This window comes from Variovorax sp. VNK109 (assembly GCF_049445855.1).
Lineage (GTDB): Bacteria > Pseudomonadota > Gammaproteobacteria > Burkholderiales > Burkholderiaceae_C > JAGOCV01.
This window is the reverse complement of sequence record NZ_JBMSDV010000006.1, coordinates 56,519-112,156: the sequence shown is the minus strand read 5'-3', so window position 1 is coordinate 112,156 and position 55,638 is coordinate 56,519. Positions and strand designations below refer to the sequence as shown.

Here is a 55,638-nt window from a genome sequence, read left to right as displayed (position 1 = left end):
ACATCACGCCAAGGCTGTAGAGGTCGGACTGCGCCGTGACCTCGCTGCCGGCAATCTGTTCCGGGCTCATGTACGAAGGCGATCCGATGAGTTCGCCCGACACGGTGAGCGATGCGTCGTCCCCGCCGGCAATGCCGGTGAGCTTGGCGATGCCGAAGTCGGCCAGCACCACGTCGCCATTGGCGCGGACCATCAGGTTCTCGGGTTTGAGGTCGCGGTGGACGATGCCCAGGCTGTGCACGGCGCCCAGCGCGCCCGCCACCTGGCGCAGGAGCCGCACCGCCTGCTGCGGCGGCATCGGCCCTTTCAGACGGCTGCGCAGGTCGCCGTTTTCGAAGTACTCCATGGCGATGTAGGCCATGTTGTCGGTGAAGCCCTGCTTGAAGATGCGCACGATGTGCGGATGGTCCAGCGTGGAGAGCAAGGCGTATTCGCGCACGAAGCGCGCCGTGACGTCGGGGGCCGCCGGGTCGAGCTGCACGACCTTCAGCACCACCAGCGCACCATCGGCGTCGCGCCGCGCCAGATGGATGCTGGACATGCCGCCCGCGCCCAGCCGCCGCACGAGGGTGAAGCCTTCCAGCCGTATCGGCTGCGTGGTGTCTGACGGGTCGGCGCTGCGCAGTTGCGCGAGTTTTTCGCTGAGCGCGTCCTTGCTGGCGCGCGCAATCTGCCGCGCGTGGGCATGCACGGTGGCGCGCAGCGTGGCGGCCGCATCGTCCGCCAGCTTGTCCCGCGCGGGGGCCAGTGTGCTTTCTGCCATGTCGACCAGGCCCTTGCGCACCACCGAGATCGTTTTTTCGAACAGCGTGAGTTCGGCCGGCGCGCGCACGTCGATCACTTCCGAAACACCCAGGGGTTGCTTCATGCCTTCGACGACGAGCTGCGCGCTGCGACCCAGGTGCAGGGCCGGGTTGGACGTGTTGGCCATGTCGACCACAGCCTGGCTGGCCACGATGGTCCAGCCGAGTTCCAGGCTCGCGGACTTGAGGCGCTCCGCCGCGTTGATGGCGGGCCCCGAGACGACGCCGGTTTCTTCGTCGACCGTCACCGCCCCCACATGCAGCCCGATGCCCAGGCTCAGCGCCGGCAGGTGGTAGTCGGCCAGATGCCGCTCCACCCAGCCGACGAGGAAGGGGACGGTCTGGGCGATTTCCTGCGCGGCCTGCATGGCCCGGTGCGACGGGTCGACGGCATGGCGTGGGTCTCGCGTGAACAGGGCGACGAGATGGTCGCCCGTCAAGCGCAGGTTCTGCCCGCCATGCGAGAGCACCGGTTCGCCTGCGCGCTCGAAGTATTCGATGAGCAGCCGCATCATGTCTGAAGCAGAGAGCTTGGCCGCGATGGCTGCGAAGTCGTGGATGCCGGTGTACAGCACGGCAGCGTCGGTCAGTTCGTCACCGCCCGTGCCGGCATGCTGCAGCGCAATGGTCGACTCGTGGTGGCGCGTCGAGTCCTCGCGCCCCTGGGTGACGGAGTCCTTGAAGACCTCGAGCCGGCCCCGGCGCTTGATCAGGCCATCCACCGCGTCGATGAGCTCCTGGTCGCTGAAGGGCTTGGTGAGGTAGTCGTCGGCGCCGAGCGACATGCCCAGCCGCATGGCGTTGCGCGACGACTGGGCGGTGAGCATCATCACCTGCAGGGATGCGTTGGCCGGGTCCGCCTTGAGCGCGGCCAGCACGTCGAAGCCGTTCATCTCGGGCATGTCGACATCGCAGATCACGATGTCGGGCTTGAGCAGCGCGGCCTGCTCGAGGGCGATGCGCCCGTCTGCGGCAGAGGCCAGGCGGAAATGCGGCCCCGCCAGCGCACGCATGGCCTTCGCGCGGACCTCCTCGTCGTCATCCACCACCAGCAGCGTCAGCATATGAGCCCCGTCCTCCAGTTGGGCCCGTTGTAACCAGCCGTTCCGGGCGTATCAAACGCCGTGAGCGACGGTGACTTTGCGGTGAAGAAGCGGTATCAACCGAGCAGCTTGAGGATGTGCTTCCAGTGTTTCGGTTCGACCGGCGTGATGGACAGGCGGTTGCCCTTGCGCAGCACGACGAGGTCTTCGAGCGCCGGGTCTGCGCGCAACTCGGGCAGCGTGAGGTTGCGCGTCTTCTTCGTCACCTTCACGTCCACCAGCAGCCAGCGCGGCTCCTCGGGCCTGGACTTGGGGTCGTGATAGACCGACTTCGGGTCGAACTGTGTCGGATCGGGGTAGGCGGTGGATGCGACCTCGGCGATGCCCACGATGCCCGGCTCCGCGCAACTGGAGTGGTAGAAGAGCACGCCGTCGCCCACGCGCATGCCGTCACGCATGAAGTTGCGCGCCTGGTAGTTGCGCACGCCGGTCCAGGCCACGGTGGATTTCGGGGCGGCCAGTGCGTCGTTCACCGACACTTCTTCGGGTTCGGACTTCATCAGCCAGTATTGCGTTGCGCGGGTCATGCAGGTTCCTCCGGATGCAGCCATCGTCTCACGCGTGGACAATAGCGGCTTCCGATGAATGATGCCAATCCGCCTGAACGTCCGCAGGCTCCTTCTCCCGACGTCGCTTCCTCCACGCCCACGCCAAGGCATTCGCGCTGGCTGACCGTCACCCTGGTGGCGCAGATGGCGCTCGGCTTGCTGGCCATGACCATCTGCCTGCCGTCGATGCTCGACTGGCCGCGCATCTTCGGCGCGTCGCAGGCGCAGGTGCAACTCAGCTTCAGCGTGTTCGTCGCCACCTACGGTGGCCTGCAGCTGGTGCACGGCCCGCTGTCGGACCGCATCGGCCGCAAGCCGGTGTTGCTCGCCGGCCTCGTCATCTTCCTGGCGGGCTCCCTGCTCGGTGCGTCGTCGCCCAACGTCTGGACGCTGACGCTTGCCCGCGCGCTGCAGGGCGCGGGCGCTGCCGCCGGCATGGTGGTCGGCCGCGCGATGGTGCAGGACCTGTATGCCGGTGCCGCGCGCACCCGCATGATGGCTTTCGTCGGCATGACCATGGGCGTGTGCCCGCCCACCGCGCTTGTGCTGGGCGGGCAGATGCATGTGCGGCTGGGCTGGCAGTCCACCTTCGTGCTCATGGCTTGTGCGGCCGCACTGCTGGCTGTGGCCACCTGGCGCATCCTGCCTGCGGGACGGCTGGCGTCTGCGTCTGCGGGGGCGGGCGCGGGGGCGGGTGCTGCACCCGGTGCCGCACCTGCCGCCATTCCGGGCGGCCTCAAGGCATTGCTGGCGGGCTACGGCACGCTGCTGAAGCACAAGGCGTTCCTGCTGTACGTGGGCATGCTCTCGTCCTGCGCGGCGACGTTCTATACCTTCCTCGGTGGCGCACCGCTGCTGCTGGCCGGCTACGGCGTCACGCCGGAGCAGATCGGCTGGTACATGATGAGCCTGCCGATTGCCTACATCGTCGGCAACATCCTCGTCACGCGGCTCATCCATACACGCGGCGACCATTTCCTGATGAACATCGGCCAGTCCGCCACGGTGTTCGCCATGGCGCTGCTGCTCGTGCTGGGGCTGGCAGGTTTGAACACACCGGTGGCGCTCGCCATTGCCATTGCGTTCATGGGCATCGGCCACGGCCTGCTCGTGCCGCCCACGCTGGCGGGCACCGTGGGCGTGATCCCGGTGCTGGCCGGTTCTGCGGCGGCAGTGGCGGGGTTGCTGCAACAGGTGACGGGCGCGTTCGGCGGCTTCGTCGTCGGGCTGGTGCAGCACACCGCTTCGGTCAACCTCGCGATGCAGATGCTGGGGTGGACGGCGATTGGCGTGATCGCACAGTACTTTCTGTACCGGGTGCACGCGCGGCGGTGACGCCGTAGCCGCCCGTGCCTGCCGTCTTGCGGCAGATCGAGCAGTAGCAGCGCACGAACGGAACCGGTTCGGTCGATTCGGGGTGGAACTCGATACGCATCTGACCGGGCAGGTGTAACGTCGCCCTCGTCCTACAGTGCCGGTTGCGACAGGATCGCAAGCTGCCGGAGGACCCCGGAACACAATCTGCGGCCCGCAAGAATGGAGATTACCGATGATTCCCAAGAACACCATCTGCCTCTGGTATGACGGCGCGGCGCTCGAGGCGGCGCAGTTCTACGCGAAGACCTTTCCCGACAGTGAAGTGAAGGCCGTGCACCACGCGCCCAACGACTATCCGGACGGCAAGCAGGGCGACGTGCTCACGGTGGAGTTCACCGTGTACGGCATTCCATGCATCGGCCTGAACGGCGGCCCGGTGTTCAAGCACAGCGAGGCGTTCTCGTTCCAGATCGCCACCGATGACCAGGCCGAAACGGACCGGCTGTGGAACGCCATCGTCGGCAACGGCGGGCAGGAAAGCGAATGCGGCTGGTGCAAGGACAAATGGGGCCTGTCGTGGCAGATCACGCCGCGCGTGCTCACGCAGGCTTTCACCGACCCGGATCGCGCAGCGGCCAAGCGCGCCTTCGACGCGATGATGACGATGCGCAAGATCGACGTCGCGGCCATCGAGAAGGCGTGGCGCGGTTAGGTTGTCAGTCCGTGTCGTTCGAATCCCGGGTCGAATGCCAGTCGATGGCCTCCTGCTCCAGGACGGCATCGATGTCCAGCTGAAGCGCCCACCCGATCTCGTACGGGAATTGCGACGCATATTTCTCGGGCGTGAACTGGGCTTCCAGCGCACGGGCTCGCCACGCCGCCAGATGCAGGACGCCGATGAGCGGGTCATAGAGGCCGCCCGCAAAAGGCTGCGGCAGGTTCCTCAGCGCGACGATGATCGTGTCCGGAAAGCGCCATTTCCTCGCGAACTCTGCCGCCACGGTGGCGTAGGAATAGCCGAAGATCTTTTCCTCGGCCCGGGCGCGGCCGAAACGGAACGGCTGCACCCGCTCGTCGAGGATGCGCATTTCGTAGGGCATGCCCAGATGCATGATCACCTCGCCGACCGCATGGATCATTCCAGAGGTGAACGCAGTGGTGGGGTCGATCTCCACGCGTTGCGCGAGTGAGCGCGACACTTTGGCCGTGTTGAGGCTGATGCGCCAGAACTGCCGGAGGTTGATGCCCGGCACGACGATGAACGGTGCAGCCTCGGCCACGGTACGGCCCAGCATGTGCAGGTTCGTCAGCCCGAGAAGATCCACGGCCTCGTCGGTACCGGCCACCTGGTCAGGTCCGTCGTTCGCCGCGTTGGCGACTTGCAGGATCCGGCAGGTAAGGCCCGGGTCTGCGGCGAAGAAGCGCTTGATCCGGTCCATGTCGGGAGCTGGCTGATCAAGCTCGGTCAGCAGATGCGCCATGACACGGGGAATCGTGGGAACACTCCCGTAGGATTGCAGCAGTGGGTCGATCTTCAGCATCGGTCCGTACTCCCAACGATGCTGCACCCGGCAAGACTGCAGCCCAATATCGCAGAGATTAGAAGGACTGACCGGGATTGGATGTCAGCCAGCGAGAATCAGCGGCGTAGGCCGTTGGCTTGCATTGCTGACGCGACCATGCACTGCGAGGGGCGGCTGCGAGGCCGGGGTGCGCCGGCGTCACCGCAGGAACGACACCTGACTGCTTCTTCCCGGCAGATGCAGTTGCACGGCCGTCGCAGGCGATTGCGCCAGCAGCTTGCCGCTCTTCCAGACTTTCAACCGGGTCGCGCGCAGGCGGATGGCTTCCACGGTATCGCGCGCCTGCAGCAGCACGAAGCTTGCGTCGCAACCCGCATCGATGCCGTAACCCGGCAGGTGCATCACCTTCGCGGCGTTGGCCGTCACCGCGTCGAAGCAGGCGCGGATGCCGGCCTGGCTGGTCATCTGCGCCACATGCAGGCCCATGTGCGCGACTTCGAGCATGTCGCCGGAGCCCATGCCGTACCACGGGTCCATCACGCAGTCGTGGCCGAAGGCGACGTTCACGCCGGCGGCCATGAGTTCGGGTACGCGCGTCATGCCGCGGCGCTTGGGGTAGGTGTCGTGGCGGCCCTGCAGCGTGATGTTGATCAGAGGATTGGCGATGACGCTGACGCCGCTCTCCGCGATGAGCGGCAGCAGCTTGCTGACGTAGTAGTTGTCCATGCTGTGCATGGAGGTGCAATGACTGCCGTTCACGCGGCCCTGCAGGCCCAGGCGCTGCGCTTCGTACGCCAGCGTCTCGATGTGGCGTGACAGCGGGTCGTCGCTCTCGTCGCAATGCATGTCGACCAGCTTGCCGCGTTCGGCGGCCAGCTCGCACAGCAGCTTCACGCTGGCGGCACCGTCGGCCATGGTGCGTTCGAAATGGGGAATTCCGCCGACGACGTCCACGCCCAGGTCGAGCGCGCGTGTCAGGCTGTCGATACCACCTTTCGTCCTGAGCACGCCGTCCTGCGGAAACGCGACGAGTTGCAGGTCGATGTAGGGCGCCACGCGCTTCTTCACGTCGAGCAGCGCCTGCACGGGCAGCAGGCTCGGGTCGCTCGTGTCCACATGGCTGCGGATGGCCAGCAGGCCCTTGGCGACGGCCCAGTCGCAATAGGCGAGGGCGCGTTCGACCAGTGCTTCCATGGTCAGCAGCGGCTTCAGTTCACCCCACAGCGCGATGCCTTCGAGCAGCGTGCCGCTCTGGTTCACGCGCGGCAGGCCGTAGCTGAGCGTCGCGTCCATGTGGAAGTGCGGGTCCACGAAGGGCGGCGAGAGCAGCATGCCCTGCGCATCGACGGTTTCGTGCGCCGGCGCCGAAAGTCCGGCCGTGACTTCGGCGATGCGCCCGCCCTGCACGGCGACGGAGATGTCCTTGCGGCCGTCGGGGAGGGTGGCGTTCTTGATGAGCAGGTCGAGCATGTGATTTCAGTCCGTGATTCCGCCCAGCGAGCGCAGCACGCCTTGCCACAGGGCGTAGCGCTCCATCCAGGGCTGCGGGTCGCTGACACCGGTGGGATGTTCGTAGACGGCAGTGTGCACCATGACGATGCCGCTGGAAGGCTGCACAAAGATGGCCTGGCCGTAGACACCCTGCAGCGCGAAGCTGGTCGGGTAAAGCCAGAACTGGTAGCCATAACCGGCCGTGCGCGTGGCAACGCCCGGCTTGAAAGCGCGGGGCTGGCGCTCGACTTCGGTGGCATCGAGCACGTAGTCGCGCGGGACGATCTGTTTGTCGCCGACCTTGCCGCCCGCCGCGAGCATCGCGCCCAGCCGGCCCCAGTCGCGCAGCGTGGCGTTGAAGAAGCCGTAGGCGCGCTCGAAGCCATCGCCGGACAGCACCCAGAACGCATCACGCTCGGCACCGAGCGGCTGCCAGAGCCATTCGCTGGTGAGGCTCGAGATGTCGCGGCCGGTTGCGCCGCTCAGCACGAGGCCGAGCACCATGGTCTCCGCGCTGGAGTAGGCAAAGCGCTCGCCCGGCGCAGCCGCGCGGTCGTTCAGGCTGCGCAGCACGGCCAGCGTGCCGGGTGCGTTGTCCATGCCCGCGCGGCTCAGGCGCGAGATGTCGTCGTTGCCGTCGTAGCGTTCGCTGAAGCGCACGCCGGACGCCATGCGCAGCAGTGCACGGATGGGCGTGCCGCCGTACGCGCTTCCGGCCAGTTCCCTGGCGTACTTCTCTGCCGGGTCGTCGAGGCTCGCGATGGCACCGCGCTCGACGGCCGCGCCCACGAGCAGCGAGATGACGCTCTTGGCCATCGAGAACGAGAGGAAGCGTGAATCGGTACCACGGGCGTAGCGGTAGCGCTCGGTGACGATCTGGCCGTGCTTCAGGATGAGCACGCCTGTGACGCGCTGTCGGTCGAGGTATTCGTCGAGCGTGTAGCCCAGGTTGCGGAAGCGGTAGCGCACGACGGGGGGCGCGGCAAGCGCGGGCAAGGGCGTGGCAGATTCGCCGCGCGGCACCTTGCGGACCGGTGCGCCGGGCACCGTGTCGCCCGCAGACCATGTACCGACGCGGTACGGTTCGTCGACGAAATTGGCGATGGTCGGGGCCACCGGGTAGCCCTGCGCAGAGCCGAGTCGCTCAGCTTGTGGTTCGGCGTGCGTGAGCGGCGTGGCCAGCGCCAGGAACAGGCTCACGAACACGCTGACAAGCACCGCGGGCGCGGCAGGGACGGCGGGGACGACGAGAGGCCGTGGTGCTGGAGACGTCTTCAAGGCTGCTCCTGGTGTGTGGTTCTGGTCCCGGCGTTCAGCGTTCGCCCTTGCGATACGGCTTCATCAGCGCCTGAGGATACGCGGCCTTGCGCGCGACCAGCACGAGCGCGAGGATGGAGAGCACGTACGGCAGCATCAGGTACATCTGGTAGGGCAGCGCTGCGCCGCCGGACTGCTGCAGCCGCAACTGGAGCGCGTCGAAGAACGCGAACAGCAGCGCGCCGAGCAGTGCCTTGCCGGGCCGCCACGAGGCGAACACCACCAGCGCCACGCAGATCCAGCCCCGCCCGTTGATCATGTTGAAGAAGAACGCGTTGAACGCCGAGAGCGTGAGGAACGAACCCGCAATGCCCATGAGCGCAGAGCCGGCGACGATGGCGCCGGTGCGTGTGGCGGCAACGGAAATGCCCTGCCCCTCGGCGGCCTGCGGGTTCTCGCCGACCATGCGCACGGCGAGGCCGACCGGCGTCCGGTACAGCACCCACGCAGCCACGGGCACGAGCAGCAATGCGAGCAGCGTCATCGGCGTCTGTGCGGAAAGGATGGGGATCGGCAGCCAGTCCATCGTGGCGAACGGTTCGACCGTCGGCGGCGTGTTCACCTTGGGGAACGACACGCGGTAACCGTAGTAGCTGAGCGCTGTCGCCAGCATGGTGATGCCCAGGCCCGCCACGTGCTGCGAAAGTGCAAGGCCCACGGTGAGCGCTGCGTGCAGCAACCCGAACGCCGCACCCGTGAGCGCCGCCACCGCCACGCCACCCCAGAGCGGCAGACCCGAGTACACCGCGAGCCAGCCCGCGAAGGCCCCCGCGACCATGATGCCTTCGATGCCGAGGTTGAGCACGCCCGCGCGCTCGCACCACAGCACGCCCAGCGTGCCGAGGATGAGCGGCGTGGCAATGCGCAACACGGCCGTCCAGAAAGCAGGGTTGAGCAGCGTGTCGAGGATTTCCATGGCGGTCTCCTCAGCGCCTGACCCGGTACTGCGTGAGCAGCGTGGCCACCAGCACCGACAGCAGCGATGCAGCGACGATCACGTCGGCGATGTACGTCGGCACGCCGACCGCGCGGCTCATGCTGTCGGCACCCACCAGCACGCCCGCCACGAACACGCTCGCCGCCAGAACCCCCAGCGGATGAAGGCCCGCGAGCATGGCAATCACGATGCCGCTGTAGCCGTAGCCGGGTGACATGTCGAGCGTGACGTAGCTCGTGCGGCCCGCGACTTCGATGGCACCCGCGAGGCCCGCGAGCGCACCCGAGAGCATGGCGACCAGCACGACGGTGCGCGTGACCGGCACACCCGCAAAGGCCGCGGCGCGCGCGTTCGCACCGACCGCCCGGATGTCGAAGCCGAGCACCGTGTACTTGAGCAGTGCCCACAGGCCGACGGCGAGCGTGACGGCCCAGAGCAGGCCGGTGTGCACGCGCGTGCGCTCCACCAGCTTGCCGAGTTCCAGGTCCGGCTGCAGCGCCACGCTCTGCGGCCAGCCCATGCCCAGCGGATCTTTCATCACGCCGTCGAGCATGGCACCCACCAGCAGCAGAACGATGAAGTTGAACAGCAGCGTGGTGACGACCTCATCCACACCCAGGCGCGCCTTCATGAGCGCGGGGCCGAGCAACAGCAATGCGCCGGCCAGCGCAGCGGCAAGCATCATCAGCGGGAACAGCACCCAGGGCGACCACTCGATGCCGGTGCCGCCATGCATGCCGCCCACGGCCACGGCCGCGAGCGCGCCGGCATACAGCTGGCCTTCTGCGCCGATGTTGAACAGCCGCGCCTTGAACGCCACGGTGGCCGCGAGGCCGGTGAGGATGAGCGGGATGGCGCGCGTCAGCGTCTCGCTCCAGGCGAACACCGACCCGAATGCGCCCTTGAGCAGCAGGCCGTACGTCTGCGCCACCGGCGCACCGGCCCAGAGCACCAGCAGGCTGCTGACGATGAGCGTGAACACCACGGCCCCCAGCGGCGCGAGCACCAGCGCGGCGGGCGATGAATGACTGCGTTTCTCCAGCCTCATGCGGAAGCCCCTGCGGCGGGCGAGTGATCTTCCACCCCGGCCATGGCCAGCCCGATGGATTCGCGCGTCCAGTCTTCGGCGGGCTTCGCTTCGGTGAGCTGCCCGGTGTGCATGACGGCGATGCGGTCGCCCAGCGCCATGACTTCGTCGAGGTCATCCGAGATCACGAGCACCGCCGCGCCCGCGTCGCGCGCCGCAATCAGTTGTTGTTGCACATACGACACGGCTCCGATGTCCAGCCCCCAGGTGGGCTGGTGCGCCACGATGAGCCGGGGCGTCGTGACCCGCGAACCCTCTGGCGCGAGCAACGCGCGACCGAGGATGAGCTTCTGCATGTTCCCGCCCGACAGCGAACGCGCCGCAGCCAGCGGGCCGCCACCGCGCACATCGAAAGCCTCGATCACGCGCTGTGCATGGCGGCGCGCCGCCGCGCGGCGCACCCATAGTGACTTCGAGAATGCAGCCGTGCGCAGGCGCTCGGACACCGCGTTCTCCCACACGGGAAGATCGCCGACCACACCGACGGCATGACGGTCTTCCGGAATGCGCGCGACGCCATGCGTCACCAGCCAGGCGGGCGAGGACGGCAGCGCGTCCGGGCCCGAACCCGTGTCGAACAGCATGTCGCCCGACGTGGCGCGCCGCACGCCGCACAGCAGGTCGGCCAAGGCCACCTGCCCATTGCCTGACACACCGGCGATGGCAACGATCTCGCCCGCGCGCAGACGCAGCGACACGTTGTCGAGCCGGTCGCGCACACCGGCCGGTGTGCTCACGCCCGCCAGTTCGCAGACGATGCCGCCCACATTCCGCGCAGGCCGGCGTTGCGGCGCTTCCACGGCATGGCCCACCATCCATTGCGCCAGTTGCGCCTGCGTGGTGCCCTCGGCGGGCGCTTCGGCCACCAGCTTGCCACCGCGCAGCACGGCAACACGATGCGACACGCGCAGCACTTCGCCCAGCTTGTGGCTGATGAAGATGATCGACAGGCCCTGCGCCACCATCTGCGAGAGCGTGTCGAACAGCGCCTCGCTCTCCTGCGGCGTCAGCACGGCCGTCGGTTCGTCGAGGATGAGGATGCGCGCGCCGCGGTACAGCGCCTTGAGGATTTCCACGCGCTGGCGTTCGCCGACCGACAGGCTGCCGATGCGCACGTCCGGTTGCACCGGCAGGCCGAACTTCTGCGCCACTTCGAGCAGGCGCGCGCGGCCCTCGGCCTGGCGCGAGAGCAGGCGCCAGAGCGGCTCCGTGCCCATCATCACGTTCTCGAGCACCGTCAGGTTGTCCGCCAGTGTGAAGTGCTGGTGGACCATGCCAATGCCGGCTGCGAGCGCCGCGCGCGGATTGCCCGGCGGCAGCGACTGGCCGAAGACCTCGATGCTGCCTTCGTCGGCCACATAGTGCCCGAACAGGATGGACACCAGCGTGGACTTGCCCGCGCCGTTTTCGCCGAGCAACGCGAGCACCTCGCCGCCGCCCAGCGTCAGCGAGATGTCGTCATTGGCCACCAGCGGCCCGAACCGCTTGGTGATGCCCTGCAGACGCAGGACAGGCGTCACTTGCTGGACTTGGGTTGGCTGTCGTCCACCTTCACGGTGAACTTGCCCGACAGGATGTCGGCTTCCCTGGCCTTGACCTTGGCGACGATGTCGGCCGGCACCTTCTTCTCGAAGGTGCCCAGCGGCGCGAGTTCGGAACCCTTGTACTTCATCATCGAGTACTGGCCGTAGTCTTCGGCGGTGAATTTGCCTTCCTTGACCAGCTTGAGCGCGCGGTCGATGGAGGGCTCCATGTTCCACAGCGCCGACGACACGACGGTGTCGGGGTACTGCGGTTGCGTGTTGATGACGTTGCCGATGGCGAGTTTGCCCTTTTCCTTGGCCGCGTCGGACACGCCGAAACGCTCGGCGTACATCACGTCCGCGCCCTTGTCGATCATGGCGAACGACGCTTCCTTGGCCTTCGGCGGATCGAACCAGCTGTTGATGAAGCTCACGGTGAACTCGACCTTCGGATTGGTTTCCTTGGCGCCGGCCATGAAGGCGTGCATCAGACGGTTCACTTCTGGGATGGGGAAGCCGCCGACCATGCCGATCTTGTTGGTCTTGGTCATGCCGCCGGCGATCATGCCGGACAGGTAGGCGGGTTCCTGGATGTAGTTGTCGAACACGCTGAAGTTGGGCGCCTGCGGCTTGCCCGACGAACCCAGCAGGAACGAGGTCTTGGGGAAGTCCTTGGCCACCTTGCGGGCGGCGGCTTCGACGGCGAAGGCCTCACCCACGATCAGCTGGTTTCCGGCCGTGGCGTACTCGCGCATCACGCGCTCGTAGTCGGCGTTGGACACGTTCTCCGTCGCCTTGTATTCGATCTCGCCACGCGCTTCGGCCGCCTTCAGCGCCTTGTGGATGCGGCTCACCCATTGCTGCTCGAACGGCACGGTGTAGATCGCGGCGACCTTGGTCTTGGCCTGGGCGAACGACAGGCCGGGTGCGGCCAGCGTTGCTGCCGCAATCAGTGACAGAAGTAGAGGGCGACGTGTAGTCATGAAGGCACCTTTGTTTAAAAGAACAACGTTGAACTGCGGAAAAAATCTGGGGGCGAGCTTCATTTCGTGCCGAAGATGCGGTCGCCGGCATCGCCGAGGCCCGGCAGGATGTAGCCGTGGTCGTTGAGCTGGCGGTCGATGGCGGCGGTGTAGATGGGCACGTCGGGGTGCGCGTCCTGCATGGCCTTCACGCCTTCAGGGCAGGTGAGCAGGCAGACGAACTTGATCGACTTCGGGCCGAGTTCCTTGAGCCGGTCCACGGCCGCGACGGCGGAGTTGCCGGTGGCGAGCATCGGGTCGACCACGATCACGTCGCGCTCCTGCATCTCGCTGGGCATCTTGAAGTAGTACTCGACGGCTGTCAGCGTCTTCGGGTCGCGGTACAGGCCGATGTGGCCGACGCGTGCGCCCGGCACCACAGTAAGCATGCCGTCCAGGATGCCGGTGCCCGCGCGCAGGATGGACACCAGCACGAGCTTCTTGCCGTCGATGACCTTGGCGGTCATGGTTTCGAGCGGCGTCTCGACCTCGATGTCCTGCATCGGCATGTCGCGCGTGACCTCGTAGGCCATCAGCATCGACAGCTCGTTGAGCAGTCGGCGGAAGCTGTTGGTGCTCGCGTCCTTGCGGCGCATGAGCGTCAGCTTGTGTTGCACCAGGGGATGGTCCAGAACGTGTACGTTGCTCATTGTTCTCTTGGTTCTTGGTTGGAAATTCAGAAGACCGTGCCGTCGCTCTCGATCATGAAGGGCGGTGTGCCGCCACGCAAGCGTTGTGCCAGCACGCGGCCTGCGGCCCAGGTGCCGCCTTCGAGCACACAGGCCAGCGGCATTCCGGCCTCGGTCAGTTTGAGTTGCTTGCGCACCAGCGGGGCGATCTCGTCCAGCAGCGCGACGGTGAGGGCGCGCCATTCGACGATGAATTCATCGCCCGCCTGCCAGGTACGGCTGGCGTGCTGCAGGTCTTTCAGGCGGATCACGCCGGCGTCGACCAGCAGGCCGCCGTTGCGGTATTCGGGCAGCCCGGTGAGGGCGTCCAGGCCGTGCACTTTCACGCCGGCCCATTCGAAAGGTTCGAGCAGCGAATAGGTGAGCCACTGCGACAGCTTGTGGAAGGGCATCCAGCCCTTCGTGAGCCCGTCGCCCGGCACGCAGGAATGTGGCCAGCAGTCGCCCAGCGGCTCGGTGCCGATGTGGTTCTGCGCGGGCCAGATGCCCGAGAGCGTCATGAGCAGTGTGGAGAGCAGGTCGTGCACCTGCAGCTCGGCGGTGGGCGGCGCGTCCGTGCCGATCAGGCCGGTGAGCGTGTCGAAGATGCCGCCCGGGCGGCCTTCCCCACCATAGGTTTCCGGTTGCTCGGCAAGCACTTCGCCGAGGCGGCGCAGCAGCGTCGCACGGCCTTCGAGGCCCACGAGCGGGTTGTTGTCGCGCACCTGGAACGCCTGGCCGAGCCGCTCGGTGATGACGCCGCGCAGGCCTTTCGAATCGGCCCGGTACGGGTTGGCAGGGTCGGACGAGAACGCCCCGGCGATGAACGCGTGGTAGCTGGCAACGCCCAGTCCTTCCGATCGCGCAAAGGTCTTGCCGGTGGACGACTCGACGTACTTCCAGTCCGGCCCGGCTCCGGCGTCGAGCAGCACGCTCACGAGCGCGAGGTCGATGTGCGCGCGGGCCTTCTCGGCGGCGGACGCATCGCCCAGCAGTTGGTCGAGTTGCGCGCGGCGGTCCTCACCCCCGGCCTCGAAATGACGCCAGCGGCTGTGGTACGGGATCTTCAGATCGGGATAACGCTCACGTGTGACCTTCACGACTTCGTCCGCGACGGCATCGAGCTTCGTGTCGTCGATGGCGAACCAGTCGGACAGGCCGGCGCGGGCACGGGCCAGCAGGCCACCTGCGCGTTCGCGCACCACACGCGTGGTGCGCAGGTAGCCGGCGGCAGACGCCGGCACCGTGAGGTCTTCCAGCAGGGCCTTTTCCGTCATTCGGTCAGTCCCCGGCCCTTGGCCTTCTTGAGTTCTTCGGCGTCGGGCACCGCGCCGGGTGTGAAGTAGCCGGCGGCCATCTTCGCGTCCATCTCCACGCGCGCGTCGGCGGGGATGAGTTCGTCCGGGATGTTCACGCGCTCGCCGATCTCGATGCCCGAACCGGTGATGGCGTCGAACTTCATGTTGCTCATGGAGACGAGGCGGTGGATCTTGCGGATGCCGAGCCAGTGGAACACGTCGGGCATGAGTTCCTGGAAGCGCATGTCCTGCACGCCGGCCACGCATTCGGTGCGTGCGAAATACTGGTCGGCTGTGTCGCCGCCGACCTGGCGCTTGCGCGCGTTGTAGACGAGGAACTTGGTGACTTCACCGAGGGCGCGGCCTTCCTTGCGCGAGTAGGCGATCAGGCCCACGCCGCCGCGTCCGCCGGCTTCCTTCGACTGCGCGCCGCGTATGCACTCCTCGATGGCGTGCGTGAGGTACGGGCGGCAGGTGCAGATGTCGGAGCCGAACACGTCGGAGCCGTTGCATTCGTCGTGGATGCGCGCCGTGAGTTCGACCTCGGGGTTTGCCAGGTCGCGCGGCTCGCCGAAGATATAGAGCGTCTGCCCGCCGATGGGCGGCAGGAACACGTCGAGGTCGGAGCGCGTGACGAGTTCGGGGTACATGCCGCCGGTTTCCTCGAACAGCACGCGACGCAGGTCGGTCTCGGAACAGCCGAAGCGCTTCGCGACTTCGGGCAGGTACCAGACCGGTTCAATGGCGACTTTGGTCACCACGGCAGCGCCGCCCGGCAGCAGCAGCTTGCCGTCCGGCACGAGGCGGCCCTTCTGGATGGCCTCGATCACTTCGGGAAGGATCACATGCGCCTTGGTGACCGCGATGGTTGGACGGACGTCGTAGCCGGCCGCCATCTCGGTGGCGAATTCGCTGGCCACCGTGGCTCCCCACGGGTCCAGGCTCACGATGCGGCCCTTGTCGGCCCACTGCGGATAGGGCCCGATCACGTCGGTAGGCGAGGTGTTGGTGAGGTCGGCCTTGTGTTCCGGCTTGAGTGCACCGGCGGCGACGGCCAGCGCGCGGTACACGCTGTAGGAGCCGCTGTGCGTGCCGATGACGTTCCGGTGCGCACGCGTGGTGGTGGTGCCGACGACGGGACCACGTTCGGCCGCCGTCGGTGCACCCCAAGTGATCGGGAGCGCACCAAAACCGCCCGAATGCGAAGTCAGCCGGATATGGCGACGCGTGGGAGTGCCGGGTGCGCCCGGCGTGGGTGCGGCCACCGGGACAGTGGCTGTCACCGTGGGAGAAGTGGTGTCTGCGGACATGAGAGGCATCCCCAAAAAACGCAATTTACTCGCCGGTCCGGGCTGCTGCAAGCAGTTTTGGACCATTTGGTCAAAAACCGAAGCAAGGAGGATGCCTGCTACTCAGTCAACCGTATAGTTACCTCGCACGGACGTCGGGAGAACGCATGGAGCGATGGGAAATCATCGAAAAATGGCTGCTTGGCATCGCGGCCGTGGCGCTCACCCTATGGGGTGGCTGGGCGATCATCACGGCCGAGCGCCTTGAGATCAAGTTCTTCGGATTTCTCGGCCTGTTGTTTGCGTACTGGTTGACTTGGCAGGCCCTGTATGAAGACAGGCTTGACTCGCGGGTGCCTCCGACGATGGGCGAACGCCTGATGTTCGGCATCTGGGTGTGGGGGCGCCGGCTTATCCTTGGTTCGATTGCGCTTCTGTTGGGCTACGCGGCGATCGTCGCAGCCGTTGCCGCGCGGAGCATCGAGGACTATGGAATGGCCCTGTTGGCAGGTTCCTTGAGCGGCATGGCAGGCTGGGTCGCATTATTTGGTGGCGAGATAAATCGGTCTATGGGTGACGACCGACGTGTGCATGAGCAACGAACGAAGCGTTACGAGCAAGACTGAACCCAGATAGACATCAGGGTGCCGTGATCGGCGCTGCGGTTGTCGCCTGCTCGGCCGCATTGCTGCCCTGGGGCCTCGGCTTTGCCGCGGGCGCGATGCTGTTCGTCATCAGCCACGAAATCATCCCCGAGTCGCACCGCAAGGGCTGTGCAGCGAACGCATCGTGGCGCAACAAGCCGAGATAGCGCGTTGCAGGCCGAACTGTGTCGATAGCGCGCCCGCAACCCGCCATGTCGAGCCATCATGAAGGCCTGAGCGACAGGCGCAGCACGCCCTGACGAAACGAGCCGCTCCCTCTGTGTAGCGGCCATTTTTTACCTCGACTTAAATTGTCTATATACAAAAGTAAATTGCATTTGACAAAACTATGCAAAATGGGAAAACTGCATGTACCGAGAGACGAGCAACAACGAGAGACAAAGAGACAAGATGAGACTGACTGACTACGTGAGCTACGCCGACGCGCAGCAGCACTTTTCGCCAGAGAAGCTGTGGGAGCTTTTCGACGGTGACCGCGAATTCCTCAACATCGCGCACGAATGCGTGGACCGTCATGTGGCAGCCGGTGGTGACGCGCTCATCGTTGCCAATGCGCTGGGGCATGACGAAGTCATCACCTATGCCGAACTGTCGGCCGACTCCTCGCGCTTCGCCCACATGCTGGAAGCACGCGGTGTGCAGCGCGGCGACCGCGTGGCCATCATGCTGGAGCCGTCACGGGCGTTCTACACGGCGATGTTCGGCGTCATCAAGCGCGGCGCGATCGCGGTGCCGCTGTTCACGCTGTTCGGGCCGGACGGCATCCGTCTGCGGGTGAACGACTGCAAGCCGTCACTGCTGGTCACCAACGAGCAGAAGGCCGAGGTGGCGCGCTCCATTGGTGCCATCGACGTGCTGGTGTTCGACGACGCGTTCTTCGCCGGACTGCGCAAGCTGCCCACCACCTACGAAACGAAGACGCGCGCCGGTGACCTGGCCGTATTCCAGTACACATCGGGCACCACGCGCGAACTGCCCGAAGCGGTGAAGCACACGCACAAGGCGCTCGTCACGCTGACCGTGGCCGCGCTGTATGGCACTGGCCTGCGTCCGGGCGACAGGTTTTTCTGCCCGTCATCGCCCGCATGGGGCCACGGCCTGTGGCACGGCACGCTGGCACCACTCGCATTGGGTTTGACGGTCGGCGCGTACAGCGGTCGCTTCAACCCCGAGCGCTTGCTCGAAGCGCTGTCGAAGCACCGCTTCACCAACATGTCCGCCGCTGCCACGCACTACCGCATGATGAAGAACTGCGGCAAGGCAGACCAGTACGAGTTCGCTTTCGAGAAGCTCTCGTTCACCGGCGAGCCGATCGACGACGACACCGCCGACTTCGTGCAGAAGCAATTCGGTCTGGAGGTCTGCAGCATGTACGGCACCACCGAGATCGGCGTGGTGCTGGTGAGCTACCCCGGCGCGCCGGACTTCCCGGTCAAGCGCGGCTCGCTTGGCAAGGCCGTGCCGGGCACGCGGGTCGAGGTGCACGACGCCGAGGGCAAGGTCTGCCCGGTCAACGTCACCGGCCAGTTGATGGTGCTGCGTCGTGGCGAATGGATTCCCACCAAGGACCTCGGCCGCATCGACGAGGACGGCTATTTCCACCACGGTGGGCGTGCCGACGACGTGATCATTTCCGCCGGCTGGACCATGAGCGCCGTCGAGATCGAGAACGTGATGCTCATGCACGCCGACGTGCTCGAGGCCGCGGCGATTGGCGTGCCCGACGCGATACGCGGTCAGGTGGTCAAGGCCTTCATCGTGAGCGACAGGGCCGAGAGCGAGCAGTTCACCAGTGAGATCCAGGACCTCGTGAAGACCAAGCTCAGCCAGCACGAATACCCGCGCCATGTGGCCTTCGTGCCCGAGCTGCCCAAGACGCCGGCCGGCAAGGTGCATCGCAAGGTGCTTCGCGAGCGCGAGGCTGCTGCGCTCCAGGCCGCCGCCTGACCCCATTCATTTTTCTTTCGTAGTTCATCAACAGGAGACAAGAACCCATGTCCAGTCATACCCAGCGCAGCTTTCCCAAGATCACCGACCAGGGACTGGAAGACCTGCGCAAGCGCATCGGCGTCAAGATCGGCCAGACGGTCGAGCCGTGGTGCCATGAAGCCACGCGCGACAACATCCGTCATTACGCGCATGGCATCGGTGACGACAACCCGCTGTGGTGCGACCCCGACTACGCCGCCAAGTCGCACTACGGCGGCATCGTGGCGTTGCCCAGCTTCCTGTTCTCCACCAGCCGCATCGTGTCGGGCTACGTGGGCGGCTTGCCCGGCGTGCACGCGATGTGGTCGGGCTCTGACTGGACGTGGCACAAGCCGGTGCGCCGCAACGACGAGATCAGGACCGAGGCGTACCTGAAGGACTTGATCGAACACCAGACGCGTTTCGCAGGCCGCGCCATCCAGCAGATCTACCACGTCGACTTCTTCAACCAGAGCGGCGACAAGGTGGCCGAGGCCGACAGCTGGTGCTTCCGCACCGAGCGCGACCATGCACGCGAAGTCGGCACCAAGTACAAGGAAGTGCGTTCGCGTGAACCGCGCAAGTATACCGACGACGAGCTCGGCGAAGCCTACAAGCTCTACCGCAATGAAGAAGTGCGCGGTGCCACGCCGCGTTACTGGGAGGACGTGCAGGAAGGTGAAGCGCTGCCCACCATGTTCAAAGGCCCGATGACCGTGACCGGCTTCATTGCCTACGCGCAGGGCTGGGGTGGCCTGTACATCCGCGCCAACAAGCTGGCGTGGCAACTCATCGACCAGCATCCGGGCGTCGGCATCAAGAACCGCTTCGGCATTCCTGACGTGCCCGAGCGCGTGCACTGGGAAGAGGACTTCGCGCTGGAAGTCGGCGCGCCCGGTGCTTACGACTACGGCCCGGAGCGCACTTCGTGGCTCACGCACCACCTGACCAACTGGGCCGGCGACACCGGCTTCCTGCACAAGGCCAGCTGCAAGATCCGCCGCCACAACCCGGAAGGCGACATGCTCTTCATCAAGGGCAAGGTCAAGCGCAAGTTCGTCGAGAACGGCCAGCACATGGTCGAGATCGAGCAGGAAGCCCACAACCAGGACGACGAGCTGTCGGTGCTGGGCAGTGGCGTGGTCGTGCTGCCGTCGCGGGGCAAGTAAGCATGTCCGCCGCACCGCGCGGTTCGCTGCAGGGCGTCAAGGTCGTCGACCTGACGCGCGTGCTGGCCGGGCCGCTGTGCACCCAGATCCTCGCGGACCAGGGGGCCGACGTCATCAAGATCGAGCCGCCTGCGGGCGACGAGACGAGGCGGCTCGGCCCACCGTTCGACGGGTCCGGCAGCGCCGCGTATTTCTCTGCGCTCAATCGGGGAAAGCGCGCGCTGAGCCTGGACCTGTCGAAAGCTGAAGCACAGGAGGTCCTGCATCGCCTGCTGGCTGACGCCGACGTGCTGGTGGAGAACTTCGTGCCCGGCACCATGGAGCGCTGGGGGCTGGGCTACGAGCAGGTGCTTGCGGCGCGCTATCCGCGCCTCGTGTATTGCAGCATCAGTGGCTTCGGCAACGATGGTCCGCTCGGAGGACTCCCGGGTTATGACGCCGTGCTGCAGGCACTGTGCGGCGTGATGAGCGTGAACGGCGAACTGGCCAGCGGCAGTACGCGTGTGGGCATTCCCGTGGTCGACCACCTGACAGGTTATGTGGCGCTCAGCGGCATCCTCATGGCGCTGCATGCGCGCTACCAGGACGGTCGCGGCCAACGCGTGGAAGCCACGCTGTTCGACACCGCGCTCAGCCTGCTGGTGCCGCACGCGTCCAACTGGTTTGCCTCGGGCAAGAGCCCGGAGCTTCTGGGCAGTGCGCACCCCAACATCGCACCCTATGACAAATACCGCGCGGGCGACGGAGAGGTGTTCATCGGCATCCTGAACGACAGCCAGTTCCAGCGCTTTGCCAACCACATCGGCCTGCCGGCGCTGATGCAGGACGCGCGCTTCGCATCGAACGCACTGCGGGTGGAGAACCGGCAGGCGCTCAAGCAGGTGATCGAAGATGCCATTGCCGCGCATTCGTGCGAGCAGTTGTGCGACGCCCTCATGCGTGCGAACGTGCCGGCGGCCGCGGTGAATTCCGTGCCGCAGGCGCTGGCGCATCCGCACAGCGTGCACCGCGGCATCGTCGTCAGCCGGGGTGGCTACACGGGCATGCGTTCGCCGATGTGCCTGCATGGCACGCCGGGCACTGCGGGTGTCGCGCCACCGGCGTTTGCGCAGGACGCCCAGGAAATCCTGGGTGAGCTGGGCTACAGCGAGGCCGAACGCATGCAGTTGCGTGAATCGGGCGCCGCGCCCTGCGGCAAGACAGTTTCACAAACGCAGCCGCGGCAAGCGGCAACCGCCTGAAGGAGTGCCACAGGAACCACTCGAGCGCTGAACAGTTTCATCGTCAGGCCCGCGTACGAGCGGGCACCGTACCGCAAGTCATCAAGAAATCAATCAACGGAGACAAAAATGCGAAAGCTTGCAGCAGTGATGACCATCCTCGCCTCGGCCGTGCTGGGTACACCAGCCGCGACGGCGCAGGCCTATCCTTCCAAACCGATCCGCATCATCGTGGCCTACCCGGCAGGGCAGGGCACCGACATTGCGACGCGCTACCTGGCCGAGCAGATGTCGCGTGACCTGGGGCAACCCATCGTCATCGACAACAAACCCGGCGCAGGCGGCAACCTGGGCACCGAGCTCGCGGCGCAGGCCGCGCCGGACGGCTACACGCTTACCATGGGCACGAACGCCACGCACGTGCTCAACCAGTTCCTCTACGCCAAGCTGGCGTTCGACCCGGAGAAGGACTTCGAGCCGATTGCGCTGGTCGGCACATTCCCGATGATCGTGGCCGTCAACACGACTTTCTCCATCAACACGGCCTCGGACCTGGTGCATGCGGTCCAGCGCAACGCGCGCTCGGCCGACATTGCGATGCCCAGCACGACCGCACGTCTCGTGGTGGAGCTGTTCAAGGAGCGCTCGGCGGCGCCGCTGTTCGGCGTTCCGTACAAGGGTTCCGGCAATGCGCTCACCGACGTGATCGGTGGGCAGTTGCCGGTGATGGTGGATACGCCGACCAGCCTGCGCCCGCACATCGCTGCCGGCAAGCTGCGCGCGCTCGCCGTCACCTCTGCACAGCCCAGCGGCCTCGTGCCTGGCGTGAAGACGATCTCGGAGCAGGGCTACGCTGGCTTCGAAGTGATTGCGTGGAATGCGCTCTACGCGCCGAAGGGCACGCCGGCCAACGTGTTGAACACGCTCAATGCCGCGATGAACAAGGTGCTGCAGCGTCCGGAGACGCGCCAGAAGCTGCTGGACTTCGGCTTCGATCCGGCAGGTGGCACGGCTGCGCAGTTGCATGACTTCACCCGGTCGGAACGGCGCAAGTGGCAGCCGATCATTTCTGCCGCGGGGTTGAAGGCAGAGTAAACAAGAGCAGGGGAGTGGGGTCAGGCCGTGGCGAACATGAGGTTGGCCACGGCCCTGGCTTCTTCCCGCATCGTCTTCACCACATCCTTCACCGTCGCGGCGTCGAGCTGGCTCGACAGGCCTGCCGCAACGAGCGTATGTGTGAGCTTGCCCGCCGCGTCGAAGACCGGCACGGCCACCACGGTGAGACCACCCATGAAGTTGTCGCGGTCGACGGCCCAGCCTTGCGCACGCGCCTCCTCCACATCACGCTTCCATATGTCGAACGACGGCGCCTTGTCCCAGGGCGTGGCGTTGAACTTCTTGCGCATCTGCGTCCAGTTCTCCCCGCTGTAGGCCGCAATGAGCCTGCCCGTGGCGCTCACGTACCCCGAGAACTGGCTGCCCACATCCGTGTGCAACCGGAACGGCTGGTTCGATTTGGAAAGCGCCAGCACGATGACGGTGGGTCGCGGCGTGACTTCGACGCCCATCGCCGTGACGCCCCAGTTGCTGGCAAGCCGGTCCAGCGCGGGTTGAACGAGGCGCGCGAAGCCGCCGCCTTCCAGAACGCTCCTGGCGAGACTGATCATGCCGCTGCCCAGGACATAGCGCTTGGTGTCCGGGTCCACCTTCACGAGGTCTTCGCTGACCAGCACCCGAAGGATGTGCAGGCAGGTGCTGGGCACCAGACCCAGCTGATCGGCAATGGCCTTCACACCCAGACCCTGTTTCGCTTCACCGAGGAAGCGCAGGATGGCGATGGATCGGCTCACGGCGGGAACCGGGCGCACGCGAACGACTTTCGGCGCTTTGGCTGCAGGCTTGGCGGTCGATGATTTCAATGCAGGCATCGGTTCTTTCGGTTCACGCTTCTTTGGGGCTGGCCAGCACCTTCATGATGGCCAGCGCAGTGGCGACCGGCTTTTCGTCGACGGTGATCTGGCCGTTCATGAAGATCAGCCCGCGGGTGCGGTGCGACACCGTGGCGCGCGCTTCGGCGAACTGGCCTTCGCGTACGCCGGCCAGGAAGTGCGTGTCCAGTTGCAGCGTCACGCAGGGCTGGCGGCCGCTGGCTTCCCAGGCGACCGTGCTGATGGCCTGGTCCATCAGCGTCATGACCGCGCCGCCGTGCAGCACGCCGGCTGAATTCATGTGCGACGCATCGACCAGGAATCCGTAGACCCAGTTGTCGCCTTCACGCCGGGCCCATAGCGGGCCGGCCTTGCTGATGAAGCCGGGCAGGTCGCGCGGCTTCCAGCCGTCAGACTGGATCTCCTGGACAAGCTCTTGTGACATGAACCGATTGTATATAGACGCAATCAAGTGTCCATAGACAAATATCCATCAGGACGCGACGAACCTCGCAAACTGCGCCAGATCCACATTGCCACCACTGATGATCACGCCCACACGCGCACCCTTGATGTCGATGCCGCCATGCCGTGCACCGGCCAGCGACAGGCAGCCCGTCGGTTCGACGATCATCTTCATACGCTCGGCATAGAACCTCATCGACTCGATGAGCTGGTCGTCGGTGGCCGTGAGGATGTCCGTCACGTCGCGGCGGATGATGCCGAAGGTGAGGTGGCCCAGGTGCTGCGTCTGCGCACCGTCGGCAATCGTGCGCGGCGTCGGAATGGTCACGATGTGCCCGGCGCGCAGCGATTGCTGGCCGTCGTTGCCGGCCTCGGGCTCCACACCGTAAATGCGGCACTCCGGCGACAACGCACGCGTGGCGAGTGCGCAGCCCGAGAGCAATCCGCCACCGCCCAGGCACACGAACAGCGCGTCCAGCGGCCCCGTCTCCTCGATCAGTTCCTTGGCAGACGTGCCCTGTCCGCTCAGCACGTCGGCATGGTCGTAGGGTGGAATGAGCGTCATGCCGCGCTCGTCGGCAATACGGCGCGAGAGGGCTTCGCGGTCTTCGGCGAAGCGGTCGTAGGTGACCACCTCGGCGCCGTAGCCGCGTGTGGCCGCCAGCTTGGCCGCAGGTGCGTCCTGCGGCATGACGATGACGGCAGGCATTTCGAGCACGCGCGCCGACAGTGCGATGGCCTGCGCATGGTTGCCTGACGAGAACGCCAGCACACCGCGTTTGCGCTGCTCTGGCGAGAAGCGCGACAACGCATTGAACGCACCCCGGAACTTGAATGCCCCCATGCGCTGGTAGTTCTCGCATTTGAAGAATAGCTGCGCGCCGAGCAAGGCGTCGGCCGTGCGGGAACGAAGGACCGGCGTGCGATGCGCGTGGCCTTCGATACGTTGCGCGGCATTCGCCACGTCGTCGTAGGTAGGCAGGAGCGGGGAGGGCGTGGTGGTCATGACAGGTGGACGTTCAGGGCATGGCGGTGGTCGGGCCGTTGACGAGCCGGTCCCACGTCTGCGAGAGCTGCCGTCCGGCATTGCGCGGCTGCGCGACCAGTTCCGGCGTGATGGCGTGCCACTGGCCCTGCGCGTCCCGGCGCGCAACGCGGTAGTTGAAGGTATAGCTCGGCTCCGCGCCCATGCGCAGGTCCGACAGCACGATGGTGTTGTCGACCACGGACGCCTTCATGAAGCCGCTGGTGAACCACAGCAGGCGTTGCACCCCGGGTTGCGGCCGCACGGCATTGAATGCGAGCGCCTCGCTCGGGCGCGGCGTGAACTTCATCGGCCCGCTGTCGGCCCACAGCGAACGGTAGCCTTCCAGGAACTGGCCGTCTGGCGTCATCACCACCACACGCCAGAGCAGGGTGTTGAGCGGCATCGGCACGGAAAAGCGCTCGGCGTCTGACAGCCCCTGCGCCGCGAGCGCGGACTCTGCCGCCCGGTCGACGATGAGCTTGGCAACCAGCGACCAGCCGAGATAGACCGAACTCAGCGCCAGGCCGAAGGTGATGAAGCGCGCGCCGCCGGCCCGCGCTCCCAGGAACAGGGCACCGATGCAACCGATGATGAGCGGCAAGGTATAGCCGAGGTCGATGATGAAGATGCTCGACCACATGACAGGCCGCGAAGGCCAGGGCCACAGCAGTTGCGTACCGTAGACGGTGAAGGCATCCAGCAGCGGATGCGTCAGCAGCGCGAGCCAGACAGCCCGGAGCCACGGACGCGGTGCCTCGCGCACCGGTGACCAGTATTTGCGCAGCAACAGCCAGATCAGCCAGCCGACCGCCAGCAGCACCGGCAGCGAATGCGAAGGCCCGCGATGCCAGGTGACGCTGGTCACCGCGTCAGCGCCCATCAGCGCGAGGGGAATGCCGTCGAGGTCGGGCAACGTGCCGAGGACGGCGCCTGTGGCCATGGCTTTGCGTCGATGGCCTGCAGGCACGACGGCCGCAGCGACCGACGCGCCGAGAACGATCTGGGTGAGCGAATCCAAGGCGTGTGACCTTCCTGTTCCTCAGCGCTTCTTGCCGAAGATGCCGCCCAGCACGCCGCGCAGGATCTCGCGGCCGACGGTCGTGCCCATGGTGCGCACGGCCGATTTGGCCATGGTCTGCACCAGCCCGTCCCGCTTTCCACCGCGCGGGCCGGTGGAGCCGAACAGGATTTCATTGAGCATGTTGCCGTCTTCCGCGGGTGCTGCAGCCTTGCCCTTGCCCGCCTTGGTCGGCAGGACAGGTGCATCCGCTTCCGTCGCTGCATCTTCCGCACGGCCACGCAACTTTTCGTAGGCAGATTCGCGATCCACGGTCTTCTCGTACACGCCAGCCACCAGCGACTGCGAGATCAGCGCCTGCCGCTGCTGCGGCGTGATCGGGCCGATCTGGCTGCCGGGCGGCACCACGAACACGCGCTCGGTCACACCGGGTCGGCCCTTCGCATCGAGGAAGCTGATCAGCGCTTCGCCCACAGCCAACTCCGTGATGGCGGTTTCGATGTCCAGGCCCGGTTTCTGCCGCATGGTGGTGGCCGTCGCCTTGACGGCCTTCTGGTCACGCGGCGTGAAGGCGCGCAGCGCGTGCTGCACGCGGTTGCCCAGTTGCGCGAGCACACTGTCGGGAATGTCCAGCGGGTTCTGCGTCACGAAATACACGCCTACGCCTTTGGAGCGCACCAGCCGCACGACCAGTTCGATGCGTTCCACCAGCACCTTGGGCGCTTCGTTGAACAGCAGGTGCGCCTCGTCGAAGAAGAACACCAGCTTGGGCTGCTCCGGGTCACCGATTTCTGGCAACTGCTCGAACAGCTCCGACAGCATCCACAGCAGGAAGGTCGCGTACAGGCGCGGCGAATTCATCAGCTTGTCCGCCGCCAGGATGTTCAGCACGCCCTTGCCATCCACGGTCTGCATGAAGTCGCCGATGTTGAGCATCGGCTCGCCGAAGAACTTGTCACCGCCCTGGGTTTCGATCTGCAGCAGGCCGCGCTGGATGGCCCCCACACTGGCAGCGCTGATGTTGCCGTACTGCGTCGTGAAGGCGCTGGCGTTGTCGCCCACGTGCTGCAGGATGGTGCGCAGGTCTTTCAGATCGAGCAGCAGCAGGCCGGCGTCGTCCGCGATCTTGAACACCAGATTGAGTACCCCGGCCTGGGTGTCATTGAGGTTGAGCATGCGGCCCAGCAGCAGCGGGCCCATGTCGGAGATGGTGGCGCGCACCGGGTGGCCCTGTTCGCCGAACACATCCCACAGCGTGGTGGGGCAGGCGTAAGGCTCGGGAAGGGCGATGCCGCGTTCCTTGAGCACACCGGCCAGCTTCTCGCCGATATTGCCTTGCTGACTGGCGCCTGTCAGGTCGCCCTTCACGTCGGCCATGAAGACCGGAACGCCGATCTTCGAGAAGCCCTCGGCCAGGGTCTGCAGGGTGACAGTCTTGCCCGTTCCCGTTGCCCCGGTGATCAACCCGTGCCGGTTGGCCAGGCCTGGCAGCAGAAAGCATTCGGTTTCCGCGTTTTTCGCCATCAGCAGCGGTTCGGCCATGTCAAAGCTCCCTCGTTCGTTCGAAAAGTAAAATCGAGGGCTGTAGATTAAATCAATACAAAGGACTTCCCATGGCTGGACACAGTAAATGGGCGAACATTCAGCACCGCAAGGGCCGCCAGGACGAGAAGCGCGGCAAGATCTGGACGCGCGCCATCCGCGAAATCATGGTCGCGGCCCGCACCGGGGGCGGTGACCTGTCGGCCAACCCCCGGCTTCGCCTCGCTGTGGACAAGGCCAAGGCCGCCAACGTGCCGGCCGACACCATCAAGCGCAACATCGACAAGGCCACCGGCAACCTCGAAGGCGTGAGCTACGAGGAAATCCGCTACGAAGGCTACGGCATCGGCGGTGCGGCCATCGTGGTGGACACCATGACGGACAACCGTGTCCGCACCGTGGCGGAAGTGCGCCACGCCTTCAGCAAGTACGGCGGCAACATGGGCACCGAGGGCTCGGTGGCCTTCCAGTTCAAGCACTGCGGCCAGCTCATCTTCGCGCCCGGCACCAGCGAAGACAAGGTGATGGAAGTTGCGCTGGAAGCCGGCGCGGAAGACGTGATCGCCGATGACGAAGGTGCCATCGAGGTGCTGACCGCACCGGGCGACTTCGAAGCCGTGAAGAACGCGCTGGAAGCCGCAGGCCTGCAGCCCGGTATCGCCGAAGTCACTCTCAGGCCCGAGAACACCATCGAGCTTTCGGGCGATGACGTGGCGAAGATGCAGAAGATCCTTGACGTGCTGGAAGACCTGGACGATGTCCAGGAGGTCTATCACAACGCACAACTCTGAACTGACCCTCCATGAAAGCACTTGTCATCGGTGGCGGCGGCCGCGAACACGCGCTGGCCTGGCGTCTGGCCCAATCGCCCAAGGTGTCCCGCGTGTACATTGCGCCGGGTAACGGCGGCACGGCCAACGACAGCCGCTTCGAGAACGTTCCCATCACCGACCCCGCCGCACTGCGCGCCTGGGCCCAGGAAGAAAAGATCGCACTGTCGGTCGTCGGCCCCGAGGCCTTCCTCGCGGCCGGCATGGTGAATGAGTTCCGCGCGCACGGCCTGCGCATCTTCGGTGCCACGCGCGAAGCCGCCCAACTCGAAAGCTCCAAGGCTTTCAGCAAGGCCTTCATGAAGCGCCACGGCATTCCCACGGCCGAATACGAAACCTTCACCGACGTGGTGCAGGCCCACGCGTATGTGGATCGCAAGGGTGCGCCCATCGTCATCAAGGCCGACGGCCTGGCGGCGGGCAAGGGTGTGGTCGTGGCCATGACGCTGGCCGAAGCGCACGAAGCCATCGACTTCATGCTGCTGGACAACAAGTTCGGGGTTGCGCACAACGAGGGCGGCGCGCGCGTCGTCATCGAGGAATTCCTGCAGGGCGAGGAAGCCAGCTTCATCGTGCTGTCGGACGGCAAGAACGTGATCCCGCTGGCCACCAGTCAGGACCACAAGCGGCTGCTGGACGCCGACGAAGGCCCCAACACCGGCGGCATGGGCGCGTATTCGCCCGCGCCCGTCGTCACGGCGCAGGTGCATGCCCGTGCCATGCGCGAGATCATCCTGCCCACCATCCGCGGCATGGAGAAGGACGGCATCACCTACACCGGCTTCCTGTATGCGGGCCTGATGATCGACGCCGAAGGCCAGGTCAAGACGCTCGAGTTCAACTGCCGCATGGGTGACCCCGAAACGCAGCCGATCATGATGCGCCTGAAGTCAGACCTGTTCGATGTGCTGTCGGCCGGCACCGACGGCAAGCTCGACACCGTGGAACTGGAGTGGGACCGTCGCGTGGCACTGGGCGTGGTGATGGCTTCGGCCGGTTACCCGCTCGAGCCGCGCAAGGGCGACGCCATCACCGGCTTGCCGGCCGAGCAGCCGGACGGCGTGGTGTTCCACGCAGCAACCGCACAGCAGGGTGACCAGCTCGTCACCAGCGGCGGCCGCGTGCTCTGCGTCACGGCGCTGGGCGACAGCGTGAAGCTGGCCCAGCAGCGCGCCTACGAACTCGCATCCGGCATCCGCTTCGATGGCGCCCAGATGCGCCGCGACATCGGCTTCCGCGCCATCCGTGGCTGAACCCGGACGCGGACTGTCATGACCATGGACATCGCCAATGTCGAGACGGTCCGCGACTACCTGACCGACCTGCAGGAGCGCATCACCACCGCCATTTCCGAGGTGGACGGCGCGGAGTTCCGCGCCGACCCCTGGAAGAAGAAGCGCGGCGAACCGCTTCAGGGCGAAGGCGTCACGAAGATCATGGAGAACGGGTACCTGTTCGAAAGGGCGGGTTGCGGCTTCTCGCACGTGCGTGGCACCAGGCTTCCTCCGTCGGCCACGTCGCTGCGGCCCGAGCTGGAAGGCGCACCCTTCGAGGCCATGGGCGTGTCGCTGGTGTTTCATCCGCGCAACCCGTTCGTGCCCATCGTGCACATGAACGTGCGCATGCTCGCGGCCAAGCCGCGCGGCAAGGACGCGGTGGGCTGGTTCGGCGGCGGCATGGACCTGACGCCGTGCTACGGTTTCGAGGAAGACGCGGTGCATTTCCACCGCACCTGCCGCGATGCGCTCGCGCCGTTCGGAGACGACAAGTACCCGCGCTTCAAGAAGTGGTGCGACGAATATTTCTTCCTCAAGCACCGCAACGAGCAGCGTGGCATCGGCGGCATCTTCTTCGACGACTTCTCCGAGCTGGGTTTCGCGCAGAGTTTTGCGATGACCAGCGCAGTCGGTGATTCATTCCTGGACGCTTACCTGCCCATCGTCGCGAAGCGCCGCAACATGCCCTTCGGCGAGCGCGAGCGCGACTTCCAGCTTTACCGCCGTGGCCGCTATGTCGAGTTCAATCTCGTGTGGGACCGCGGCACGCATTTCGGCCTGCAGTCGGGCGGGCGCACGGAGTCCATCCTCATGTCCATGCCGCCGCTGGCGAGCTGGGCCTACGACCGCAAGACCGTCAGGGGCACGACCGAAGACGAGCTCTACCAGAAATACCTGGTGCGCCGCGAATGGCTCTGATGCGCATCGGCATCTTCGGCGGTGCGTTCGATCCGCCACACGCTGCGCATCTCGCGCTGATCGAGGCCGCGCTCGACCAGCTCGGCCTGCACAGCCTGCGCGTTTTCCCTACCGGCCAAGCCTGGCACAAGGCCCGCAACCTGTCGTCGGCGGAGCATCGCCTCGCCATGGCGCGGCTGGCTTTCGGCGAACTGCCCCGCGTCGTGGTCGATACACGCGAAATCGACCGCGACGGCCCGACCTACACGGTGGAAACCCTTCGGGAGCTGCGCGCCGAATACCCGGGGGCCGAGCTGGTGCTCATCATGGGCACCGACCAGGCGCGCGACTTCACACGCTGGCACGAATGGCGGGAAATCCTTGGCCTAGCTACCATTTCAATAGCAAATCGGGCACAATCGGCAACGTCTTCAGCAACGCCCATACCCTGGCAGAGCGAATCCGGCGCACGTGTCGAACACATCGTCATGACGCCCACGGAGACCAACTCCACCGATATCCGACAGCGCGCCGCCGCCGGCCTGCCGACTTCCCCGTTGGTATCCGGCCCGGTTGCGCGCTATATTGCCCAACATCACCTCTACCAGCCGACCTGATGACCACTGAATCCGCCGCCAAGAAAGACACCCAGAAACTCCAGCGCGCCATCATCGATGGCCTGGAGGACGTCAAGGCCCAGGACATCCAGGTATTCAACACCGAACATCTCTCGCCGCTCTTCGAGCGCGTGATCGTCGCCTCCGGTACTTCCAACCGCCAGACCAAGGCACTTGCCGCCAGCGTGCGCGACGCCGTGCGTGAAGCCGGCTTCGCCAAGCCGCGCATCGAGGGTGAAGAAAATGGCGAGTGGATCATCGTGGACTGCGGTGCCGCCGTGGCGCACATCATGCAGCCGGCCATCCGCACGTATTACCACCTCGAGGAAATCTGGGGCGAGAAGCCGCTGCGCCTGAAGCTCGGCGCTCCCAAGCCGGCGGCGAAGCTGCCCGAGAAGGCACCTGCGAAGAAGGTCGCGGGCGGCAAGACTGCCGCAAAGAAGACATCTGCGAAGTCGGCGCCGGCAAAGTCAGCACCTCCCAAGGCGGTGGTTGGAAATCCTGCGGCGAAAAAGACCGCTGCCAAGACCGCTGCCAAAGCGGCGGCCAAGCCTGTGGCCAGGCCCGCTGCAAAGGCGCCCGCCAAGAAGGCCCCTGCCAAAAAGGCATGAAGCTGCTGCTGGTCGCCGTTGGCCAGCGAGTGCCCGACTGGGCGCAGCAGGCCTATGACGACTATGCCAAGCGATTCCCGCCCGAGCTCAAGGTCGAGCTGAAGGCCGTGAAGACGGAGCCACGCGGCTCCAAGTCGCTCGAAACCCTCTACGCCGCCGAACGCGCGCGCATCGAAGCCGTCATCCCGCGTGGATGCCGCGTGGTGGCGCTGGACGAACGCGGCACGTCGCTCACCACCGTCGCGTTGGCCGCCAAGCTGAAAAGCTGGCAACTGGAAAGCGACGACGTTGCACTGGTCATCGGCGGCCCCGACGGGCTCGACCCGGCGTTCCGGCAAGCGGCGCATGAACGCATCCGACTGTCTGACCTGACGCTGCCGCACGCCATGGTGCGCGTGCTGCTGATCGAGCAGCTCTACCGTGCCTGGTCGATCAACGCCAACCATCCGTATCACCGCGAATAGACAATCCCCGTGCCCGATTTCATTTACCTCGCATCCCAAAGCCCGCGCCGCCGCCAGTTGCTGGAGCAGCTCGGCGTGCGGCACGAGTTGCTGCTGCCCGACGCGTCGGAAGACGCCGAGGCGCTGGAAGAGCCGCTGGTGGGTGAAGCGCCTTCGCGCTATGTGCAGCGCGTCACGGGCCTCAAGCTCGATGCTGCGGTTGCACGCCTGAAGCGCCGGGGCTTGCCGCCGGCGCCCGTGCTTTGCTCGGACACCACGGTGGCACTGGGTCGAACGATCTACGGCAAGCCCGCCGACGCAGCCGATGCCCGCCGCATGCTGGCCGAACTGTCCGGCACCACGCACCGCGTGCTGACGGCCGTGGCGGTCCAGGCGGGCCGCAAGCGTCTGGCAGCGCTCAGCGATTCGCGCGTGACCTTCGCGGATCTGACCGCCGCACAACTGCGGGCTTATGTGGCAACGGGCGAACCGATGGGCAAGGCAGGCGCCTATGCCGTGCAGGGCAGGGCGGCGGCGTTCATCCCGCACATCAGCGGCAGCTACTCTGGCATCATGGGCCTGCCGATGTTCGAGACAGCACGGCTGCTGCGCGAGGCAGGTCTGCGCAGCGTCTGAAAGAACAACATGCAGCAAGACATCCTCATCAACTGGTCGCCCCAGGAAACCCGCGTCGCGGTCGTCGAGAACGGTGCGGTGCAGGAACTGCATGTCGAGCGGACGCTCGAGCGCGGCCTCGTCGGCAACGTCTACCTCGGCAAGGTGTCGCGCGTGCTGCCGGGCATGCAGTCGGCGTTCATCGACATCGGCCTGGAGCGTGCGGCCTTCCTGCATGTGGCCGATCTGCACGGCAACCACCACGGAGAGAATGGCACGCAGCGCAATGCGCAGCCGCCAGTGCCCATCGAGAAGCAGGTGTTCGAAGGCCAGTCCATCATGGTGCAGGTCATCAAGGACCCGATCGGTACCAAGGGCGCGCGCCTGTCGTCGCAGATCAGCATCGCCGGCCGCCTGCTGGTGTTCCTGCCGCAGGACGACCACATCGGCGTGTCGCAGAAGATTCCCACCGAGCAGCGCGAGTCGCTGCGCAAGCGGCTGCAGGCGCTCGCCGGGCCGCAGGGCGGCGGGTTCATCCTGCGGACGAACGGCGAAGAGGCCACCGACGCCGAGCTGGCCGAAGACGTGGCCTACCTGCGCAAGACCTGGGCGCGCATCAAGGATGCCGCGACACGCCTGCCTGCCACCTCGCTGTTGCACCAGGACCTGAACCTGCTGCAGCGCGTGCTGCGGGATCTGGTGAACGAAGACACCGGCACCATCCGCCTCGATTCGCGCGAGCAATTCGACATGCTGCTGGCCTTCGGCCGCGAATTCATGCCGGCTGCGGCCACCAAGCTCGCGCTCTACAAGGGCGAGCGGCCCATCTTCGACCTGTTTTCCATCGACGACGAGATTGCGCGCGCACTCGGCAAGCGTGTGGACCTCAAATCCGGCGGCTACCTCATCGTCGACCAGACCGAGGCGCTGACCACGGTGGACGTGAACACCGGCGGCTTCGTCGGCGCCCGCAATTTCGACGACACCATCTTCAAGACCAACCTGGAGGCCGCGCAGGCCATTGCGCGGCAACTGCGGCTGCGCAACCTGGGCGGCATCATCATCGTGGACTTCATCGACATGGTGCGCGAGGATCATCGCGACGCCGTGCTGGGCGAGTTCCGCAAGCAGCTCGGGCGCGACCGCGTGAAGACCATGGCGGGCGGCTTCTCGCAACTCGGCCTGGTGGAGATGACGCGCAAGCGCACGCGCGAATCGCTCGCCCACATGCTGTGCGAACCGTGCGAGGCGTGCCAGGGACAGGGCATCCTGAAGACCTCGCGCACAGTCGCGTACGACATCCTGCGCGAGATCCTGCGCGAGGCCCGCCAGTTCAATCCGCGTGAGTTCCGCGTCGTGGCCTCACCGAAGGTCATCGAGATCCTGCTCGACGAGGAAAGCCAGCATCTGGCCGGCCTGTCGGACTTCATCGGCAAGCCGATCTCGCTGCAAAGCGAGACGTCGATGGGTCAAGCCCAGTACGACATCGTCCTGATCTAACCCGCCGGTCGGGCCTGCAGGCGCGCGTAGACGCCGTCCTGTGCCAGCAGTTGCGCATGCGTGCCCTGCTCGACGATGCGGCCCTGTTCCATCACGATGACGCGGTCGGCGTGTTCGATGGTGGACAGGCGGTGCGCGACGATGAGCGTGGTGCGGCCTTTCATCAGGCGCTGCAGGGCTTCCTGCACGAGGCGCTCCGACTCGGTATCCAGCGCGGATGTGGCTTCGTCCAGCAGCAGGATGGGCGCGTCCTTGTAGAGCGCGCGGGCGATCGCCAGGCGCTGGCGCTGTCCGCCCGACAGTTGCGTCGCGTTGTGGCCGACCACGGTGTCGATGCCTTGCGGCAGGCTGGCCACGTGCGAGGCGAGGTTGGCCGCTTCCAGGCTCTGGCGGATGCGCTCGCGGTCCACCGGTGCGCCCAGCGCCACGTTGGCGGCGACGGTGTCATTGAGCATCACGACATCCTGGCTCACCAGTGCGAACTGCGCACGCAGGGCCGAAAGCTTCCAGCGCGCGATGTCTTCGCCATCCAGCAATACCTGTCCTGCGGCGGGCAGGACGAAGCGCGGCAGCAGGTTGACGAGTGTCGTCTTGCCCGAGCCGGATGGTCCGACCAGCGCAACCACTTCGCCTGGCGCGACGGCGAGGTTCAGGTTGTCGACTGCGGCGTTGGCATCGTCGCGGTAGCTCACGCGCACATTGCGGAATTCGACGGAGCCTTCGCTGCGGCCGGGTGACAGGTGGCCGTCCGCTTCGGTCTGCACCTGCTCGACGAGCATGAGCCCACGTTCCAACGCCGCTACGCCGCGAGTGATCGGGTTTGCCACCTCGGCCAGCCGGCGGATCGGGGCAACCAGCATCAGCATCGCGGTGATGAACGCGACGAAGCCGCCCACCGTCGCGCCGGTCTCGTTCGCCTGCCACAGCGCCACGGCAATGACGCCGGACAGCGCCGCAGCAGCCAGCAGTTGCGTGAGTGGCGTCATCAGCGCCGAGGCGATGGTCGACTTGATTGCCAGCCGGCGCAGCCGGCTGCTGAGCGATCCGAAGCGTTCTTCCTGCCCGGACTGCGCGCCGTGCAGCCGCACCATGCGATGGGCCAGCACGTTTTCTTCCACCACATAGGCGAGTTCATCGGTGGCGTTCTGGCTTTCCTTGGTCAGGCTGTACAGGCGTCGCGAGAGCACCTTCATGATCCACGCCATGCCGGGGAACAGCACCGCGACGATGAGGGTGAGTTGCCAGTTGAGATAGAGCAGGTAGCCCAGCAGCGCCACCATGGTGAAGCCATCGCGCGAGAGGCCGAGCAGCGCCTGCACCAGCAGCGTGGCACCGGTCTGCACTTCGTACACCACGGTGTTCGACAGCGCGCTGGCCGACTGTCTGGAAAAAAGGCCGAGCTCTGCGCCCATGAGCCGCGCGAACATCACCTTGCGCATGGCGAGCATGCCTTCGTTCGCCACGCGCGCCAGCGCATATTGCGAAACGAACTGCGCGAACCCGCGCACCGCAAACAGCAGCATCAAGGCGACCGGCACCATCCACAACGCGATCTCGCCTTTGTTGAACCCGCGGTCGAGCAGCGGTTTGAGCAGGGCGGGGATGAGCGGTTCGGTGACAGCTGCGACGAGTGCGGCCAGCACCGCGAGCAGCCAGTACAGGCGCTGTCCGCCGAAATACACCATCAACCGGCGCAGGCGCTGCAGCAGCGGACGCTGATCGAAAGGCGTGTCGAGGGGGTTGTCGACAGGAGTGCCGGTCGTGTCTTCGGCCGGTGGAGGCGGGGGCGCTTGCATGTTCCGCGCGATTCTACGTTTACCCCTTGCGCCGAGTCACACTTTGTGACGCCGTGTCGTGGGCAGTGTGTACCATAGCGGGCTGCAACTGCCTGATATGAGCATGATGACCCAGAACAACGAACGTCAGTCGTCTTCCCCTGTCCGCCGCAGCCTTCTTGCGGCCCTCATCGCTTCCCCGACAATTCCCGCTCTTGCCCAATTCCGCGTCGAGGTTTCCGGCGTGGGCCTGACCCAACTTCCGATTGCCGTCGCCCCGTTCAAGGGCGACGCGCAGGCGCCGCAGCGCATCGGCGCCATCGTGCAGGCCGATCTGGAGCGCAGTGGCCAGTTCCGTGCGGTGGACGCCTCGGGTCCGCAGCTCGACGAAACCGCGCGTCCGGACCTGACGCTCTGGCGTCAGCGCACGGCCGATTCGCTGGTGACCGGCAGCATCATGCGCCTGACGGATGGCCGGTTCGACGTGCGCTTCCGCCTCTGGGATGTGGTGCGCGGCACCGACCTCGGTGGCCAGAGCTATGCCGTGACGCAGGGCGACCTGCGCCTGGCGGCCCACCGCATCGCCGACTTCATCTATGAAAAGCTTACGGGCGAGAAGGGCGTGTTCTCCACGCGCCTCGTCTACGTGACCAAGGCCGCCAATCGCTACAACCTCTGGGTGGCCGACGCCGATGGCGAGAATGCGCAGTCCGCGCTGACCAGTCCCGAACCGATCATCTCGCCCGCGTGGTCACCCACGGGTGGCCAGATCGCCTATGTGTCGTTCGAATCGCGCAAGCCGGTTGTCTATGTGCACGAAGTGTCGACCGGCCGTCGTCGCCTGATTGCCAACTTCCGCGGCTCCAACAGCGCGCCCGCCTGGTCGCCCGATGGGCGTACGCTCGCCGTGACCCTGAGCCGCGATGGCGGCTCGCAGCTCTACACCATCGACGCGAACGGCGGCGAAGCCCGTCGGCTCACGCAGTCAGCCGGCATCGACACAGAGCCCGTGTATTCGGCCGATGGTCGCAATATCTACTTCGTGAGCGACCGGGGCGGCGCACCGCAGATTTATCGCATGCCGGCCCAAGGCGGCAATGCAGAGCGCGTCACCTTTACGGGCGGTTACAACATATCCCCTGCGCTTAGCCCCGACGGAAGGTGGCTCGCATACATTTCCCGGATCAACGGTGCTTTCAAGCTGCAGGTGCTCGAGCTTGCCACCGGAAACGCCGTCTCCATCACCGACTCTTCCGCTGACGAGAACCCCAGCTTTGCACCCAATGGCAAGCTCATCATCTATGCATCGCAACAGCAAGGGCGCGAAGCGCTCATGACCACGACGCTGGACGGCAAGATCAAGGCACGCCTGGCCGGGCAAGGGGGCGACATCCGTGAGCCCGACTGGGGCCCGTTCGTCGGGCCATGAGCCAGCGGAACCAACGCAGGCAATCCTGAACCAATTCTTCAAGTCATCTGATCCGGAGTTTCTGACACATGAAAAAAATCTTCCTCGCACTGGCCGCCACTGCATTGATTGCCGGCTGTTCTTCCGGCGTGAAGCTCGACAACGTCCCGGTCGAAGACCGTAGCGCAACGGCCGTGACGCCGTCGACGGGCACTGGTGGCAACACGGGCGCCGCCGGCGGCATCAACGACCGCACGGTGACGCCCGCCACACCGACGACGCCCGATCTGGCCGCAGGCCCCGCCACTGGCCGCATCGTTTACTTCGACTTCAACAGCTATGTCGTCAAGCCCGAAGCGCAGTCGATCATCGAGAACAATGCCCGCTACCTGCGCGCCAACAGCACACGCAAGGCCGTGATCGAAGGTCATACCGACGAAGTCGGCGGTCGTGAGTACAACCTGGCCCTCGGCCAGCGTCGTTCGGAAGCCGTGCGCCGTTCGCTGGGCCTGCTGGGCGTGCCCGATTCGCAGATCGAGGCGGTGAGCTTCGGCAAGGAAAAACCGGCCGTCGCCGGTGGCGGCGAACAGGCGCAGAACCGCCGCGCTGAAATCACCTACCGCTGATGAACGCGCTGTCGCTGATCTCCTTCCGCCGTGCCATTGCAGCAGCCAGCCTGCTGCTGGCAGCCGGGGCCTCCCACGCCGCCCTGTTCGAGGATGACGAGGCCCGCCGCGCCATCCTCGACCTGCGCCAGAAGATTGCGGCGAGCGAGAGCAACACGCAGCGCCTCACGGACGAGCTGCGTCGCGCGACGGAGGATAACGCCCAGTTGCGTCGCAGCCTGCTCGACCTGCAAAGCCAGATCGACGCCATGCGGTCCGACATGGCACGCATGACCGGCAACAACGAGCAGGTCACGCGGGAACTTGCTGAAATCCAGCGCCGCCAGAAAGACGTTGTCCAGAGCGTGGACGATCGCCTGCGCAAGTTCGAACCGACGAAGGTGTCGCTCGACGGCAAGGAATTCCTGGCCGATCCGGCCGAAATGCGCGACTACGATGCAGCGCTCGCCATCTTCCGCCGGGGCGATTTCGCAGCCGCGCAAGGTGCCTTCGGCAATTTCGTGAAGCGATACCCGCAAAGCGGCTACAACCCGTCGGCCCTGTTCTGGCTGGGCAATGCGCAGTACGCCACGCGTGACTACAAGTCCGCCATCGACAACTTCCGCCAGCTGCTCGCGCTGTCGCCCGATCACGTGCGTGCACCCGAAGCAGTTCTGTCCATCGCCAACTGCCAGATCGAGCTGAAGGACACCCGCGCCGCACGCAAGACGCTGGAAGACCTCGCCAAGGCCTATCCCCAGTCCGAGGCCGCGCAGGCCGGCAAAGAACGTCTGGCGCGCCTGAAATAAGGCCGCGGCCTAGAATCGGCGGATGGCCTCCGCCGATTTTCCCGAACTCGTTTCTTCCCCTGATTTCAGTACCGAAGCCGGCCTCATTGGCGGGCCCGGTGCACCAGACCTCGCGCGCCGCTTCGGCGGGCTGGAGCGACTCTACGGCGTGGGTGGCGCACGGGCCATCCGGGCTGGGCATGTGGTGGTCGTGGGCATCGGCGGTGTCGGGTCGTGGGCGGCGGAAGCGCTGGCGCGCAGTGGTGTCGGTCGGCTCACACTCATCGACCTCGATCACGTGGCCGAGTCCAATATCAACCGGCAGATCCATGCGCTCGACGCCACACTGGGGCAGGCCAAGGTGGTCGCCATGCAGCAACGCATCGCCCAGATCAACCCCGGATGCGTGGTGACCTGCATCGAGGAGTTCGTCGACGCGGAGAACTGGCCCGCACTGCTCGGGCCGGGATTGCCCGGAAAGCAGGGGGCCGATGATGTGGACGCAGTCATCGATGCCTGCGACCAGGTCAAGGCCAAGGTGGCCATGGCCGCATGGGCGCTCAGGCACAAGCGGCGCTTCATCAGTGTCGGCGCGGCGGGCGGCAAGCGCCAGGCGCACAAGGTGGACATCGACGACCTCGCGTTCACCACGCACGACCCGCTTCTCGCGCAGTTGCGCTACCGACTCCGCCGCGGGCATGGCGCGGCCGCAGGCGGCAAGGGGGAGGGCAAGGGAGCGGCGAAGAAGATCGGCGTGGCATGCGTCTTCAGCCGCGAGGCCGTTGCACCGCCGGACCCGTCCTGCGCGGTGGAAGGCGACGGCAGCCTCAACTGCCATGGCTACGGCTCCGTGGTGAGCGTCACCGCCACCTTCGGCCAGTGCGCCGCAGGCTGGGTGCTCGACCGGATCGCCGTTTCTGCCAAGGTATAATCGTAGGCTTTGCAGGTCGGGGCAAACACCCGGATCTGCAGCCGGGACGTTAGCTCAGTTGGTAGAGCAGCGGACTTTTAATCCGTTTGTCGTGGGTTCGACCCCCGCACGTCCCACCAGATTTCCCGCAAGGGGCCCATAAAGCCTGCTATCGAATCGGTAGCAGGCTTTATTCTCGCCGCTAACTCGGTGAGTAGTGAAGCAGGAGCTGATCTCTCGCGGCGGTGAGGACGGAGCGGCCCTGCTTGTTGTTGCCCAGTGCACGAGCCAACTGCATGGCACCTACCAGGGTGCTCGTGATCGCCCATGCTGACTCAAGCCCTGCCCCCTCGGGCAGCACATCGATGACCAGCTTGTGCAGGTTTGCAATCGCCTGATGCGACGCCTTGGACACGACTTCGCATTGTCCTGGCATTTCTCCGCAAAGGGCGGCGACGGGGCACCCCTCCGCGCAATTGGCGAGCTGGGCCTCAGAGAGATAGGCCTGGATGAAAGCTGCCAACGGGGTCGCGCCCGCACCCGCTTGTCGCTTCACTTTCGATTGGATCGCCAGGCTGACGTCATTACTTGCACGCACCAAAGCCTCGGCAACGAGCTCGTCTCGCGAGTTGAAGTGGGCGTAAAACCCCCCATGCGTCAAGCCCGCTGCCTTCATGACATCGGCAACGCCTAAACCGCGAAAACCTTCACTGCGCACTTTACGCGACGCCACATCAAGGATCCGCTCATGCGTTTGCGCCTTCTTGCCGGTGAACAGTTCTTTCATCAGCTGAGTGTACAGACAATATGATGTGAATCATATTCCCTCTCTGCAGGCACAGGAAATATGACAAGCATCATTTTCTTGTAAGATGACGCTCATCATATGAATGGAGGTTCGACATGAAGGCTCTGATCTCTGGCTACGCCCGTACTCCCTTTCACTTTTCCCGAAAGGGCATGCTCAGCAGCGTGCGCCCCGAAGTGCTGGCGGCACATGCGATGAAGGCAGTGCTCGCGCGAACCGGTGTTGATCCCTCGACGCTCGAGGACGTCATTGCAGGGTGTGCCTATCCCGAGTCCTCTCAGGGCAACAACATTGCGCGCATCGCCGGGCTTCTGGCGGGGCTTCCGCATGAGGTCGGGGGCATGACGATCAATCGCTTCTGCGGCTCATCCATGTCGGCCGTGCACATGGCGGCAGCGCAGATCGAAGCCGGCATGGGCGACGCTTACCTTTGCGTCGGCATCGAGTCGATGACGATGGTGCCGCAAGGCGGATTCAACTTCTCGCCGAACCCATACCTGCTGGATCACACCGACGCCTATATCTCGATGGGCGAGACTGCCGAGAATGTCGCAGCCCGCTTTGACGTCAGTCGAGCAGACCAGGAACAGTTTGCGCTCGAGTCCCATCAAAAGGCGGCCAGCGCCCGGGCCGAAGGACGGCTTCGCGACGAGATCGCGCCTTTCACGCTGGAGGACGGCACGGACGTGACTGAGGATGGCTGCATTCGCCCCAATACAACCCTGGAAGCACTGTCCCAACTGAAGCCGGCATTCCGTGCCGATGGGGTCGTGACGGCTGGAACGTCGTCGCCGCTCACCGACGGCGCATCTGCGGTGTTGGTGACGTCTCCTGAATATGCGCGCACCCATGGGCTGTCCCCAACAGCGCGCATCCGGTCGTATGCGACAGCCGGCGTAGACCCCGCGCTGATGGGGCTCGGCCCGATTCCTGCCACCCGAAAGGCCATGTCACGGGCGGGGCTGAAGATTGATCAGCTGGATGTCATCGAGATCAATGAAGCGTTCTCGTCGCAGGCGCTCGCATGCATTCGCGAGCTGAAGCTCGACCCCTCGAAGATCAACATCGACGGAGGTGGGATTGCGATCGGACACCCGCTCGGCGCAACGGGCGCGAGAATCACGGGAAAAGCGGCGCAGCTCCTTCGCCGCCACGAAGGTCGGTTTGCGCTCTCGACCCAGTGCATTGGCGGCGGTCAAGGGATTGCGACAGTCCTGGAGCGTGTTTGAGCCATGGCAGAGAGTCGCGAGCAGTTGCGCGGCCAGGACCTCAGCAGCCCGGTGACTCGACTATGGGACAGGAGGCGACAGGCGTTGCTGCGCGTTGGCGCGGCTGGTGTTTGTCGCCGGTCGCCGTCTACGACATGATTTTCGAATCGCCCGTATCGTCCTGACCCACGTCGCGATTCACCAGCATCAAACCGATGGCGGCGAGTGCTGCGACGATGATGAACGCCCAGGCCAGCGTGAGCGCGATTGCCGTGTTCAGGCCAAGCACGCTGCGCAACACCAGGCATGCGACCGCCAGCAGCGAGAACGCCACCACGCACATCGACAGGATCTGAGGTCGGACAAGCCAGGAAAGGAAAGAGGGACGGTTCACGGTAGCTCCAGCGCGCAAGGGTAGAGTGACCGTAGAAACATGAGGCCGCGAGTTTGGCCGGACTTTCATTCAACACCCGAGGCACGCGACCCGGGCAGCCAGCATTGGCAGTCAGAACCCCGATTTTCCGCAGCGGGGTGGCGCGTGTCGATGTCAAATGACGTTCAGATCGAAGAATCAGGGATCAATCGGCATCTTTTTTGTAACTGTATGAGGATGGCGGGCCAAACTGCGTCCCCGCGACTACGATCCGGCGACAGAGCGAGAAAGGAAATTCGATGGCCATCAGTTGGCTGACCGTGTTGAAGATGGTCCCATGGTCGGACGTGATTGCGAACGCGCCCAAGGTGGCAGACGGCGCGAAGAAGTTGTGGAATGCGGCGTCGAAAAAGAGCGGCCCTGCCGCGACGGTCGCGCGCGAGGCTGCCCTCGCAGACACGGGGCCGGTCGATCCGGCTGCCCTGCGGGCGCAGGTCCAGACACTCGAGGCGGCGGTGGCCGAACTGCACGGGCAGATGCAGGCGTCGTCGGAACTCATCAAGGAACTCGCCGAGCAGAACGCCCTGCTGGTGGCGCGCATCGACGCCAATCGCAAGCGCATGCAATGGGTGGCCGTCATTGCGGTGGCGGCTCTGCTGCTGACGGTGGCTTTCGCGCTGTCGGCAAGTACCGCCTGAGCGCAGGACGGGCAGCTAGCTGCCCAGTGCCTCGATTTCTCCCGACACTTCGAGCCAGCGTTCTTCCAGCGCAGCAATTTCGTCGGTCGCGGATTTCAGCTTTCGGCCGGCGTCGGCGATCTGGTCGGGCGCAAGCGGTGTGGCAAGGCGCTCTTCGAGCGATGTTTTCTCGGCGGAGAGTGCCGCCATGCGCTTGTCGATCTGCTCGAGCTCCTTGCGCAGCGGCTTGGTCTTCTCGGTCAGTTGCTGTCGCGCCTGGGCGTCCTGCTTGCGCTGGTCGCGGCTGGCCGGCGCCGGCGATGCGGCCGGCGATGGCGCGATGGGCGCAGCGACTTCCTTCTGCGACTGGCTTTTCGCCTCTTCCCGCTGGCGCTTCGCTTCGTCCAGCAAGTACTTCTGGTAGTCGTCCAGGTCGCCGTCGAACGGGCTCACGCCGCCACGCGCCACCATCCAGAACTCGTCGGACACTGCACGCAGCAAAGCGCGGTCGTGGCTGACCAGCATCACCGTGCCTTCGAACTCGTTGAGCGCGACCGACAATGCCTCGCGCGTGGCGAGGTCGAGATGGTTGGTCGGCTCGTCCAGCAGCAGCAGGTTGGGGCGCTGCCAGACGATCATGCAGAGCACCAGCCGCGCTTTCTCGCCGCCGCTCATGGTACCCACGGCCTGCTTGACCATGTCGCCGCTGAAGTTGAACGTGCCCAGGAAGTTGCGCAGGTCCTGCTCGCGGCTCGACTCGCGCGATGCAGCAGCGCCCAGTTCCCGCGCCAGGCGGATCATGTGCTCGAGCGGCGTGTCCTGCGGACGCAGCACGTCGAGTTCCTGCTGGGCGAAATAGCCGATGGACAGGCCCTTGCCTTCCGTCACGGTCCCCGCGAGCGGCTTCATCGTGCGCGCGATGGTCTTCACCAGCGTGGACTTGCCCTGGCCGTTGGCGCCCAGGATGCCGATGCGCTGCCCCGCCAGCACCGAACGGTTCACGTTGCGCAGGATGATGCGTTCGTGGCCGTCCTCGGTCTGCTCCGCCGCGTATCCGAAAGACGCATCGCTGATCGCGAGCATCGGGTTGGGCAGATTGGCCGGCTCCTTGAACTCGAAGGTGAACTCGGCCTCCGCAAGCAGCGGTGCGATCTTCTCCATCCGCTCCAGCGCCTTGACACGGCTTTGCGCCTGCTTGGCCTTGCTGGCCTTGGCCTTGAAGCGGTCGATGAACTTCTGCAGGTGGGCGATTTTCTCCTGCTGCCGCGAGAACGCCTGCTGCTGCTGCTCCATCTGCAGCGCGCGCATTTCCTCGAACTTGCTGTAGTTGCCGCCGTAGCGCGTGAGCCGCGCGTTCTCGATGTGCAGCGTGACGTCAGTCACGGCGTCGAGGAACTCGCGGTCATGGCTGATGACGAGCATGGTGCCCTGGTACTTGCGCAGCCAGGCTTCGAGCCAGACAAGGGCGTCCAGGTCCAGGTGGTTGGTGGGTTCGTCGAGCAGCAGCAGGTCGCTCGGGCACATGAGCGCCCGCGCCAGTTGCAGGCGCATGCGCCAGCCACCGGAGAAGCTGTTCACCGGTTTGTCGAGTTCGGACACCTTGAAACCCAGACCCAGGATGAGCGCCTGCGCACGCGGCACGGCGTCGTGGTCGCCCGCGTCGGCGAGGTCGGTGTAGGCATGTGCGAGTGCCATGCCGTCGCCGCTGGCTTCCGCTTCCGCCAGCACGGCGCGCAGTTCGGTCAGGCGCGTGTCGCCGCCGAGAACAAAGTCCGTGGCAGTGTCGTCGGTCTCCGGCATGTTCTGCGCAACCTGCGCCATGCGCCAATGCGCCGGAATGGAGAAGTCGCCGCCGTCCTCGTGCAGCACACCGGTGAGCAGGGCAAACAGGCTGGATTTGCCGGCGCCGTTGCGGCCTACCAGGCCGACCTTCTCGCCGGGATTGAGCACGACGGACGCGCTGTCGAGCAATACCTTGGCGCTGCGGCGCAGCACCACGTTTTTCAGGATGATCATGTCGTAGGCAGTGCCCAGTTGTCGCACCTCAAACCTGGCACGCGGGCGAATTCATTCACGTTGTTCGTAATCAGGGTGGCGTCGAGCGCCAAGGCGTGGGCGGCAATCATCGTGTCGATCGACCCGATGGGCGTACCCGCCTTTTCAAGCTTTGCCCGCAGATGCCCGTAGTGCCAGATGCAATCGACATCGAACGGCAATACGTTGAGCGGCGCGAGAAATCGTTGCAAGGTGGCTTCGTTTTTGGCGGAGCCCGATTTCGCGACGCCGAATGCCAGTTCAGCGGCAGACATGGCGGAAAGTCCGATGTCTTCGATGTGGTGCTCCCGGAAGCGTTGTAGTACGTGTGCAGGGCGTTGGTTGATGATGTAGATGCAGGTGTTCGTGTCGAGCAAATACTTCATTTCTTGCGATTGCTCCTCGACGCCACACTCTGGGCCCCGATGGCCAGACGTTCCTGGTGTGGGGGCTGTTCCCGTTCGAGCGTGAACCCCGGTTCGAAATCGGCCAGCGCTTTTTCCATCAGGCTCCAGGGATCGTCCAGCGGAAGCAACAGCACGCCACCGCCGAAATGCTTGACGGCGACTTCCTTGCCCTCGAAGCGGAATTCCTTGGGCAAGCGGACGGCCTGACTGCGGCCGGACGCAAAGATACGGGCTGTTTGCATGGCGGGCTCCTTGGTATCTACCGATGATAGATACCATTATGCCAGAAGCAGGAGAAAGTGATCTACGAGGCCAGCAACGCCTCGCGCGTCACCAGCAGCACCTGGTCTTCACCGGCGCTCGTCTCGAGCCAGACGGCTTCGAGCGACGGAAATGCTTTCTCGAAATTTTCGCGCTCGTTGCCGATCTCCAGGACCAGCACGGCGTGTGGCGTCATGTGGGCAGGCGCGTCACGCAGGAGCGTGCGTATGAAATCCATGCCGTCTTCGCCGCCCGCAAGCGCGAGCTCGGGTTCGGCGCGATATTCGGCGGGCAGCGCGGACATGCTCCGTGCATTCACGTAGGGCGGGTTGCACAGGATCAGGTCGTACGGACCGCGCACGGACGCAAGGCCGTCGGACTGCAGGAGATGCACGTAGTCCTGCAGTCCGTGCTTCTGGACGTTGATGTGCGCCACATCCAGCGCGTCCCGCGAGATGTCGGCACCATCCACCGTGACTTCGGGCCAGGACATCGCGGCCAGCACGGCCAGGCTGCCGTTGCCGGTGCACAGGTCGAGCACGCGCTTCGTGTGGTCGCCCAGCCAGGCGTCGATGCCGCCGTCGGCCAGCAGTTCGGCAATGAAGCTGCGCGGCACGATGCAGCGCTCGTCCACGTAGAACGGCACGCCCTGCAGCCACGCCTCCTTTGTCAGGTAAGCCGCAGGCTGTCGCGTGGAAACGCGTTGTGCGACGAGTTCCTGAACGGCATTGACCTGCGCAGCAGGCACGTCATTGCCGGAGACTTCGTCCAGTTCATGCAAAGGCAGGCCGAGCTTCCACAGCACCAGCCACGCCGCTTCATCGAAGGCGTTGCTCGTGCCGTGGCCAAAGGAGACGCCGCCGCGTTCGAGCGCCAGGGCCGCGGCTTCCACGAGTTCGATGACGGTCATGCGTTGGTGTGCTGCGCGTGCAGGTTCTCCAGCACGCGGCGATAGATGTTCTTGAGCGGCTCGATGTCGGCCACGGCCAGGTGCTCGTCGATCTTGTGGATGGTGGCGTTCGGCGGGCCGAGCTCGATCACCTGCGGGCAAATCTGCGCGATGAACCGTCCGTCACTCGTGCCACCGGTGGTGGACAGTTGCGTGTCCAGCCCTGTCTCGTCTTTGATGGCTTTCTGCACCGCACCGACCAGGTCGCCCGGCGTGGTGAGGAAGGGCAGGCCGCCCACCGTCCATTGAAGGTCGTAGTCGACACCATGGCGGTCCAGGATGTCATGCACGCGCTTCTGCAGGCCGTCGGGTGTCGATTCGGTGGAGAAACGGAAGTTGAAATCGATCACCACCGTGCCGGGGATGACATTGCTCGCACCCGTGCCACCGTGGATGTTGCTCACCTGCCACGTGGTCGGCGGAAAGAAGTCGTTGCCCTTGTCCCAGCCGGTGCCGACCAGTTCGGCCAGCGCGGGCGCGAAGCTGTGGATCGGGTTCTTCGCCAGATGCGGGTAGGCAATGTGGCCTTGGACCCCCTTGACGGTGAGCTTGCCGCTCATGGTGCCGCGCCGGCCGTTCTTGATCATGTCGCCGGTGCGCTCCACCGACGTGGGCTCACCGACGATGCAGTAGTCCAGCTTCTCGTTGCGGGCCTTGAGGGCGTTGCAGACGATCACGGTGCCGTCGTTGGCCGGACCTTCCTCGTCGCTGGTGAGCAGCAGCGCGATGTTGATCGCAGGCGAGGGCGTCGCGGCGACAAATTCCTCGGCTGCCACGACGAATGCGGCGAGCGATGTCTTCATGTCGGCGACTCCGCGTCCATAGAGCTTGCCGTCGCGGTGCGTCGGTGTGAACGGGTCGCTCGTCCACTGCGCGAGCGGGCCTGTGGGGACCACGTCGGTGTGGCCGGCGAAGGCCAGCGTCTTTGCGCCGGACACCGTGCTGTCCTTGCGCGCCCAGAGGTTGGTCACGCGGAAGTTGTCGGGGCCGCTGACGATGGTTTCGCACCTGAAGCCCAGAGGCGCGAGCCGCGCGGCGATCAGTGACTGGCAGGACGCGTCTTCGGGCGTGACGGAGGCGCAGGAAACGAGCTGTTCGGTCAGTTGCAGGGTGCGGGACATCAGTGCTTCACGTCGAGCGTGATTTCGGTGAACGACGGCTCGTCGCCCTGGTCCATGAAGGACGCGTTGTCGGACGACTGGACCGCCGACGCCTGCTGGAAGTCGTTCTGCAGGCGCCACATCAGGTTGGTGGGCGAGTCGGCGTGGGAGATGCCTTCCTTGCGGTCGACCTTGCCGCTCTGGATGAGGCGGGCGATGTCGGCCTCGAAGGTCTGCGAGCCTTCGGCCAGTGCCTTCTCCATGGCTTCCTTGATGCCGGAGAAGTCGCCCTTCTCGATGAGTTCGGCCACCAGCTTGCTGTTGAGCATGACCTCGACCGCCGGCACGCGCGAGCCTTCCGGCGTGCGCAGCAGCCGTTGCGACACGATGGCCTTCATGGCGGCGGCCAGATCGCCCAGCATGGTCGCGCGTACTTCCACAGGGTAGAAGCTCAGGATGCGGTTCAGCGCCTGATAGCTGTTGTTGGCGTGCATGGTGGCCAGGCACAGGTGCCCCGACTGCGCGTAGGCGATGGCGGCGGACATGGTCTCGCGGTCGCGGATCTCGCCGATCAGGATGACGTCAGGCGCCTGGCGCAGTGCGTTCTTGAGCGCTGTGTGGAGGGACTTGGTGTCGCTGCCCACGTCGCGCTGGTTCACGATGGACTTCTTGTTGCGGAAGATGAACTCGATCGGCTCCTCGATCGTGAGGATGTGGCCGTGCGCGTTCTCGTTGCGGTAGTCCATCATGGACGCGAGCGTCGTGCTCTTGCCGGCGCCGGTGGAGCCGACCATCAGCAGCAGGCCGCGCTTTTCCATGATGAGTTCCTTGAGGATCTCGGGCACATTGAGCTTGTCCAGCGGGGGGATGTCGCTTGCGATGAAGCGGATCACCACGGCGTACGTGCCGCGCTGGCGCATGGCGCTGATGCGGAAGTTGCCTGCGCCGTCCAGCGGCACGGCGGTGTTGAGCTCGCCGGTTTCCTCCAGCTCGCGCAACTGCGGGTCGGGCAGGATCTCCCCGATGAGGTTGCGCGGCGCCTCGGGCGGCAGGATCTGGCTGTTGATGGGCACGCACTGCCCGTTGATCTTGATGAGCGCCGGGGCATTGCCGGACAGGTACACGTCAGACGCCTTGCGTTCGGCCATCAGCCGAAGAATCCGTTCCATCGTTCCCATCGTGGTGGCCATGCTCTTCCCCTGTTTCGTTGCTTTATCTGTCGTAGCCGGTCAGTGCGTGTGGTGCTGCATCAAGGCTGCGTCAGGGACGCAGCAGGTCGTTCAGGCTGGTCTTGGCGCGCGTCTGCGCGTCCACGCGCTTGACGATGATCGCCGCATACAGGCTGTACTTGCCGCCGTCCTTGGGCAGGCTGCCGCTGATGACGACCGAGCCGGCCGGCACGCGACCGAAGGTGGTCTCGCCGGTGGTGCGGTCGTAGATCGGCGTGCTCTGGCCGATGTACACGCCCATCGAGACGACGGAGTTCTCTTCCACGATCACGCCTTCGACGATTTCCGAGCGCGCGCCGATGAAGCAGTTGTCCTCGATGATGGTCGGGTTGGCCTGCAGCGGCTCCAGCACGCCGCCCAGGCCCACGCCGCCGGAGAGATGCACGTTCTTGCCGACCTGTGCGCAGGAACCCACGGTGGCCCAGGTGTCGACCATGGTGCCTTCGTCGACGTATGCGCCGATGTTCACGTAGCTGGGCATCAGGATCGCGCCCTTGGCGATGTAGCTGCCGCGACGAGCCACGGCCGGCGGCACCACACGCACGCCGGTGGCCTTCATCTCGTCGGGCGACAGGTGGGCGAACTTGGTCTGCACCTTGTCGTAGAAGCCCAGGTCACCGGCCTTGATGATCTCGTTATCCTTCAGTCGGAACGACAGCAGCACGGCCTTCTTGATCCACTGGTGCACCGTCCACTGGCCCACGCCTTCACGCGTGGCCACCCGCAGCTTGCCGTTGTTGAGTTCGGAGATCACGTGTTCGACGGCGTCGCTCACCTCCTTGGGCGCCGCGGCGGGCGAGATGCTGGCGCGGTTTTCCCACGCGTTGTCGATGATGCTCTGGAGTTGTTGTGTCATGGAAGAAGGGACTGAGTTGCTTTGGATGTGAAACGGAAAATCAGGAGGCACCACGCACGAAGCGCACGATGCGCTCAGCGGCTTCGAGGCATTCGGCGGTCTCCGCCACCAGCGCCATGCGCACCCGGCCGCGGCCCGGATTGAATCCCCCCGATTCGCGCGCCAGATAGCTGCCCGGCAGCACCGTGACATTGTATTGGGCATACAGGGCTTTGGCGAAGGCTGCATCGTCCCCGTTCCACGAGGCCGGCACGCCCGCCCAGAGGTAGAAGCTGGCGTCCGGCAGCTTCACGTCGAGCACCTCCGCCAGCAGCGGGGTCACCGCCGCGAACTTGGCCCGGTAGGCCGTGCGGTTCTCGACCACATGCTGCTCGTCGCCCCAGGCGGCAATGCTGGCGGCCGCCACCATGCCGCTCATCGCGCTGCCGTGGTAGGTGCGGTAGAGGAGGAAGTTCCTGATGATCTTCGCGTCGCCCGCCACAAAGCCGCTTCGCATGCCGGGCACGTTGCTCCGCTTGGACAGCGACGTGAATGCAATGAGGTTCTGGAAATCGCCACGTCCCAGCTTCGCAGCCGCCTCGAGTCCACCGAGCGGCGGCTCGTCGCGGAAGTAGATCTCGGAATAGCATTCGTCGGAAGCGATGACGAAGCCATGGCGCGCGGACAGGTCGAGCAGCTTCTTCCATTCCTCCAGCGGCATCACCGCGCCCGTGGGGTTGCCAGGCGAGCAGACAAAGACGAGTTGCGTGCGTTGCCAGACTTCGACCGGCACACTGTCCCAGTCCACCGCGAAGTTGCGCTTCGGGTCGGACGGCGCGTAATAAGGCTGCGCACCCGAGAGCAGGGCCGCGCCCTCGTAGATCTGATAGAACGGATTGGGACAGACGACGTAGGGCGGTCCGCCGTCCTTCGTCGGGTCGATGACGGTCTGCACCAGCGAGAAGAGCGCCTCGCGAGAACCGTTGACCGGCAGCACCTGCGTGGCCGGGTCGAGGTCGAGCGAATAGCGGGTCTCGAGCCAGCCGGTGAAGGACTGACGCAACTTCAGGTCGCCTGCAGTGGGGGGGTAGCCGGCCAGTTCCTGCATGCTGCCGGCCAGTGCGTCCTTGATGAACCGCGGTGTGGGGTGTTTGGGTTCGCCGATGCCCAGGCTGATGGGGCGATGGGCGGGGTCGGGCGTCACGCCCGCAAACAACTGCTTCAGCCGCTCGAAGGGGTAGGGCTGCAGTTTGGACAACAGGGGATTCATGGCGCTGGATTATCCCGGCAATCGCTCACAACTTCAGCACCCGCACCACAGGTCGGCTCGGTTAACATCATGCCTTCCCTGCGACAGACAGGGCTGCAAAAAATACATGCGAATCAACGAGTTAGCTTCACGACTCGGGTCGAAAACAAACAGGGTCCGCCGTGCGTCTCAATTCAATCAAGCTGTCCGGGTTCAAGTCTTTTGCCGAACCCACGAATTTCATGCTGCCGGGCCAGCTGGTCGGCGTGGTCGGCCCCAACGGTTGCGGCAAGTCCAACATCATGGACGCGGTGCGCTGGGTGCTGGGCGAATCGCGCGCGTCCGAACTGCGCGGCGAGTCCATGCAGGACGTGATCTTCAATGGCACCACCACCCGCAAGCAGGCCAGCCGCTCCAGCGTCGAACTGGTGTTCGACAACGCCGACCACCGCGCCGGCGGCCAGTGGAGCCAGTTCACCGAGATTGCCGTCAAGCGCGTGCTCACGCGTGACGGCACCAGCAGCTACTACATCAACAACCAGCCGGTGCGCCGTCGCGACGTGCAGGACGTGTTCCTGGGCACCGGTCTCGGCCCGCGCGCCTACGCCATCATCGGCCAGGGCACGATCAGCCGGATCATCGAATCCAAGCCCGAAGAACTGCGCCTGTTCCTCGAGGAAGCAGCCGGCGTCTCCAAGTACAAGGAACGCCGCCGCGAGACGGAAAATCGCCTGTCCGACACGCGCGAGAACCTCACGCGGGTGGAAGACATCCTGCGCGAACTCAACGCCAACCTCGAAAAGCTGGAAAAGCAGGCCGAAGTGGCCCAGCGCTACAACACGCTCCAGTCGGACGTGACGCTCAAGCAGCAGCAACTGTGGTTCCTGCGCCGTGCCGAGAGCGAAAGCGAGCAGGCCAGGATCAAGCAGGACGCCGAGAAGGCCGTCAACGACCTCGAATCGCGCGTGGCCGACCTGCGCCACATCGAGGCCGATCTCGAAACCATCCGCCAGGCCCACTACGCGGCCGGCGACCAGGTGAACCAGGCGCAGGGCCAGTTGTACGAGGCCAGCGCCGAAGTGGGGCGCCTCGAAGCCGAAATCCGCTTCGTGGTCGAGGGCCGCCAGCGCGTCGAACTGCGCCTGCAGCAACTGAAGGAACAGACCGGCCAGTGGGCCGCGCGCAAGGACGACGCGCAGGCCGAGCTGGAAACGCTGGCCGAACAGGCAGTGAACGCCGAAGAACAGGCCGTGCTTCTCGCTGCACAGGTGGAAGAGCAGGCCATGCAGTTGCCCGACCTCGAAGAAGCGCTGCGCCAGGCGCAGTCGCGCTCGGCCGAGCAGCGCGCCACCGTCGTGCAGGTGCAGCAGCAGATCCAGGTGCTGGCCGCCGACCAGCGCAACATCGAGGAACAGTCGCGCCAGCTCACCATGCGCCACGAGCGGCTGACGGCCGACCGCAATGCGCTGGCCGCGCCGGACGAAGCGCGCCTCGTCAACCTGCGCCAGCAGCTCGAAGCTGCGCAGGAAGCCGCAGAAACCGCTGACGCCCGGCTTCACGAACTGCAGGACAGCGTGCCGCAGCTCGATGAAGAGCGTCGCACACGCCAGCAGGACGTGAACAACCAAAGCGCGCGTCAGGCTGATCTGTCTGCGCGCATGGAAGCGCTGAAGGCCTTGCAGGAGAAGGTCCGTACCGACGGCAAGCTCAAGCCCTGGCTCGCGAAGCACGGCCTCGACGGACTGCAGGGCCTGTGGAGCCGCATCCACATCGAACAGGGCTGGGAAAACGCGCTCGAAGCCGCGCTGCGTGAGCGCATGAACTCGCTGGAAGTCAGCCGGCTGGACATCGTGCGGGCCTTCGGTGGTGATCCGCCGCCCGCCAAGCTGGCTTTCTACTCGCCGCCGCAAGCCTCCGTGCCCGAGGCTGCCGGCGCGCTGCCGCGCCTGGCTGATCTGCTCCGCCTGAACGACGCAGGGCAGAAAGCGTTGTTGTCCGACTGGCTGCACGGCTGCTTCACCGCACCGAGCTTCGAGGAAGCCCTGGCGGCACGCACCCAGCTCAAGCCGGGCGAAGTCATCTACGTGAAGAGCGGTCATGCCGTCACGGCGCACAGCGTGAGCTTCTACGCGCAGGACTCCGAGCAGGCCGGTCTTCTGGCCCGCGCGCAGGAAATCGAGAATCTGGACAAGCAGCTCAAGGCACAGGCCCTGATCAGCGAGGAAGCCCGTTCCGCACTGGTGCGCGCCGAAGCCGCGTATTCCGACGCGTCGCAGCGCCTGGTCACCACGCGCCGTGAGGCGGCCGAAACGCAAAGCCGTGCGCATGAACTGCAGGTGGAGACGCTGCGCCTGTCTCAACTGGCCGAGCAGACCCGCGCGCGCAGCGAGCAGATCGCCGGCGACATGGCCGAGGTCGACGCCATGCTGCAGGACCTGCAGGAGCGACGCGTTTCCGCCGAGGCGCGCTTCGAGGAACTCGACATGCAACTGGCCGACAGCCAGGAGCGTCATGCACAACTGGATGAACGTGTCATCGAGTCCGAACGCAAGCTGGCCGCATCGCGCGAGCAGCAGCGCAGCCTGGAGCGCCAGGCGCAGGAAGCCACGTTCTCGCAGCGCAGCCTGGATGCGCGCCGCGGCGAACTGAATCGCACCATCGAGACGGCGTCGCAGCAGGCCGGCTCCATCGCCGAAGAGGAAAAACGTGCGCACGACGAATTGACGCGTCTGACGGACGCTGCCGCGCAGGCGGGCCTGCAAAGCGCGCTGGCGCTCAAGCTCGAACGCGAACAGGCGCTGGGTGCCAAGCGCAGCGAATACGACGACCTCACCATGAAGCTGCGTGCGAGCGACGAGCGCCGCCTTCAACTCGAGCGCGAACTCGAACCGCTGCGCCAGCGCATCACCGACTTCCAGCTCAAGGAGCAGGCCGCACGTCTGGGCTTCGAGCAGTACGCGCAACTGCTCTCGGACGCGCAGGCCGACCTCGAAGCTGTTGCCAAGTCCATCCAGGACGGCAACGTGCGACTGACCGGCCTGCAGGGCGAGATCGACCGCCTGAACCGCGAGATCGCTTCGCTGGGTGCGGTGAACCTGGCGGCGCTGGACGAGCTGAGCACCGCGCGCGAACGCAAGCAGTTCCTCGACGCGCAATCGGCCGACCTGAACGAAGCCATCACCACGCTGGAGGACGCGATCAAGAAGATCGACGGCGAAACGCGTGAGCTGCTGAGCGGCACCTTCAAGATCGTCAACGAGCACTTCGGGCGCATGTTCCCCGAGCTGTTCGGCGGCGGCAACGCCAAGCTCATGATGACCGGCGACGAAATCCTCGACTCCGGCGTGCAGGTGCTGGCCCAGCCGCCGGGCAAGAAGAACCAGACCATCCACCTGCTGTCGGGTGGCGAGAAGGCGCTCACGGCCATTGCGCTCGTGTTCGCGATCTTCCAGCTCAATCCCGCGCCGTTCTGCCTGTTGGACGAGGTGGACGCGCCACTGGACGACGCCAACACCGAGCGCTACGCCAAGCTGGTGAGCAGCATGAGCAAGGAAACGCAGTTCCTCTTCATCAGCCACAACAAGATCGCCATGGAAATGGCCGAGCAGTTGATCGGCGTGACGATGCAGGAGCAGGGCGTTTCGCGCATCGTGGCGGTGGACATGGAATCGGCCGTCGGCATGGCCGAAGCCGCCTGAGAGCCGCGCGATGAGCAACCTCACTGTCGGGTTGGCCATCATCGGCGGGCTGCTTCTGGCGGCGGTGGTCGCGCACGGCGCGTGGACCTCGCGCCGCAACACGCCGCGCCAGGCCTCCACCGAAGAGAGCGACACGCTGCCGCCCGGCGGTTACGACGAAGCCTTCACGGGCACGGAGCGCAATGAACCGACGTTCGATCCGCTGCCGATCGGCGCGGAGGGTGGCGCGCACAGTGACGCGGACGGCGGCAACCTGATCGACCCGATGCTCGGCAAGCTGCCCGCGCCCGAGAAGAAGCCCGGCCTCGATGCGCTGATCGATGTCATTGCCAATATCGCGCTGGACAACCATGTGTCCGGTGAGGCGGCGATCGCTGCCATGCCGCCTACGCGCCGTGCGGGCAGCAAGCCATTCGCGGTGGAAGGCCTGAACGAGGCCACGCGCCAGTGGGAAACGCCCGAGAACGGCGCCTGGTACGAGGCCTTCCAGGCCGGCGTGCAACTGGCCAACCGCACCGGCGCGCTCAATGAAATCGAATACTCCGAATTCGTGATGAAGGCACAGGCTTTCGCCGACACGATCAACGGAACCCCCGACTTCCCCGAGATGCTGGACGAAGTGGCGCGCGGCCGCGAACTCGACCAGTTCGCCAGTTCGCATGACGCCCAGTTGAGCTTCACGCTGCGCGCCCGCAGCGCCGCATGGAGCCCGGGCTATGTTCATCAGAACGCTGCACGGCTCGGCTTCGTGGCTGGCGTCATCCCCGGGCGCATGGTGCTGTCGTCCGCCGAGCCCGGCTTGCCGCCGCTGCTGGGGTTGTCGTTCGACACGCAAGCCGCCATGGCCGAAGACCCGGCACAGAGCGCGATCCGCGAAGTCACGTTGAGCCTGGACGTACCGCAGGTTTACCGCACCGAACAACCCTTCGTGCGCATGCGCGAAGCCGCTCAGATACTGGCCGAGGGCATGGACGGTGTCATCACCGACGACAACGGGCACATGCTCCAGCCCGAGGCCATGGATGTCATCGGCGCCGACCTCGAGAAGCTCTACGACACGCTGGACGCGCGCGACCTGTCGGCCGGCTCGGTGCTCGCGCGGCGGCTGTTCAGCTGACATACCCAGGCACCGGCCAGCGATTCCGGCGCAGATACTCCCCACCATGGCAGACAAGAATCCTTCCCAGCCGCAGGCCCGCGTTACCGAGCTGCACCAGCAGTTGCATCACCATGCCCACCGCTACTACGTGCTCGACGAGCCGGAGATTCCGGACGCCGAGTACGACAGGCTGTTCCGCGAACTGCAGGCGCTGGAAGCGGCGCATCCCGAGCTGCTGACGCCCGATTCACCCACGCAGCGCGTGGGCGGCAAGGCGCTCGACGCGTTCGCCAAGGTGCGCCATCAGGTGCCGATGCTTTCCATCCGCACCGAGACCGACATCGAAGCCACGGGCGCGCGCAACTTCGACACCCGCGTGCGGCGCGAAATGGGTCTGCCGCTCGAAGCCTCGGACGAGGCGCCCGCCATCGAATACGAAGCCGAACTGAAATTCGACGGCCTCGCCATCAACCTGCGCTATGAAGACGGCGTGCTGGTGCAAGCCGC

53 protein-coding genes and 1 tRNA gene (2 of these 54 only partly in view) are annotated in these 55,638 nt (G+C 65.5%); 26 read left to right on the top strand and 28 right to left on the bottom strand.

The genetic code is table 11. The annotated features are described in order from the left end of the window. Both ACO2Q9_RS18405 and ACO2Q9_RS18400 read right to left on the bottom strand, forming a co-directional pair. Positions 1-1,867 carry the 5' portion of a protein kinase domain-containing protein gene (locus ACO2Q9_RS18405; RefSeq protein ID WP_423313440.1) on the bottom strand. 224 nt of this gene lie to the left of the window's left edge, so the window shows 1,867 of its 2,091 coding nt (coding positions 1-1,867); its start codon is at positions 1,865-1,867; the stop codon falls past the left edge of the window. 95 nt (positions 1,868-1,962) lie between these two features. After that, positions 1,963-2,433 (bottom strand): EVE domain-containing protein, encoded by a 471-nt coding sequence (locus ACO2Q9_RS18400; RefSeq protein ID WP_423313438.1) that lies wholly within the window; start codon positions 2,431-2,433, stop codon positions 1,963-1,965. Positions 2,434-2,487: 54 nt separating this feature from the next. Here ACO2Q9_RS18400 and ACO2Q9_RS18395 point away from each other — a divergent pair, with 54 nt between their 5' ends. Together ACO2Q9_RS18395 and ACO2Q9_RS18390 are read left to right on the top strand one after the other, a co-directional pair. Then, positions 2,488-3,789 (top strand): MFS transporter, encoded by a 1,302-nt coding sequence (locus tag ACO2Q9_RS18395; protein ID WP_423313436.1) that lies wholly within the window; start codon positions 2,488-2,490, stop codon positions 3,787-3,789. A 214-nt stretch (positions 3,790-4,003) separates the two neighbouring features. Beyond that, the gene (locus ACO2Q9_RS18390; protein WP_423313434.1) at positions 4,004-4,483 is read left to right on the top strand and encodes a VOC family protein; all 480 of its coding nucleotides are present in this window, start codon (positions 4,004-4,006) and stop codon (positions 4,481-4,483) included. 4 nt (positions 4,484-4,487) lie between these two features. On the opposite strand, the gene ACO2Q9_RS18385 is transcribed toward ACO2Q9_RS18390, so the two are convergent. The 10 genes from ACO2Q9_RS18385 to ACO2Q9_RS18340 form a co-directional block, all read right to left on the bottom strand. Then, on the bottom strand, positions 4,488-5,312 hold the full coding sequence (locus tag ACO2Q9_RS18385; RefSeq protein WP_423313432.1) for an HDOD domain-containing protein: 825 nt from the start codon (positions 5,310-5,312) through the stop codon (positions 4,488-4,490). 180 nt (positions 5,313-5,492) lie between these two features. Next, positions 5,493-6,764, bottom strand: coding sequence for an amidohydrolase family protein (locus tag ACO2Q9_RS18380; RefSeq protein ID WP_423313431.1), 1,272 nt, complete (start codon positions 6,762-6,764; stop codon positions 5,493-5,495). 6 nt (positions 6,765-6,770) lie between these two features. After that, positions 6,771-8,063, bottom strand: coding sequence for a serine hydrolase domain-containing protein (locus ACO2Q9_RS18375; RefSeq protein ID WP_423313429.1), 1,293 nt, complete (start codon positions 8,061-8,063; stop codon positions 6,771-6,773). A 34-nt stretch (positions 8,064-8,097) separates the two neighbouring features. Next, entirely contained in the window at positions 8,098-9,018 is a 921-nt protein-coding gene (locus tag ACO2Q9_RS18370; protein ID WP_423313427.1) for an ABC transporter permease, read from the bottom strand. A 10-nt stretch (positions 9,019-9,028) separates the two neighbouring features. Then, positions 9,029-10,087, bottom strand: coding sequence for an ABC transporter permease (locus ACO2Q9_RS18365; protein WP_423313425.1), 1,059 nt, complete (start codon positions 10,085-10,087; stop codon positions 9,029-9,031). Next, positions 10,084-11,646 (bottom strand): ABC transporter ATP-binding protein, encoded by a 1,563-nt coding sequence (locus ACO2Q9_RS18360; RefSeq protein ID WP_423313423.1) that lies wholly within the window; start codon positions 11,644-11,646, stop codon positions 10,084-10,086. Before ACO2Q9_RS18360 ends, ACO2Q9_RS18365 begins: the two co-directional genes overlap by 4 nt. Further along, positions 11,643-12,632, bottom strand: a complete 990-nt coding sequence (locus ACO2Q9_RS18355; protein WP_423313421.1) for a BMP family protein — start codon at positions 12,630-12,632, stop codon at positions 11,643-11,645. Before ACO2Q9_RS18355 ends, ACO2Q9_RS18360 begins: the two co-directional genes overlap by 4 nt. 59 nt (positions 12,633-12,691) lie before the next feature. Further along, entirely contained in the window at positions 12,692-13,321 is a 630-nt protein-coding gene (gene upp / locus ACO2Q9_RS18350) for a uracil phosphoribosyltransferase (protein WP_423313420.1), read from the bottom strand. 26 nt (positions 13,322-13,347) lie between these two features. Further along, positions 13,348-14,616 (bottom strand): URC4/urg3 family protein, encoded by a 1,269-nt coding sequence (locus ACO2Q9_RS18345; protein WP_423313418.1) that lies wholly within the window; start codon positions 14,614-14,616, stop codon positions 13,348-13,350. Further along, the gene (locus ACO2Q9_RS18340) at positions 14,613-15,947 is read right to left on the bottom strand and encodes a GTP cyclohydrolase II (protein ID WP_423313416.1); all 1,335 of its coding nucleotides are present in this window, start codon (positions 15,945-15,947) and stop codon (positions 14,613-14,615) included. The genes ACO2Q9_RS18345 and ACO2Q9_RS18340 overlap by 4 nt, the downstream gene beginning before the upstream one ends. A gap of 146 nt (positions 15,948-16,093) precedes the next feature. Here ACO2Q9_RS18340 and ACO2Q9_RS18335 point away from each other — a divergent pair, with 146 nt between their 5' ends. The 6 genes from ACO2Q9_RS18335 to ACO2Q9_RS18310 all read left to right on the top strand — a co-directional run bounded on the left by ACO2Q9_RS18335 (position 16,094) and on the right by ACO2Q9_RS18310 (position 22,043). Beyond that, on the top strand, positions 16,094-16,552 hold the full coding sequence (locus tag ACO2Q9_RS18335) for a hypothetical protein (protein WP_423313414.1): 459 nt from the start codon (positions 16,094-16,096) through the stop codon (positions 16,550-16,552). 23 nt (positions 16,553-16,575) lie between these two features. After that, positions 16,576-16,737 (top strand): hypothetical protein, encoded by a 162-nt coding sequence (locus tag ACO2Q9_RS18330; protein WP_423313413.1) that lies wholly within the window; start codon positions 16,576-16,578, stop codon positions 16,735-16,737. A 244-nt stretch (positions 16,738-16,981) separates the two neighbouring features. Next, positions 16,982-18,538 (top strand): acyl-CoA synthetase, encoded by a 1,557-nt coding sequence (locus ACO2Q9_RS18325; RefSeq protein ID WP_423313411.1) that lies wholly within the window; start codon positions 16,982-16,984, stop codon positions 18,536-18,538. 47 nt (positions 18,539-18,585) lie between these two features. Further along, positions 18,586-19,728: an FAS1-like dehydratase domain-containing protein gene (locus ACO2Q9_RS18320; protein WP_423313409.1), complete on the top strand. Its 1,143-nt coding sequence runs from the start codon at positions 18,586-18,588 to the stop codon at positions 19,726-19,728. Between the two features lie 2 nt (positions 19,729-19,730). Next, positions 19,731-20,969 carry a CaiB/BaiF CoA transferase family protein gene (locus ACO2Q9_RS18315; RefSeq protein ID WP_423313407.1) on the top strand — a complete coding sequence of 413 codons (1,239 nt, stop codon included), beginning with the start codon at positions 19,731-19,733 and terminating at the stop codon, positions 20,967-20,969. Positions 20,970-21,077: 108 nt separating this feature from the next. After that, entirely contained in the window at positions 21,078-22,043 is a 966-nt protein-coding gene (locus ACO2Q9_RS18310) for a Bug family tripartite tricarboxylate transporter substrate binding protein (RefSeq protein ID WP_423313405.1), read from the top strand. A 20-nt stretch (positions 22,044-22,063) separates the two neighbouring features. On the opposite strand, the gene ACO2Q9_RS18305 is transcribed toward ACO2Q9_RS18310, so the two are convergent. Genes ACO2Q9_RS18305 through ACO2Q9_RS18285 form a run of 5 tightly spaced genes read right to left on the bottom strand, consistent with a single transcriptional unit; the run spans position 22,064 to position 26,928 of the window. Next, positions 22,064-22,876 (bottom strand): IclR family transcriptional regulator, encoded by an 813-nt coding sequence (locus ACO2Q9_RS18305; protein WP_423313403.1) that lies wholly within the window; start codon positions 22,874-22,876, stop codon positions 22,064-22,066. A 13-nt stretch (positions 22,877-22,889) separates the two neighbouring features. Further along, on the bottom strand, positions 22,890-23,321 hold the full coding sequence (locus tag ACO2Q9_RS18300; RefSeq protein WP_423313401.1) for a PaaI family thioesterase: 432 nt from the start codon (positions 23,319-23,321) through the stop codon (positions 22,890-22,892). Positions 23,322-23,369: 48 nt separating this feature from the next. Beyond that, entirely contained in the window at positions 23,370-24,347 is a 978-nt protein-coding gene (locus ACO2Q9_RS18295) for a threo-3-hydroxy-L-aspartate ammonia-lyase (protein ID WP_423313399.1), read from the bottom strand. Positions 24,348-24,360: 13 nt separating this feature from the next. Next, a complete protein-coding gene (locus tag ACO2Q9_RS18290) occupies positions 24,361-25,386 on the bottom strand; it encodes a metal-dependent hydrolase (protein ID WP_423313398.1) in 1,026 nt (341 codons plus the stop codon). Positions 25,387-25,407: 21 nt separating this feature from the next. Next, entirely contained in the window at positions 25,408-26,928 is a 1,521-nt protein-coding gene (locus ACO2Q9_RS18285; protein ID WP_423313396.1) for a helicase HerA-like domain-containing protein, read from the bottom strand. Between the two features lie 71 nt (positions 26,929-26,999). On the opposite strand from ACO2Q9_RS18285, the gene ACO2Q9_RS18280 reads away from it, so the two are divergent. Genes ACO2Q9_RS18280 through rng form a run of 8 tightly spaced genes read left to right on the top strand, consistent with a single transcriptional unit; the run spans position 27,000 to position 33,718 of the window. Beyond that, positions 27,000-27,719 carry a YebC/PmpR family DNA-binding transcriptional regulator gene (locus ACO2Q9_RS18280; protein WP_423313394.1) on the top strand — a complete coding sequence of 240 codons (720 nt, stop codon included), beginning with the start codon at positions 27,000-27,002 and terminating at the stop codon, positions 27,717-27,719. A gap of 11 nt (positions 27,720-27,730) precedes the next feature. Next, entirely contained in the window at positions 27,731-29,011 is a 1,281-nt protein-coding gene (gene purD, locus ACO2Q9_RS18275; protein ID WP_423313392.1) for a phosphoribosylamine--glycine ligase, read from the top strand. Positions 29,012-29,035: 24 nt separating this feature from the next. After that, positions 29,036-29,953: an oxygen-dependent coproporphyrinogen oxidase gene (hemF, locus tag ACO2Q9_RS18270; protein ID WP_423313778.1), complete on the top strand. Its 918-nt coding sequence runs from the start codon at positions 29,036-29,038 to the stop codon at positions 29,951-29,953. Further along, positions 29,944-30,549, top strand: a complete 606-nt coding sequence (gene nadD, locus ACO2Q9_RS18265; RefSeq protein ID WP_423313390.1) for a nicotinate (nicotinamide) nucleotide adenylyltransferase — start codon at positions 29,944-29,946, stop codon at positions 30,547-30,549. Before hemF ends, nadD begins: the two co-directional genes overlap by 10 nt. Beyond that, a complete protein-coding gene (rsfS, locus tag ACO2Q9_RS18260; protein WP_423313389.1) occupies positions 30,549-31,160 on the top strand; it encodes a ribosome silencing factor in 612 nt (203 codons plus the stop codon). Before nadD ends, rsfS begins: the two co-directional genes overlap by 1 nt. Continuing rightward, positions 31,157-31,624: a 23S rRNA (pseudouridine(1915)-N(3))-methyltransferase RlmH gene (rlmH, locus tag ACO2Q9_RS18255; RefSeq protein WP_423313387.1), complete on the top strand. Its 468-nt coding sequence runs from the start codon at positions 31,157-31,159 to the stop codon at positions 31,622-31,624. Before rsfS ends, rlmH begins: the two co-directional genes overlap by 4 nt. A gap of 9 nt (positions 31,625-31,633) precedes the next feature. After that, positions 31,634-32,239 carry a Maf family protein gene (locus tag ACO2Q9_RS18250; protein WP_423313385.1) on the top strand — a complete coding sequence of 202 codons (606 nt, stop codon included), beginning with the start codon at positions 31,634-31,636 and terminating at the stop codon, positions 32,237-32,239. 9 nt (positions 32,240-32,248) lie between these two features. Next, complete coding sequence (gene rng, locus ACO2Q9_RS18245; RefSeq protein ID WP_423313384.1) at positions 32,249-33,718, top strand: ribonuclease G; 1,470 nt, start codon at positions 32,249-32,251, stop codon at positions 33,716-33,718. Here the strand turns inward: rng and msbA are convergent. Next, positions 33,715-35,514, bottom strand: coding sequence for a lipid A export permease/ATP-binding protein MsbA (gene msbA, locus ACO2Q9_RS18240; protein WP_423313383.1), 1,800 nt, complete (start codon positions 35,512-35,514; stop codon positions 33,715-33,717). The two genes, rng and msbA, sit on opposite strands and share 4 nt — an antisense overlap. A gap of 103 nt (positions 35,515-35,617) precedes the next feature. On the opposite strand from msbA, the gene tolB reads away from it, so the two are divergent. From tolB to ACO2Q9_RS18215, 5 genes are all read left to right on the top strand, one after another. Further along, positions 35,618-36,922: a Tol-Pal system beta propeller repeat protein TolB gene (gene tolB / locus ACO2Q9_RS18235; RefSeq protein ID WP_423313381.1), complete on the top strand. Its 1,305-nt coding sequence runs from the start codon at positions 35,618-35,620 to the stop codon at positions 36,920-36,922. A 68-nt stretch (positions 36,923-36,990) separates the two neighbouring features. Beyond that, positions 36,991-37,527, top strand: a complete 537-nt coding sequence (locus tag ACO2Q9_RS18230) for an OmpA family protein (protein ID WP_423313379.1) — start codon at positions 36,991-36,993, stop codon at positions 37,525-37,527. Beyond that, complete coding sequence (gene ybgF, locus ACO2Q9_RS18225; RefSeq protein ID WP_423313377.1) at positions 37,527-38,315, top strand: tol-pal system protein YbgF; 789 nt, start codon at positions 37,527-37,529, stop codon at positions 38,313-38,315. Before ACO2Q9_RS18230 ends, ybgF begins: the two co-directional genes overlap by 1 nt. Positions 38,316-38,337: 22 nt before the next feature. After that, positions 38,338-39,225 (top strand): tRNA threonylcarbamoyladenosine dehydratase, encoded by an 888-nt coding sequence (locus ACO2Q9_RS18220; RefSeq protein WP_423313375.1) that lies wholly within the window; start codon positions 38,338-38,340, stop codon positions 39,223-39,225. Positions 39,226-39,268: 43 nt separating this feature from the next. Beyond that, positions 39,269-39,344: transfer RNA gene (locus ACO2Q9_RS18215), tRNA-Lys, on the top strand. Between the two features lie 62 nt (positions 39,345-39,406). Here the strand turns inward: ACO2Q9_RS18215 and ACO2Q9_RS18210 are convergent. Further along, entirely contained in the window at positions 39,407-39,991 is a 585-nt protein-coding gene (locus ACO2Q9_RS18210; RefSeq protein WP_423313373.1) for a TetR/AcrR family transcriptional regulator, read from the bottom strand. Positions 39,992-40,107: 116 nt separating this feature from the next. On the opposite strand from ACO2Q9_RS18210, the gene ACO2Q9_RS18205 reads away from it, so the two are divergent. After that, the gene (locus tag ACO2Q9_RS18205) at positions 40,108-41,241 is read left to right on the top strand and encodes a thiolase family protein (protein WP_423313371.1); all 1,134 of its coding nucleotides are present in this window, start codon (positions 40,108-40,110) and stop codon (positions 41,239-41,241) included. Between the two features lie 127 nt (positions 41,242-41,368). Here ACO2Q9_RS18205 and ACO2Q9_RS18200 read toward each other — a convergent pair whose 3' ends face one another. Next, entirely contained in the window at positions 41,369-41,614 is a 246-nt protein-coding gene (locus ACO2Q9_RS18200) for a hypothetical protein (RefSeq protein ID WP_423313369.1), read from the bottom strand. A gap of 278 nt (positions 41,615-41,892) precedes the next feature. On the opposite strand from ACO2Q9_RS18200, the gene ACO2Q9_RS18195 reads away from it, so the two are divergent. Continuing rightward, entirely contained in the window at positions 41,893-42,291 is a 399-nt protein-coding gene (locus tag ACO2Q9_RS18195; protein WP_423313368.1) for a hypothetical protein, read from the top strand. Between the two features lie 15 nt (positions 42,292-42,306). Here ACO2Q9_RS18195 and abc-f read toward each other — a convergent pair whose 3' ends face one another. The 8 genes from abc-f to dapC all read right to left on the bottom strand — a co-directional run bounded on the left by abc-f (position 42,307) and on the right by dapC (position 50,355). Continuing rightward, the gene (gene abc-f, locus ACO2Q9_RS18190; protein ID WP_423313366.1) at positions 42,307-44,286 is read right to left on the bottom strand and encodes a ribosomal protection-like ABC-F family protein; all 1,980 of its coding nucleotides are present in this window, start codon (positions 44,284-44,286) and stop codon (positions 42,307-42,309) included. Continuing rightward, positions 44,283-44,690, bottom strand: coding sequence for a type II toxin-antitoxin system tRNA(fMet)-specific endonuclease VapC (gene vapC, locus ACO2Q9_RS18185; protein WP_423313364.1), 408 nt, complete (start codon positions 44,688-44,690; stop codon positions 44,283-44,285). Before vapC ends, abc-f begins: the two co-directional genes overlap by 4 nt. Continuing rightward, positions 44,687-44,953, bottom strand: coding sequence for an antitoxin (locus ACO2Q9_RS18180; RefSeq protein ID WP_423313362.1), 267 nt, complete (start codon positions 44,951-44,953; stop codon positions 44,687-44,689). Before ACO2Q9_RS18180 ends, vapC begins: the two co-directional genes overlap by 4 nt. A gap of 62 nt (positions 44,954-45,015) precedes the next feature. After that, complete coding sequence (prmB, locus tag ACO2Q9_RS18175) at positions 45,016-45,882, bottom strand: 50S ribosomal protein L3 N(5)-glutamine methyltransferase (protein WP_423313360.1); 867 nt, start codon at positions 45,880-45,882, stop codon at positions 45,016-45,018. Then, positions 45,879-47,042, bottom strand: coding sequence for a succinyl-diaminopimelate desuccinylase (gene dapE, locus ACO2Q9_RS18170; protein ID WP_423313358.1), 1,164 nt, complete (start codon positions 47,040-47,042; stop codon positions 45,879-45,881). The genes prmB and dapE overlap by 4 nt, the downstream gene beginning before the upstream one ends. Beyond that, positions 47,042-48,199, bottom strand: a complete 1,158-nt coding sequence (locus ACO2Q9_RS18165; protein WP_423313776.1) for a PilT/PilU family type 4a pilus ATPase — start codon at positions 48,197-48,199, stop codon at positions 47,042-47,044. The genes dapE and ACO2Q9_RS18165 overlap by 1 nt, the downstream gene beginning before the upstream one ends. Positions 48,200-48,281: 82 nt before the next feature. Continuing rightward, positions 48,282-49,106 (bottom strand): 2,3,4,5-tetrahydropyridine-2,6-dicarboxylate N-succinyltransferase, encoded by an 825-nt coding sequence (gene dapD / locus ACO2Q9_RS18160; protein ID WP_423313356.1) that lies wholly within the window; start codon positions 49,104-49,106, stop codon positions 48,282-48,284. A gap of 40 nt (positions 49,107-49,146) precedes the next feature. Continuing rightward, positions 49,147-50,355 carry a succinyldiaminopimelate transaminase gene (gene dapC / locus ACO2Q9_RS18155; protein ID WP_423313355.1) on the bottom strand — a complete coding sequence of 403 codons (1,209 nt, stop codon included), beginning with the start codon at positions 50,353-50,355 and terminating at the stop codon, positions 49,147-49,149. Positions 50,356-50,516: 161 nt separating this feature from the next. On the opposite strand from dapC, the gene smc reads away from it, so the two are divergent. The 3 genes in view from smc to ligA are tightly spaced (at most 46 nt apart) and all read left to right on the top strand, a layout consistent with a single transcriptional unit that may run on beyond the window. Next, positions 50,517-54,032, top strand: a complete 3,516-nt coding sequence (smc, locus tag ACO2Q9_RS18150) for a chromosome segregation protein SMC (RefSeq protein ID WP_423313353.1) — start codon at positions 50,517-50,519, stop codon at positions 54,030-54,032. Positions 54,033-54,042: 10 nt separating this feature from the next. Next, the gene (locus ACO2Q9_RS18145; RefSeq protein ID WP_423313351.1) at positions 54,043-55,149 is read left to right on the top strand and encodes a cell division protein ZipA C-terminal FtsZ-binding domain-containing protein; all 1,107 of its coding nucleotides are present in this window, start codon (positions 54,043-54,045) and stop codon (positions 55,147-55,149) included. A 46-nt stretch (positions 55,150-55,195) separates the two neighbouring features. Further along, on the top strand, positions 55,196-55,638 hold the beginning of the coding sequence (gene ligA / locus ACO2Q9_RS18140; protein WP_423313349.1) for an NAD-dependent DNA ligase LigA. Its footprint extends 1,627 nt past the window's final position; 443 of the gene's 2,070 nt are visible here — the first part of the coding sequence; it begins with the start codon at positions 55,196-55,198; its stop codon lies off the right edge, out of view.

What these genes read in the sequence shown, in the direction of transcription:
- hemF (WP_423313778.1), top strand. Translation starts at nt 29,036, where the DNA reads ATGGACATCGCCAATGTCGAGACGGTCCGCGACTACCTGACCGACCTG.
- rng (WP_423313384.1), top strand. Translation starts at nt 32,249, where the DNA reads ATGCAGCAAGACATCCTCATCAACTGGTCGCCCCAGGAAACCCGCGTC.
- ACO2Q9_RS18230 (WP_423313379.1), top strand. Translation starts at nt 36,991, where the DNA reads ATGAAAAAAATCTTCCTCGCACTGGCCGCCACTGCATTGATTGCCGGC.
- ACO2Q9_RS18165 (WP_423313776.1), bottom strand. Translation starts at nt 48,199, where the DNA reads ATGGGAACGATGGAACGGATTCTTCGGCTGATGGCCGAACGCAAGGCG.
- ACO2Q9_RS18380 (WP_423313431.1), bottom strand. Translation starts at nt 6,764, where the DNA reads ATGCTCGACCTGCTCATCAAGAACGCCACCCTCCCCGACGGCCGCAAG.
- msbA (WP_423313383.1), bottom strand. Translation starts at nt 35,514, where the DNA reads ATGCAAGCGCCCCCGCCTCCACCGGCCGAAGACACGACCGGCACTCCT.
- ACO2Q9_RS18345 (WP_423313418.1), bottom strand. Translation starts at nt 14,616, where the DNA reads ATGACGGAAAAGGCCCTGCTGGAAGACCTCACGGTGCCGGCGTCTGCC.
- rlmH (WP_423313387.1), top strand. Translation starts at nt 31,157, where the DNA reads ATGAAGCTGCTGCTGGTCGCCGTTGGCCAGCGAGTGCCCGACTGGGCG.
- ACO2Q9_RS18220 (WP_423313375.1), top strand. Translation starts at nt 38,338, where the DNA reads ATGGCCTCCGCCGATTTTCCCGAACTCGTTTCTTCCCCTGATTTCAGT.
- vapC (WP_423313364.1), bottom strand. Translation starts at nt 44,690, where the DNA reads ATGAAGTATTTGCTCGACACGAACACCTGCATCTACATCATCAACCAA.
- ACO2Q9_RS18280 (WP_423313394.1), top strand. Translation starts at nt 27,000, where the DNA reads ATGGCTGGACACAGTAAATGGGCGAACATTCAGCACCGCAAGGGCCGC.
- ACO2Q9_RS18320 (WP_423313409.1), top strand. Translation starts at nt 18,586, where the DNA reads ATGTCCAGTCATACCCAGCGCAGCTTTCCCAAGATCACCGACCAGGGA.
- ACO2Q9_RS18335 (WP_423313414.1), top strand. Translation starts at nt 16,094, where the DNA reads ATGGAGCGATGGGAAATCATCGAAAAATGGCTGCTTGGCATCGCGGCC.
- ACO2Q9_RS18205 (WP_423313371.1), top strand. Translation starts at nt 40,108, where the DNA reads ATGAAGGCTCTGATCTCTGGCTACGCCCGTACTCCCTTTCACTTTTCC.
- ACO2Q9_RS18325 (WP_423313411.1), top strand. Translation starts at nt 16,982, where the DNA reads ATGAGACTGACTGACTACGTGAGCTACGCCGACGCGCAGCAGCACTTT.
- ACO2Q9_RS18310 (WP_423313405.1), top strand. Translation starts at nt 21,078, where the DNA reads ATGCGAAAGCTTGCAGCAGTGATGACCATCCTCGCCTCGGCCGTGCTG.
- ACO2Q9_RS18145 (WP_423313351.1), top strand. Translation starts at nt 54,043, where the DNA reads ATGAGCAACCTCACTGTCGGGTTGGCCATCATCGGCGGGCTGCTTCTG.
- abc-f (WP_423313366.1), bottom strand. Translation starts at nt 44,286, where the DNA reads ATGATCATCCTGAAAAACGTGGTGCTGCGCCGCAGCGCCAAGGTATTG.
- ACO2Q9_RS18395 (WP_423313436.1), top strand. Translation starts at nt 2,488, where the DNA reads ATGAATGATGCCAATCCGCCTGAACGTCCGCAGGCTCCTTCTCCCGAC.
- ACO2Q9_RS18210 (WP_423313373.1), bottom strand. Translation starts at nt 39,991, where the DNA reads ATGAAAGAACTGTTCACCGGCAAGAAGGCGCAAACGCATGAGCGGATC.
- upp (WP_423313420.1), bottom strand. Translation starts at nt 13,321, where the DNA reads ATGAGCAACGTACACGTTCTGGACCATCCCCTGGTGCAACACAAGCTG.
- rsfS (WP_423313389.1), top strand. Translation starts at nt 30,549, where the DNA reads ATGACCACTGAATCCGCCGCCAAGAAAGACACCCAGAAACTCCAGCGC.
- ACO2Q9_RS18390 (WP_423313434.1), top strand. Translation starts at nt 4,004, where the DNA reads ATGATTCCCAAGAACACCATCTGCCTCTGGTATGACGGCGCGGCGCTC.
- tolB (WP_423313381.1), top strand. Translation starts at nt 35,618, where the DNA reads ATGATGACCCAGAACAACGAACGTCAGTCGTCTTCCCCTGTCCGCCGC.
- ACO2Q9_RS18355 (WP_423313421.1), bottom strand. Translation starts at nt 12,632, where the DNA reads ATGACTACACGTCGCCCTCTACTTCTGTCACTGATTGCGGCAGCAACG.
- ACO2Q9_RS18400 (WP_423313438.1), bottom strand. Translation starts at nt 2,433, where the DNA reads ATGACCCGCGCAACGCAATACTGGCTGATGAAGTCCGAACCCGAAGAA.
- ACO2Q9_RS18195 (WP_423313368.1), top strand. Translation starts at nt 41,893, where the DNA reads ATGGCCATCAGTTGGCTGACCGTGTTGAAGATGGTCCCATGGTCGGAC.
- nadD (WP_423313390.1), top strand. Translation starts at nt 29,944, where the DNA reads ATGGCTCTGATGCGCATCGGCATCTTCGGCGGTGCGTTCGATCCGCCA.
- ACO2Q9_RS18385 (WP_423313432.1), bottom strand. Translation starts at nt 5,312, where the DNA reads ATGCTGAAGATCGACCCACTGCTGCAATCCTACGGGAGTGTTCCCACG.
- ACO2Q9_RS18315 (WP_423313407.1), top strand. Translation starts at nt 19,731, where the DNA reads ATGTCCGCCGCACCGCGCGGTTCGCTGCAGGGCGTCAAGGTCGTCGAC.
- ACO2Q9_RS18305 (WP_423313403.1), bottom strand. Translation starts at nt 22,876, where the DNA reads ATGCCTGCATTGAAATCATCGACCGCCAAGCCTGCAGCCAAAGCGCCG.
- ybgF (WP_423313377.1), top strand. Translation starts at nt 37,527, where the DNA reads ATGAACGCGCTGTCGCTGATCTCCTTCCGCCGTGCCATTGCAGCAGCC.
- ACO2Q9_RS18365 (WP_423313425.1), bottom strand. Translation starts at nt 10,087, where the DNA reads ATGAGGCTGGAGAAACGCAGTCATTCATCGCCCGCCGCGCTGGTGCTC.
- ACO2Q9_RS18180 (WP_423313362.1), bottom strand. Translation starts at nt 44,953, where the DNA reads ATGCAAACAGCCCGTATCTTTGCGTCCGGCCGCAGTCAGGCCGTCCGC.
- ACO2Q9_RS18285 (WP_423313396.1), bottom strand. Translation starts at nt 26,928, where the DNA reads ATGGCCGAACCGCTGCTGATGGCGAAAAACGCGGAAACCGAATGCTTT.
- dapD (WP_423313356.1), bottom strand. Translation starts at nt 49,106, where the DNA reads ATGACACAACAACTCCAGAGCATCATCGACAACGCGTGGGAAAACCGC.
- dapE (WP_423313358.1), bottom strand. Translation starts at nt 47,042, where the DNA reads ATGTCCCGCACCCTGCAACTGACCGAACAGCTCGTTTCCTGCGCCTCC.
- dapC (WP_423313355.1), bottom strand. Translation starts at nt 50,355, where the DNA reads ATGAATCCCCTGTTGTCCAAACTGCAGCCCTACCCCTTCGAGCGGCTG.
- ACO2Q9_RS18295 (WP_423313399.1), bottom strand. Translation starts at nt 24,347, where the DNA reads ATGACCACCACGCCCTCCCCGCTCCTGCCTACCTACGACGACGTGGCG.
- ACO2Q9_RS18300 (WP_423313401.1), bottom strand. Translation starts at nt 23,321, where the DNA reads ATGTCACAAGAGCTTGTCCAGGAGATCCAGTCTGACGGCTGGAAGCCG.
- prmB (WP_423313360.1), bottom strand. Translation starts at nt 45,882, where the DNA reads ATGACCGTCATCGAACTCGTGGAAGCCGCGGCCCTGGCGCTCGAACGC.
- ACO2Q9_RS18340 (WP_423313416.1), bottom strand. Translation starts at nt 15,947, where the DNA reads ATGTCCGCAGACACCACTTCTCCCACGGTGACAGCCACTGTCCCGGTG.
- ACO2Q9_RS18370 (WP_423313427.1), bottom strand. Translation starts at nt 9,018, where the DNA reads ATGGAAATCCTCGACACGCTGCTCAACCCTGCTTTCTGGACGGCCGTG.
- purD (WP_423313392.1), top strand. Translation starts at nt 27,731, where the DNA reads ATGAAAGCACTTGTCATCGGTGGCGGCGGCCGCGAACACGCGCTGGCC.